Source organism: Achromobacter sp. 10T422 (assembly GCF_056394065.1).
The window spans coordinates 454,556-512,226 of sequence record NZ_JBFTHD010000003.1 but is presented as its reverse complement, the minus strand read 5'-3'; the positions used below and the strand labels follow the sequence as shown (position 1 = coordinate 512,226).

The window sequence follows — 57,671 nt, the reverse complement described above, 5'->3', positions numbered from 1 at the left end:
TCCGACGTTCTGTACACGCCCTTCTTCACCGGCATCCCGGGCAACTACCTGAAGGCCAGCATCACCGCATCGGGACTGGACCCGGCCAACCTGCCGCAGCCCGACAGCGGCGCGTCCAACTTCGGATCTTCGCGCGTGAAGCCCTGGAAGGACATTTGGGGCGCGGGCCAGGGCGTGGGCGGCATCGCCAGCGTGGAACCCACCCGCAAGATCGTCGACACGCTGCGCCGCGAGTACGACGACGCAAAGGCCCGGCTGGCCAGCCGGACGTACGCATGAGCGCGGGCCTGAAGCTTGCCCGCGACGGCGCCGTTCTGACTCTCACGATCGACCGCCAGGACCGCCGTAACGCGCTGGACACGGCGACCTACGCCGCGCTGACGGAACAGATCGTGCAGGCATCGGCGGATCAGTCCGTATCCGCCGTGATCCTGACGGGCGCGGGCGAACACTTCACGGCCGGCAACGACCTGCGCGAATTCCAGGCGGAGCGCGGCGCGGGCGACAGCGCCGGCCTGACGTTCCTGCGCGCACTGACCACGGCCGAGGTGCCGGTCGTCGCCGCGGTTGAGGGCTACGCGATCGGCATCGGCGTGACCTTATTGCAGCACTGCGATTTTGTTCACATCGGCGACGGCGCCACCTTGCGCATGCCGTTCGTGGCGCTGGGCTTGTGCCCGGAAGGCGCATCCAGCCTGCTGATGCCTCGACTGGTGGGCCGCCGCGCAGCCGAATGGCTGTTGCAGGGCAAGGCCTTTACCGCGCAAGACGCGCACGAGGCCGGGCTGGCCACGTCGGTCACGGAAAAAGGCCAGGCGCTGGCGGCCGCTCAGGCGACCGCTGCGGATCTGGCCCGCCAACCGCCCGCCGCGCTGCGCTTGACCAAGGCCATGATGAAACGGGCGGATCGCCAGGCGATTCAGGAAACGCTGGACTACGAAGCCCAGCAATTCCGCGCCCGCTTGCAAACAGACGAAGCGCAAGCGGCGTTTGCGAAGTTCTTTAAGAAGTGATGATGGCGAAGTGATGATGGGTTGCGCGCGGTCTGAGGCGCGCAACCCATCGCCTTAAAACGGCGAATCCGGCCGGAAATTCGGCGCCCGCCGTTCGCGCAAGGACTTCACCCCTTCCTTGACGTCCGGCCCGCCAAATCCCATGAATTCCAGCGCCAACGACGTATCAAACGTCGGCCCGGCCATGCGCAACCAGTTGTTCAGCGAGTACTTCGTCCAGCGGATCGCCGTCTGCGAACCCGCGGCCAGCTTGTTGGCCACCTCGAACGCGCGGGTGATGAGTTCGGCCTCGTCCACGCACAGCGACACCAAGCCGATGCGCTCGGCTTCTTCGCCCGTGACGGTTTCGCACAGCATCAGGTAGTACTTGGCTTTGGCCATGCCGCACAGCAGCGGCCAGACGATGGCGGCGTGGTCGCCTGCCGTGACGCCCAGGCGGGTGTGGCCGTCGATGATGCGCGCGTCGCGTGCGGCAATCGAGATGTCGGCAAGCAAGCCCGCTACCAGCCCCGCCCCCACGGCCGCGCCATGCATGGCGGACACGATGGGCTTGTTGCAGTTGATGATGTTGTAGACCAGGTCGCGGGCCTCTCGCCAGACACGGGTGCGCACGTCGAAGTCATCCGCCATCTGCTGCACCAAGTCCAGGTCGCCACCGCCCGAGAAGCCTTTGCCCTCGCCGCGGATCACCACCACGCGGGTGTCCGGGTCCGTGTCGATGTCGCGCCAGATGTCGGCCAGCTCGCGGTGCATGCGGTCATCGGCCGTGGACAACTTGCCCGGCTGGCCGCCCTTGGCGCCCATGATCAGCTCCAGAACGCCCCCGGGATGCCGGCGCAACTTCAGGGATTCATAGGCCGAATAATGTTGCAGCGTGATATCTGTCATTGTCTTCTCCGCATTGTCTTTCGCAGTGGGGCGGGCCTGAAGGCCGGCGTGTTTTTGCGCACTATAGTGGATAGATCGGCCCCCACCTTGCCGTTGTCCCTTCGGAGCCTCAGCCAATGAACACCCCCGCCCCCATCGACCGCGCCGCGCTTTCTGCCCTGTTCTCCCCCCGGGAGGCGGACACGCATAAGGGCAGTTTTGGCACGGTTGGCGTGGTGGGCGGCGGGCCGGGCATGGCGGGCGCGGCGTTGCTGGCGGCACGCGCCGCCTTGAAGATCGGTGCGGGCAAGGTGCTGGTCGGCTTTGCGCAGGAAACATCCCCGCTGCCCTGCGACCCGCAGCAGCCCGAGCTGATGCTGCGGGATGCGCGCTCATTGCTGGATGAAGACCTGGGCGTAACCGCCTGGGTCGCGGGCTGCGGCATCGGCACGGGCGCGCTGGCGGCCAACACGCTGTCCGAACTGTTCGTGCTGCGCCGGGAGGCGCCGCTGGTGCTGGACGCCGACGGGCTAAACCTGCTGGCCTGGGGGGATGTCCAGCCCAACTGGGGCGAGGGCCCCGTCGTGCTCACCCCCCACCCTGCCGAAGCCGGCCGCCTATTAGGTATCAGCACCGCCGACGTCCAGGCCGACCGGCCGGGCGCGGCGTGGAAGCTGGCTCAGCGCTATCAGTGCTGGGTGGTGTTGAAGGGCGCAGGCACGATCGTCTGCGCGCCGGATGGCTCCACGCGCATCAATACCAGTGGCAACCCGGGCCTGGCCACCGCCGGAACCGGGGACGTATTGGCCGGCATGCTGGGTTCGTTGATCGCGCAAAAGCTGCCCTGGGACCAGGCGGTCGCGGGCGCCGTCTGGCTGCACGGCGCCGCCGCCGACGCCCTGGTCGCACAAGGCATCGGCCCCATCGGTTTGACGGCAGGCGAGCTCGCAGATGCCGCTCGCGCCCTGCGCAACCCGCGCTAAGTCCCTGCCAAATAAACATTTTTACAACATACTAGGGTTTTCCCTGAAATGGTCGTTGCTTTCTATTTAGGGTTATCCCTATAATGGATTACCCCAAGACGAAACGGACTGGAGAAGACCATGAGCGAACTGACCTTGAACCACACTGCCCGCCTGACCGACGCCCTCGAACGTGACCTGCTTCGCGGCGCCCTCGAAAATCAACCGAATTCCCACCCGCTGACCAACCTGAAGAAGGCTGGCCAAGCCGTGATCGCCGCTGTTGCTGGCGTCTTTGCTTTCATCGACGAAGTGAACGAATCGATGAACAAGGCCCGCGCCGCCAGCTCGCGCTTCTCCGGCTCTCAGTGGTAAGCACAGCTGCGCTGGGCTGAATCGCGAACGATCTCCCGCGATTTCGCCCGGCGCGCTGCCGTTGCAACGCCCGCTTGCTGGCCCAAGCGCCCCTTGCAACGAACCTTCGGCGCCCGACCCTCACCTGGCGCCATCGCGCCGCGCCGGCCTCGCTTTGAAGCATTGCGAGGCCCCCGCGGCGCCCTCACTTCCCCCGCAATCCCCGCATCCTCTCGGCGTTTTCCCTAGCGCCCGGATTGCCATTCTTCATTGACAGCGCGCGAAGCCCCTACCGATAATCGGCCCCTTGCCGTCGTGCCTGGCGCCAACACACCCTGAGCTCTGTGGCCGACACCCGCTGTCCGCCCGGCCCCGGTGGTTTTCCCGCAAGCACGATCCGGTTCGTTATCCATCCGGAGTTGTCACCATGAAGTTGCGCACCACCCTGGCCCTTGTGGCCGCCGCCATCCCCTTGGCTGCCGCCCAAGCCCAGACGCTGAAGATCGGCCTGTCGGCCGAACCCACTTCGGCAGACCCCCACTATCACAAGATGACGCAGAACGACGCGTTCTCCGCGCACGTCTACAGTTCTCTGGTGGGCCGTAGCGCCGACATGAAACTGACGCCCCAACTGGCCAAGTCCTGGAAAAACCTGGACGACCTGACCTGGGAATTCAAGCTGCGTGATGACGTCAAGTTCTCGAACGGCAAGCCGTTCACGTCCGAAGACGTGCTGTTCACGATCTGCCGCACGCTGAACAACGAAACCAACGTGTCGCAGTCCTATATGGACATGACCAAGCGCATCACCGACGTGCAAACGCCGGACGCGCACACCGTCATCATCAAGACTGGCGAGCCCTTCCCGCTGATGCCCGCCGAGCTGGCCCGCTCGCTGCCCATCGTGTGGAACGGCATCGTCGAACACGGCAAGCTGACGTTTGACCCGAAGAAGGGTTGCGGCGTGACGGGCGCCTGGCCCACCGTGGCTGACTTCAACAACGGCAAAGACGCTATCGGCACCGGCCCGTACACGCTGAAGTCCTACGTGAAGGGCACTGGCATCGAGCTGGTCCGCAATGAACAATATTGGGGCGAGAAGCCGTACTGGAAGGAAGTGAAGTTTGTGCCGGTGCCGTCCGCCGGCCCGCGCCTGACGGGCCTCTTGTCCGGTGACTTCGACATGATCGAAAACCCCGCCGCCCGCGACCTGCCGCGCCTGAAGGACAACCCGAAGTTCGGTTTCGTGGCCACGCCGTCCACCCGCCTGGTGTTCTTCCAGCCGGACGTGGGCCGCAACCCGAGCCCGTTCGTCAAGAGCGCCGACGGCAAGAACCCGCTGCAGGACCTGCGTGTGCGCAAGGCTATTTCGATGGCCATCGACCGCAAGACCATCACCGCCCGCATCATGGACGGCATGGCCACCCCGGCCTACCAGTTCATGCCCGACGGCATGTTCGGCGCGCTGCCCAAGGCTCCGGAAATCAAGTACGACCCGGAAGGCGCCAAGAAGCTGCTGGCCGAAGCCGGCTACCCGAATGGCTTTGAACTGACGCTGTCGTCCACCAACGACCGCTATGTCAACGACGGCCAAGTCGCCCAAGCCGTGGCCCAGTACCTGGCCCGCGTCGGCATCAAGACCAACGTGGACGCCATGACGGCTTCCATCTATTTCCCCAAGCGCGCCAAGCGCGAGTTCAGCTTCTCGATGGGTGGCTGGCCGGCGGAAACGGGTGAAGCCTCGGCGCTGTTCCAGCTGTGGGTGGCGTCGCTCGACTCGCCCGCCAGCCTGGGCACCAGCAACTACGGCGGCTTCTCCAATGCCGATTTTGACAAGGTCTACAAGGAAGCCATCGTGACCGTGGACGCGCCCAAGCGCGAGAAGCTGTTGCAGCAATCCACGCAGATCGCCCTGGACAACGTGCCGCTGATCCCGCTGCACTTTGAAAGCAGCATCTGGGCTTTCCGCAAGGGAATCACGTACGAAGGCCGCCGCGACCAGTACACGCTGGCCACCTCGGTGACGCCCGACAAGAAGTAATCAGGTCCGCCTGAACGAAAAACGGCTGCCTTCGGGCAGCCGTTTTTTTATGCCTTCGCCGCTACCGGGCCGGCCGCCAGGGCCTGGTCCAGCTCGCGTGACAGCAGATCAATGAACGCCTCCGCCTTCGGCGGCAGCACGCGGCCCGGCATGACCTGGATCTGCAAGGTGCGCGACTGCAATTCGGCGTTGGAAATGGGCACGGCCACCAGCTCATCGCGCCGCAAGCTCCACGCCACCGAGATATAGCCGCTCAACATGATGGCGTCCGATCCGAACACGAAGCCGTGCAAAGGCGAGGAATCGTTGCACGTCAGCACGGGCTCCATCTGCACGGATTCCAGCGCGCAGCCCATGTCGAACAGTTGCCGCGTGGTGGTGCCGGGTCCCGTGAGCGCCAACGGGAACTGGCTGAGATCTTGCAGGCTGACGCTGCGCCGGCCCGCCAGCGGGTGGTCGGCCGCCATCACCGCGTGCACCGGCGCGCGGCGCGAATAGCGGACGCTGACCCCTTCTGTGCGCTCGGCGATGAAGGTCATGCCCAGCTCGACGCTGCCTTCGGCCACCTTGCGGCTGACTTCGGCGGGCGACCCCACGAACAGGTCGAAGCGGATGTTGGGCCGTTCCTGGCGGAAACGCGCCATCACCGACGGCACAAAAATACGCGCCACGCCTTCTACTGCCGCCACCCGGATTTCGTTGCGGGCCACGCCCTTGGTCGCCGCTATCTCTTGCAGCACCGTCTCGGCCTCGAGCATGGTGCGCCGGGCGTGCACCAGCAGCAGCTGGCCCGCTTCGCTCAGCACCATCCCCCGCGCAGCGCGCTCGAACAACGGTGCGCCGGCCTCTTCCTCAAGCTTGGCGATCTGCCGGCTGATGGCGGACACCGCCACATGCAGGCGTTCGGACGCCCCGCTCAGGCTGCCCGCCTGGGCCACCTCCAGAAAATACTTCAAGGCAATGCCGTGCACGTTCCGTCCTCGGTTGCTACGCGGGTCATCCAACGCTCAAGCTTTGCCTTTTATGCAAAGCCGCCGATAAATATTCTAATTGTAGAGAAAGCTCCCAAGCTCCTAGAATTCGCCGGGACCGCGTCTTACTGGCGCGCGATTGAAGCCCTAGACGTCTATCCCCTATACAATCCCCTCGCTTCATCGGAGTTCCCATGCCCACGTCGACCCCCGCGGCCCATCCGCGCCCTTTTCTTCTTGCCTGTCCGGATCTGTCGGCAGAACGCTTGGGCAATACGGATACCCCCGGTGTCTGGCATTTTGACTCCGGCGTGCCGGGCAAGCGCGTCATGTTGAGCGCGCTGATTCATGGCAATGAACTGTGCGGCGCCTGGGCTCTGAAAGAAGCGTTGACCGCTGGGCTGCGTCCCCGCCGCGGCGCGCTCACCCTGGCGTTCTGCAACCTGGCGGCGTTCGACCGCTTTGACTCCACCAATTACGCCCCCGCGCGCTTCGTCGACGAAGACATGAACCGCGTCTGGAGCGACGACAAGCTCAGCCTGCCGATCAGCCAGGAACGCCGCCGCGCCGCCGAAATTCGCCCCTGGGTGGAACAGGCCGACTGGCTGCTGGACTTTCACTCGATGAGCAATTCCGATGTGCCGCTGCAACTGACCGGCATGGAACAACGCAACATCGACCTGGCCCTGGCGCTGGGCAACCCCGCCACCATCATTGCTGACGCGGGCCACGCTGCGGGCGTGCGCATGCGCGACTACGGCCGTTTTGGCGAAGCCGGCGACAACGGCACGCGTTCGCTGCTGATCGAATGCGGGTTCCACGGCGCACCCGAAGCGCGCGGCGTGGCGGTCGACCAGATGGCGCGCTTCCTGGTGGAAGCTGGCACGGTGGACAGCGAAGACTTGCCCGCGGACTGGTTCGTGCCCGCCGCCTCCACCCAACGCGCCTTGCGCGTCACGCATGCCGTCGCCGCCAAAAGCGCCGACTTCCGTTTCGCCCAGCCCTGGAAGGGCCTGGAAACGCTGGCCGCCGCCGGCACCGTCATCGGCTGGTCCGAAGGCGAGCCCGTCGTCACGCCCTATGACAACTGCGTCCTGATCATGCCGTCCACCGCGAATCTGCGGCCCGGCGTGACCGTTGTCCGGCTGGCGCAACCCATCGTCTGATTCAAGCAAACGAGCGGCGCCCACCAACGAGGCGCCGCCGGAAACATCCATAACAACGGGAAAAGCATGTCCGCCAAGGTTTACCTACGCAGCGCATTACTGGCCTGTACGCTGGCCGCCTCCGCCGCCCAGGCGCAGGCGCCCGCAGCCGGCTCCACGCTAAAGATCGGCTTATCGTCCGAGCCGACCTCGATGGACCCGCACTATCACCAGGCGACGCCGAACGATGCGATGACCTCGCACATGTTCGAAACGCTGATTGGCCAGAACGCCAAGATGGACCTGATTCCGCGCCTGGCGACCGCCTGGAAGTCGGTGGACGACACCACCTGGGAATTCACGCTGCGCGACGGCGCCAAATTCTCCAATGGCCAGCCCTTCACCGCCCAGGACGTGATCTTCACGTTCTGCCGCGTGATGAACAACGAGCAGTCCATTGGCGGTTCGTACCCGGCCATCGTGCAGAAATTCGCCAATGTTGAAGCACGCGACGGCAACAAGCTGGTCATCAAGACGCACAAGCCCTACCCGCTGTTGCCCAACGACCTGACCCGCACGGGCATGCTGTGGAGCGGCATCGTCGAGCACGGCCCCATCACCTTCGACCTGAAGAACAAGTGCGGCGTGACCGGCCCCTGGCCCACGGTGGCCGACTTCAACAATGGCCGCGACGTCATCGGCACCGGCCCCTACACGCTGAAGTCCTACGTGAAGGGCACGGGCATCGAGCTCACCCGCAACGACGCCTACTGGGGCGACAAGCCCGCCTGGCAGACGGTCAAGCTGATCCCGGTGCCGGCCGCCGGCCCGCGCCTGACGGGTCTGTTGGCCGGTGATTTCGACCTGATCGAAAACCCCGCCGCGCGCGACGTGAAGCGTATTTCGGAAACGCCGGGCTTCGGCCATGTGATCACGCCGTCGGTGCGCGTGGTGTATTTCCAGTTTGATGTGGCCCGCAGCCCCAGCCCAACGGTCAAGGCCGCCGACGGCAAAAACCCCTTGCAGGATGTGCGCGTGCGCCGCGCCATTTCCATGGCGATCGACCGCAAGACCATCGCCGCCCGCATCATGGACGGCGCCGCCACACCCGCCAACCAGTTCCTGCCCGACGGCATGTTCGGCACGCTGCCGCACCCGCCGGAACTGAAGTACGACCCCGAAGGCGCGAAGAAGCTGCTGGCGGACGCCGGCTACCCCAACGGCTTTGAGCTGGCCATCTCCTCCACCAACGACCGCTACATCAACGACGCCCAGATCTCGCAAGCCGTGGCGCAATACCTGTCGCGCGTGGGCATCAAGACGACCGTGGACGCAATGACGCGCTCGGTGTATTTCCCCAAGCGCGCCAAGCGCGAATTCAGCTTCGCGATGGGCGGCTGGTCGTCCGAGACCGGCGAGGCCTCGTCTTTCCTACAATACTGGGTTACCCGGTTCGACAAAGAGCATGGCCTGGGCACGAGCAACTACGGCGGTTACGACAACCCCGAGTTCGATGCCGTGTTCAAGCGCGCCCTGGTCACCGTGGACCCCGCCGAACGGGAAAAGCTGCTGCAACAGTCGCTGACGCTTGCACTGGCTGACCTGCCCAGCATTCCCCTGCATTTCGAAAGCAGCATCTGGGCGTTCAAGAAGGGGCTGGTCTACGAAGGCCGGGCCGATCAGTACACCCTGGCCATGTCGGCCAAACCCGCCAAGTAAGCACTCGGCGCCAAGCAACCCTGAGCCCACCAAGGAAATCATCACGTGGCCTTGTTCATCCTACGCAGACTGATCCAGAGTCTGTTCGTACTGCTGGCCGTTTCGGTCGTGGTCTTCTTCGCGGTGTATGCCGTGGGCGACCCGATTGAACTGCTGGTCAGCCCCGAAGCCAGTCAGGCCGCGCGCGAGGCGATGATCGCCCGCCTGGGCCTGGATCTGCCCGTGTGGCAGCAATACACCGGGTTCCTGTGGCGCGCGCTGCATGGTGACCTGGGCACGTCTTTCGTGCACGGCATCCCCGCCGTTGAACTGATCGTGCAACGCATTCCCGCCACGTTCGAGCTCGTGTTCGTGGCCATCATGCTGACCTGTGTGATCGGGATTCCGCTGGGTCTGGTCGCTGGCCTGTACCGCGATGACTACCTGGGCCGCGGCATCATGTCGACGTCGGTGCTGGGCTTTTCGCTGCCGAACTTCTGGCAGGGCATGATGCTGATTCTGCTGTTCGCCGTCTGGCTGGGATGGCTGCCCGCCACGGGCCGCGGCGACACCGTCACCGTGCTGGGCGTGCGCCTGTCCATCCTGACCGCCAACGGCTGGTCGCACCTGATCATGCCGGCCATCAACCTGGCACTGGCGAACATTGCGCTGGTGCTGCGGCTGACGGCCTCGGGTGTGGTCGAAGCGCGCAGCCAGGACTACGTGAAATTCGCGCGCGCCAAGGGCGTGAAGCCCGGACGCATCGTGCGCCGCCACATCCTGCGCAACATCCTGATCCCCGTCGTGACCGTGATCKGCATGGAGTTCGGCAGCCTGATCGCCTACTCCACCATCACCGAAACCGTGTTCGCGTGGCCTGGCATGGGCAAGCTGCTGATCGATAGCATCTACCAGCTGGACCGCCCTGTGGTGGTCGCGTACGTGATGCTGGTCACCCTGATCTTCGTGGTCATCAACCTGGTTGTGGACATCCTGTACGCCGCGCTCGACCCGCGCGTGCAGCTCGTGACCCCCGCTCAATAATCCGCCATGGCTAACTCTCCCAATCCCGGCCGCACCCGCACCGTCCAGCCCCTGGCTGAGACGCCGCAGCGCGCCTCCATCCTGAAGAAACTGCGTGCGCGCCCCACGGTGCGCGGCTCTGCAATCGCGCTGGCCATCCTGGTGGTGCTGGTGGTGTTCGCACCCTTTTTCGCGCCGCAAAACCCGTATGACCTGGCCAACCTGTCGCTGCTGGACGGCCGCCTGGCGCCGCGCCAAGCTTTCATGGACGGCAGCATCGCCTGGCTCGGCACCGACGACCAGGGCCGCGACATGCTCAGCGCCATTCTGTATGGCCTGCGTATCAGCCTGATGGTGGGCCTGTCCGCCGTCGTGCTGGCCACCGCCATCGGCGGCGCGGTCGGCCTGATCGCCGCCTATGTCGGCGGCCTGGTCGACACCGTGCTGATGCGCATCGTCGATTTCATCCTGGGTTTCCCGACCATTCTCGTGGCGCTGGTGCTGCTGGTGGTGCTGGGGCGGGGCGTGGACAAGGTGATTCTGGCGCTGGTGCTGGTGCAATGGGGCCACTACGCCCGCATCATGCGCAGCCGCGCGCTGCAAGAGCGCCGCAAGGAATACGTGGAAGCCGCCGCCAACCTGGGCTTTCCGGCCTGGCGCATCATGGCGTTTCACCTGCTGCCCAACTGCCTGGGCCCCGTCATGGTGTTCGCCACCATTCAGATCGCCACCGCCATCGCGCTGGAAGCCACGCTGTCCTTCCTGGGCGTCGGCGTACCGATCACCGAGCCGTCGTTGGGCCTCTTGATCTCGAACGGTTTCCAATACCTGCTGTCGGGCGACTACTGGATCAGCTTGTTCCCGGGCATTGCCCTGCTGCTGCTGATCCTTTCCATCAACATCGTGGGCGACCGCCTGCGTGAAAGCCTGGACCCGCGACGAGCATGAGCGACATTCTTCTTGATGTGCGCGGCCTGCGCACTGCATTCCATACCGAAGCCGGCGCGTGGCTGGCGGTCGACGGTGTCGACCTGACTGTCCGCCGCGGCGAAATCGTGGGCCTGGTCGGTGAATCCGGTTCCGGCAAATCCGTCACGGGCTTCTCGCTGCTGGGTCTGATCGACCCGCCCGGGGAAGTCGTGGAGGGCGAAGTGAAGTTCAAGGGCACCGACCTGCGCAAGCTCACGGAAGAGCAGATGCGCCAGTTGCGCGGCAACCGCATCGCCATGATCTTCCAAGACCCGCTGATGACGCTGAACCCGGTGCTGCGCATCGGCGAGCAGATGATGGAAGCCATCCTCACGCACGAGAACGTGTCGCGCGCCGAGGCCGAGGAACGCTGCCGCGAAGCGCTGGCGATGGTGGGTATTCCTGCGCCTGAAAAGCGTTTGAAGAGCTACCCGCACGAGTTCTCGGGTGGCATGCGTCAGCGCGTGGCAATCGCCATCGCCATGCTGAACAAGCCCGATCTCATCATCTGCGACGAGCCCACGACCGCGCTGGACGTCACCATCCAGGGCCAGATTCTCTACCGCATGCAAGAGATCTGCCGTGAACACAACACCGCGCTTATCTGGATTACGCACGATCTGGGCGTGGTGGCCGAACTGGCCGACCGCGTGGCCGTGATGTATGCCGGCCGCATTGTTGAAAGCGGCCCGGTTGAACAGGTGCTGGCATCGCCGCGCCACCCCTACACCAAGGGCCTGCTGGATTCGATGCCCGGCGCCACGCAACCCGGCGCGCGCCTGCATCAGATCAACGGCATGGCGCCCAGCCTGGCGGGCCGCCCGTCGGGCTGTGCCTTCCGTCCGCGTTGCACCAAGGTTATCCCCCGGTGCACYGAACAAGCCCCCTCCGTTACCACCGAAGGTCCGCGCAGCTACCGCTGTTACGTGCCGATAGCCCGCGAGGCACAGCAAGCATGAGCCAAGCCGATACTCCCGTCATCGAGCTCAAGAACGTCCACAAGCGCTTCGAGCAGCGACCCGACCTGGCCCAACGCATCCTGGCCCTGACCGGCCGCCCCATCGACCGCCGCACGGTGTATGCCGTCAATGGCGTGGACTTGTCCATCAAGCGCGGCGAAGTGGTTGGCCTGGTGGGTGAATCCGGCTGTGGCAAGTCCACGCTGGGCCGCGTGGTTGCGGGCCTGCACCGCCAGACCGAAGGCGAACTGCTGTATCAAGGCCATGACGCCGTGCGCCTGCGCGGCGCTGAAAAGCTGGCGTATACGCTGGGCGTGCAGATGATTTTCCAGGACCCGCAAGCGTCCTTGAATCCGCGTCAGCGCCTGCGCCAGATCCTGGGCGAATCGCTGAAGGTCCACAAGCTGGCGCCGCCTGCCGAGATCCCGGCGCGCATTGACCAGGCGCTAAAGGAAGTGGGCCTGGACGCCGAATACCGCGACCGTTTCCCGCACCAGATTTCCGGCGGCCAACGCCAGCGCATCGGCATCGCCCGCGCGCTGATGGTGGCGCCGAAGTTCCTGGTGTGTGACGAGCCCGTGGCCGCGCTGGACGTGTCCATCCAGGCGCAGGTGATCAACCTGTTCATGGACTTGCGCGAACAGCACGGCTTTACGTATCTGTTCATCAGCCATGACCTGGGTGTGGTCAAGCACATCTCGGACCGCGTCGCGATCATGTATCTGGGCAAAATCGTGGAAATCTCCACGTCGGCCGAGATCTTCGCGCGCGCCAATCACCCCTACACTCAGGCCTTGATGGCCGAAGTGCCGGACGTGGCCCGCCGCGGCCGCAAGTTCACGCCGATCAAGGGAGAAATCCCGTCGCCGCTGAACCCGCCCCCGGGCTGCACGTTCAACCCCCGTTGCCCCCACGCCATGCCGCGCTGCCGCGAGCAGGCGCCGGTCCTGAAAGAAATCTCGGCGGGCCACTGGTCGGCCTGTCACCTGAACGAAGCGAGCGCCTGATGAAACCCTCCGACATGTCCAATGTGGACCGCATCGCCATCGAAATGGGCCATGCGGGCCGCAACACCATTCAGTACATCGACGAAGACCGCAATTCGGATCGTCCCTTCAAGCTGCAAACGTACCGCCCTTACGGCTACACGCCGGACCGCCCGGTCGTTATCGTGCAGCACGGCGTGCTGCGCAACGGCGATGAATACCGCGACTTCTGGGTTGAAGCCGCCGACAAGCACAAGCTGCTGATCGTGGCGCTGACGTTCTCGAACGAAATCTGGCCTGGCGTTGAAAGCTACAACAACGGCCGCGTGTTCTCGGCGGGCGGCAATCCGCGCCACATCGACGGCTGGACGTATGCGCTGGTGGGCAACGTCATCAAAGACATGATCGACGGTGAAATCACCGACGGCCAGAACGTCTACCTGTTCGGCCATTCGGCCGGCGGCCAGTTCGTGCACCGCTTGATGAGCAGCCAGTCGCACGCGCCGTTCAAGGCGGTCACGGCCGGCAACCCCGGCTGGTACACGTTGCCCACGTTCGATCACCCGTTCCCCGAAGGCATGGATGGCGTCGGCCTGACCGAAGAGCATCTGGTGAAGCTGCTGGCCTATCCAATGACGATTCTGGCGGGCGATCAGGACATCGCCACCGACGACCCCAACCTGCCCGCCGAACCCGCCGCCATGCGCCAAGGCCCGCACCGCTTCGCGCGCGCCAAGAACTACTACGAGTTCGGCAAGCAGGAAGCCGAGCGCCGCGGCGTGCCGTTTGGCTGGACGCTGCAAGTGGTGCCCGGCATCGGCCACGACGGCCGCGCCATGTCGGCCGTGTGCGCCAGCCTGTGGTTCGACGGCAAGATGCCCGACGACGCCGAACTGGCCCGCCTGGCTGGCCAGCAGGTCGCCTGATCGCCCTTTCTTTTTTCATTGCTGAAACCCGATACCGCCATGTCCAACACTCAGAGCACTGAACAGATCGTCGCTGGCATTCAAAGCTGGCTGCAATGCGAGTCGCCGTCGAACTTCCCCGACGGCATCGCCGCGATGGCGCGCATCATCGCCGACTACGCAGCCGCTGCCGGCCTGACCGTGGAGTTGTCGTCGCTGGGCCCCACCACCGGCCCGCTGCTGTACGCGACCAACCGCGCGCCTGGCGACACGCGCCCGGGCATCCTGATCCTGGCGCACATGGACACGGTGCATCCGGTGGGCACGCTGCTTGAGAACCCGGTGCGCATCGACGGCGACCGCCTCTACGGCCCGGGCAGCTATGACATGAAGGCCGGCATCTACCTGGCGCTGACCGCGCAGGCTGGCGTTGCGCGCCCCGGCGCAACGCAACTGCCGGTGGACTTCCTGGTGGTGCCCGACGAAGAAACCGGCAGCCACGCTTCGCGCGTGCACATCGAACGCTTTGCCGCCAACGCCAAGTACGCGCTGGTCTGCGAACCGGCCCGCCCGAACGGCGGCAAGTGCGTGACGGCGCGCAAGGGCACGGGGATGCTGAACCTGAACGTGAAGGGCCGCCCGGCGCACGCCGGCATGCAGCACGAGAAGGGCCGCAGCGCAATCCGCGAAATGGCGCACCAGGTGCTGGCGCTGGAAGCGATGACCGACTACGACCGCGGCATCACGGTCAGCGTGGGCACGATCGCAGGCGGCACCGTGACCAACACCGTGCCGGCCCTGTGCCGTTGCGTGGTGGACTTCCGCGTGCCGGACATGGGGGCCGCCGAAGACGTGCTGCGCCGGATGCGTGAGTTGTGCGCGGTGGGTCCGGACGTTGAACTGGACATCAACGTGGAACTGAATCGTCCGCCGATGGTGAAGACGGAAGCAGCTTCGGCACTGCTGGCGCTGGTGCAGGGTTATGCGGATCGGGCCGGCTTCCTGCTGGAAGACGCGCCGATGACGGGGGGTGGCAGCGATGCCAACTTTACGTCTGCGATGGGGATTCCGACGCTGGATGGATTGGGCGCTGATGGCGATGGGGCGCATACGTTGAATGAGTATGTGCTGGTGTCGACGTTGGAGCAGCGGTTGAAGTTTTGGGAATTGCTGTTGAAGGAATTGGCTTAAGGGTTTTCTGTTGGCGGGTGTTGGTTCTTTAGACGCCCGTGAGGCCGGCGCCCTGGGGTGCGCGGGGCAACGATTGCGGTCCGGAGCCTTCGCTCCGGACTGCCCCCTTGTCATCCTCGTTGTTGCCTGCGGCAACTGCCTTCGGATTCCCTCGGGCTTATCGACGCCCCGCGCACCCCAGGGCGCCGGCCTCACGGGCTCTGGTAGTTGCAATCTGACGTCAGCTGGGGCGATCAGGGTTCTTGAGGTTCTCGCCACGAGGATTTGGGTGGTGGAAGATTTTGCGGGGCCCGCCCCCGGCCGGCCGCGCGGGCGGCCTTTGGGGGCTTACGCGTGGTGAGACGTCGTCGCGGTGTTCGCTTCGCGTGTGGCGGCATTGCACAGGTTCTTCTTGATGGCTTGCCGCGCGTCATCCATCCCGCGAGGCACGGTCACCCGTTGAACTCCGGTGCGGTGGCGCGCGATGGGTCGGCACGCGCAAGGCAGTGCCGGACGCGCGCCACCCCTCTCCCCCCCAAAAAACGTGCGGGGAGGACCACTAGCAAACGACTCCCCCACATTCGCGAAAGCGAACACCGCGCAAACGCCCACCACCGCGTATGCCGAGTAAGGCCGCCCGCGCGGCCGCCACTCGGCGGGCCCCGCAGCACTCGTCACTAAGGCACACCCTAGCAGCGCTACGAACCAAGACGACAGTAGCCCGTCGTCGGGGTGGGCGTGACGGCGCGCAACCTCGATGCGCCCGAGGGAATCTGAAGGGAAGGCCGAAGGCCTGGACGAAGATGACGAGGGGGACGTCCGGAGCGAAGGCTCCGGACCGCAATCGTGGGCGCGCGCCGTCACGCCCACCCCGACGATGGGCGACCTACGAAGATCTACGACCCTCCCCCCAAAGACACAACCATCCCGAAGTCAGACTGCATTTCCCCGAGACTGCATTTCCCCGATCGCTCCCAACGAAGAAAATGCAGTCGGACTCCCCGAAAATAAATGCAGTCTGACTGCCAAATTATGACTGCCAAATTAATATGCAGTCTGACACCAGGAATTCACATCGCCTAGAATTCCCCATTCGTCTCTCATCCCGAAACATCATGTCCGCCGCCCCCATCAGCGCCATCGCCTACGGCCTTGCCACATTAGCCTCCGATGGCTCCGTCCTCGACACCTGGTATCCGCGCCCGTCGCTGGCCGATCACACGCCCGCTGCTGGCACGCGTCATCTCACGCCTGAAGAAGCGCGTGCTGCGCTGGGCGAGCATGTGCCGACGGCGCTCATTCGTGACACCCGCCGCAAAGTCGATATCGTTGCGGTCCGCACCGCCATCGCCTCGCTGGATGAACCGCCCGCCGACGCGCATGACGCCTACCTCCGGCTGCATCTGCTCAGCCATCGTCTGATCCGCCCGCACGACGCCAACCTCGATGGCTTGTTCAGCGTGTTGTCCAACGTCGCATGGACGTCTGTTGGCCCTTGCGCCGTCGATCAAGTGGATGCGCTGCGCTGGCAATTGCGCGCCACCGGGCAAACGCTGGAAATCCGCGGCGTGGACAAGATTCCCCGCATGACCGACTACGTCGTGCCTGCCGGCGTGCGTATTGCCGACACCGCGCGCGTGCGGCTGGGTGCGCACTTGTCGCCCGGCACCACCGTGCTGCATGAAGGCTTCTGCAACTTCAATGCCGGCACGTTGGGCGCCTCGATGGTTGAAGGCCGCATCAGTGCAGGCGTCATCGTCGATGACGGCAGCGACATCGGCGGCGGCGCGTCCATCATGGGCACCATGTCGGGCGGCGGCAAACAAGTCGTGTCCATCGGCAAGCGCTGCCTGTTGGGCGCGAACTCCGGCATTGGCATTTCGTTGGGTGACGATTGCGTCGTGGAAGCCGGCTGCTACATCACCGCCGGCACGCGCGTGCTGACGCCCGAAGGCGCCGTCGTGAAGGCCGCCGCACTCGCCGGCCAACATGGCCTGCTGTTTCGCCGCAACTCACAGACGGGCGCGGTGGAAGCGCTGGTGCGCACGGCGGCGTGGGGCACCTTGAATCCGGCGCTGCACTCAGGACATTGAACGGAAAGTCCAAATGGAAAAGGGCCGCGAAGTCAGCGGCCCTTTCTTATTTCCCGAACATCAAGCGCGCCCGTTACGCCGCTTGCGGGGATGTACCGCTCAGGCGTATTCCGCCGTCTGTCCCAACTGGTCGTACACCAGGTTCACCAGCAGATCGGAGCTGAGAATCCGCGTGCCCAGGCACGAAAACACGGTCTTGCCGCTGTCGTCTTGCAGCGTGATCGTCTCGGTCCAATCGTTCAGGTCGATGCGTTGCAGCGACTCGAAGGACCAGGTCATGCCATCAATGTGCAGGCCTTCGGCCGACAGGGCCAATTCCTGCGTTTGCAGGCTGGGGAACTCACCGGCCTCGATATAACGGAACGTCACACGCTCGCCTTCCGCGATCGCAGCTTCCAGCACCGGCAGGCGTTGCGCGACGTAGCGCGAGCGGAACGCATCCATGAACTGGGCAAACTCGCTGACGTCGCCGGACACAATGGTCCAGTCCTGCGTCGCTTGCGTGCGGTAGGCAAATTGGTTGATGGAACCTGCCGTGGCGTCCGGCCCGGAGGCGAACAGGCAAAGGTCCAGAACATCCGCGAACGCGGTGTATTGACGTGCGTCGCCTTGTTGGCGAACCACACCTTTGTCATGCAATTCAAAGCAAACCGGGGCGCTCCCCGTGTGCGTAAACACCGCTAATGCGTCTGAGACCTGCGGGGTTTTGCTATCAGTCATGCAACTTCCTTATCAAGTTGGGGTGCTTTCGCGGCCCAGGACGTCGCAAAGTCATGCGACACGCATTCTCCCCTATATGGGCGAGGCGTGCTTGATGACCCCAATATATCGCTCGTTTTCGGCCGTTTTTGACCCAATTACCTTGCCAGACGGGCAAATGCGTCATTCACCCGGTGGGATCGGCGTGAACGGATAGTGCGTCACATCGCCCCTGCCCGCGATGATCGCGGTGGACTCCGGCACTTCTTCCCACACACCGGGCATCTCGCTCAGCGGCTCAGACAGCAGCAGGAAGGCGCTGTCGTCCAGCGTCGCGAGTTGCGGATTATCGGGATAGAGCTCGCGCAGATGCCGCACGCAGGTGTTGTGGAACAGCGTGCGTGAATCGCCTTCGCTGGAATAGCGCACCGCAATCAGCCGTTCGCCATCCAGCGCGCACACGGTCATGTTGATGGGATGCGCCACGCCGTGTCGGCGGCCCGTCTCTTCCACCGCGCCCACCATGCGGGCCAACGCAGGGATGGGGTCTTCCTCCAGGCCGAACGTCAGCGCCAGCAGGAACATGACTTCAGAATCGGTGGACCCTTCCAGCGACCCGAAGTATGCCGGCGCAATCATCAGCATCAAGTCACGGCGCAGCAGCGGATAGTCGCGGATAAGGCCGTTGTGCACGAACAGCCACTGTCCATGCCGGAACGGATGGCAGTTGGTTTCTTGCGCGGGCGTGTCGGTGGCCGCGCGGATGTGCGCCACAAACAAGGATGCGTGAATCGCACGCGCGGCTTCGCGCAGATTGCGATCGTTCCACGCGGGGTGCACGCTGCGGTAGCGAAAGGGCGCATCCGGCGGCACATCAGCCTGCGGCCGCCCATACCAGCCCAGCCCGAAGCCGTCGCCATTCGTTGTGGTTGCGCCCAGCCGCGAATGCAGGCTCTGGTCGATCAGCGAGTGCTTGGCCTTGAACAGCACACTCTCCATCTGCAGGGGACTACCGGTGTAAGCCAGCCAACGACACATGATGCGCTCCTTCAAGACAGACTGCCCAGTGTAGGAGCCACCTGCAATTTTCTACAAGCTTGCGTGACCACGCCCCGGCATAGTGTCCCCTTTCCCGATCACCCCGGAACCGCATCTTGAATACGCCCTCATCCGTCCCCGCCCTGCAACAGGGCTTTTCCAGCGACAACATCGCGGGCGCCAGCCCCGAAGTCATGGAGGCATTGCTGCGCGCCAATGCCGGTCAGGCCCCCGCCTACGGCGCCGATGACGGCTCGCTGCGCGTGCAACGCAAGCTGGCCGAGATCTTCGAACATGACGTCGAGGTGCTGCTGGTGCCCACCGGCACCGCCGCCAACTCGCTCAGCCTGGCCGCCATGACGCCGCCCTGGGGCGCCGTGCTGTGCCATACGCAAAGCCATATCGCTAACGATGAATGCGGCGCGCCCGAGTTCTTTACCAACGGCGCGCGGCTGATGCTGCTGGGTGGCGAGGCCGCCAAGATCGACCCGGTGCAGTTGGCGGCCGAAGCGCGCCGCAAAGTGGGCGACGTGCATTCCGTGCAACCGTCGTGCGTCAGCATTACCCAGGCGACCGAAACCGGCAGCGTCTATACGCTGGACGAGATCCAAGCCATTGGCGGCATCTGCCGCGACGCGGGCTTGCCACTGCATATGGACGGCGCGCGCTTTGCGAATGCGCTGGTCAGCCTGGGCTGCACGCCGGCCGAGATGACGTGGAAGGCGGGCGTCGAAGCGCTGTCGTTTGGCGCAACGAAAAACGGCGTGCTGGGCGCCGAGGCCATCGTGCTGTTCAACCCGGCGCGCGCACGCGAACTGGCGTTTCGCCGCAAGCGTGGCGGCCATCTGTTCTCGAAGATGCGTCTGCTGTCCGCGCAGATGGAAGCGTATCTGCACGACGATTTATGGCTGAAGAATGCGCGCCAGGCCAACGCCATGGCCACGCGGCTTGCCGCGGGCATGCAAGGCCTGCCGGGTGTCACGCTGCAAGGCCCGGCCGACGCCAACATCCTGTTCTGCCAATTGCCGGCCCACGCCATCGAGGGCCTGCTGGAGCAAGGCTTCCGCTTCTATTACGACCGTTGGGGCCCGGGCGTGGTGCGCCTGGTCACGTCGTTCGCCACGCAGGAACAAGAGGTGGATTACTTCCTGTCGGCGTTGCGCGCGCAGGTGGCTTAGCGTTGGCTGCCCGCCCTTATGCGGCGGGCTGATACGCGGAGGGCGGCGCGCCGTAAGCCATGCGGAACGCTCGGTTGAAATGGCTTTGATCGTAGAAGCCCACGTCCGCCGCCACTTGTGCCACCGACACGCGGGACGTGGCCAGCGCGGCGCATGCGCGTTCCAGCCGCAGGCGGACCAGCCACGCATGCGGCGTCAGGCCAGCGGAATGCGTGAAGCGGCGCAGGAACTGGAAGCGGCTCAGCCCGCATAGCCGCGCCAGATCGTCCAGTGCGATCTTTTCGCACAAATGCGCCTGACAGTAGTCATGCACCGCGCGCAGATGCGCCGCCGACAACCCGCCCCGAATTTCCTGGGGTGACACGGCGCCGGTGCGCGCGAACAACGCGCCCATCAACGCCAGCGACTGCGACTCCTGCGCCAAAGGCTCATCCGGCGCGCCGGACATCCATGCGCTGTGCAGCGCCATGAAGCGGCCGGCCAGCGCCGCGTCTTCCAACAGCGTGCCGAAGAAGCGTTCGTTGGCAGCCGCCCCCGACACATCTTCGATGAAGCTGCGCATCAGCTCGGCAGATAAGCGGAACGTCTTCAACGTGTAGGCCGCGCCGTAGTCACTGACCCCCGCGCCGTCGTGGATTTCGCCTGGCGGCATCAACGCGATGCCGCCCGGGCCCAGCAGAATGCTCTTGCCGCGGAACCGCTGGCGCTGCACGCCTTGAGTGACAAGACCGATGTGATAGTCCACATGGTAGTGGCGGTCGAACTCGAATTCACTGAAGCGCGCTTGCCCGAGCACCAGGCCAGGGGTGCCGGGAACAGGGTGGTATCGGACGTCGTCTTTCATGGCCCCGCCATCCCTATGCGTGCGTTATTTCTTGAGCAAGGCCTTCAGCATCGCCATGCGCTCTTTGGGATTCATGGCGGCTGTGGCCTCGTCTTCCTGGATGCGCACATCGCCCAGGCCCATTTCTTCGATAAAGCGCGACGGCTCGCGCACCAAGTCTTCGCGCGCACGGCGGCGGCGCTTGCACCAGCTCAGGTTCAAGCTGCGTTGCGCGCGCGTGATGCCCACGTACATCAGCCGGCGTTCTTCCTGGATGCGTGACGCCAGGTTCTCGGCCGCACGCGCCGGGTCGCCCACTTCGTCGTCTTTACCCAGGTGGGGCAGCAAGCCCTCTTCCACGCCGGCCAGATACACGTGCGGATACTCCAGCCCTTTGGACGCATGCAACGTCGACATCTTGACGGCGTCAGGCTCGTCTTCTTCACCGCGTTCCAGCATCGTGACCAGCGCCACGTGCTGGACCAGATCGAAGAGCGACATGTTGTCTTCTTCGGCCTTGCGCTTGAGCCAGCCGGTGAGTTCCAGCACGTTCTGCCAGCGCGTCTGCGCGGGGCGTTCTTCGAACAGCTCGAACAGATGGCGCTCGTACTGGATGGCTTCAACCAGATCGTCCAGGATGACGCCCGCCGGTTCGGCCGGCGCCGCGTCCTTGCCCGATGCCGCGCCACGGCCGGCGCGCCACTGCATGCGCCGGATGAATTCCGCGAACGTGCGCAGGGGTTCCAGCTGGCGCGGGGCCAGCAGGCTTTCAATACCGGTTTCGGCCACGGCCGACAACAAGGACTGCTCGCGCGTGGCCGCGTATTGGCCCAGCACCTGCAAGGTCGCCTGACCGATGCCGCGCTTGGGCGTGGTGGCCGCGCGGATGAACGCGGGGTCGTCATCGTCGTTGGCCAGGAGCCGCAGATACGCCAGCACATCGCGCACTTCGGCCTTATCGAAAAAGCTCTGCCCGCCCGAGATCGTGTATGGAATCTTCAGGTTGCGCAGCGCCTGCTCCAGAATGCGCGACTGATGATTACTGCGATACAGAATGGCGAAATCTTTCCACTGCGCCTGACGCTCGAAGCGCGAGGCCGAGACCTTCATGGCGATGGATTCCGCTTCCTGCTCTTCGCCGTCCATGGCCGACACCAGGATCGGTTCACCCACGCCCAGCTCGGACCACAGCTTCTTTTCGAACAGCTTGGGATTCTTTTCAATGACCTGGTTGGCGGCCGCCAGAATGCGCTGCACCGAACGGTAATTCTGTTCGAGCTTGATGAGCTTGATGTTGGGGTAATCGGTGGTGAGCTTGGCCAGGTTTTCAATGGTGGCGCCGCGCCAGGCGTAGATGGCCTGGTCGTCGTCGCCCACCGCCGTGAACATGGCGCGCGAGCCCGTCAGCAATTGCACCAGCCGGTATTGGCACACGTTGGTGTCTTGATATTCATCCACCAGCAGATAGCGCACGCGGTTCTGCCAGCGCGTGCGCACTTCTTCGTTGCTGGCCAGCAGCAAGGCGGGGATGCGGATCAGGTCATCGAAATCCACCGCCTGATAGGCCGCCAGCGTAGCGGCGTAGCTGCGGTAGACATTGGCGGCTTCGACGTCGCCGGGCGTCACGGCTTCGCGCGCGGCGTCGTCCGGTTCCAGCAACGCGTTTTTCCACAACGAGATAATGCCCTGCACGTGGCGCAGGCGCGCCTTGTCGGTGGTGGCCAGCAGTTCCTGGATGATGGACATGGCGTCATCGGCGTCCAGGATGGAAAACGTGGGCTTAAGCCCTGCGTTGCGCGCTTCTTCGCGCAGCATCTTCACGCCCAGCGAGTGGAACGTGCTGATGATCAGGCCCTTGGACAGCTTGCGGTCGACCAGCGTCTTCACGCGTTCGTCCATCTCGCGCGCGGCCTTGTTGGTGAAGGTCAGCGCCACCACGTTGCGGCCCATGTAGCCGCATTCACGCAGCAGATAGGCGATCTTCTGCGTGATCACGCGCGTCTTGCCGCTGCCCGCGCCGGCCAGCACCAGACAGGGGCCGTCAAGGTACAACACCGCCTCTTTCTGGGCGGGGTTCATACCTAGAGCAATGGTTTCGCTAGCGGACATTTTTGAGTGGGATGGTCTTGCAGTGCGGGGGGCCGCCAGTTTGCGCTGACGCCCGTGTTGCTGGCGTCGTCATGCGGTGGCGGCCGCGCCAGCGCGATAGAGGATGAAGATCATAGATCAATCAGTTGGAGCACGCATCGGTACAGACCGAGGGGTCAGATCTCCAGCGGATCGACCTCCAGTTGCCAACGCACGCGCGCTTCGTTGGCGATGTAAGGCAGGTGGTGCGACCACGACGCCAGGAAGGCCTGCAGGGCCGGCCGGCTGCTGCTTTCCACCAGCAACTGCGCGCGCTCGATGTTCGCCACGCGCACCACGCGCAGCGGCACGGGGTCATACAGCATGATGGCGTCCAGGCCCGGAAAGTCCGCCGCCCATTCGCCTTCTGGCAATACGCGGGCGCGCTCCAGGAAGGCCTGCGCCACCTTCAGCTCGCGCGCTTCAGCGGTCAGCAGCGCCTGATACACAAACGGGGGCAGGCCCGTGCTTTCGCGTTCATGCAGCGCGTGGCGCGCAAAGCCCGCGTAGTCGTGACGCAGCAGCGCCTGATAGACGGGCTGCTCGGGGTAGCCCGTCTGTATCAGCACCTCGCCGTTGCCTTGGTGGCGGCCGGCACGGCCCGCCACTTGCATCAGCTGCGCGAACAGGCGTTCGGGCGCACGAAAATCGTGGGCGAACAGCATCGAATCGGAATTCAGCACGCCCACCAGACCCAGCCGCGCGAAGTCATGGCCCTTGGCCACCATTTGCGTGCCGACCAGGATATCCACATCGCCCGCATGCACCGACGCGAAGAGGGCTTCGGCGCTGCCCTTCTTGCGCGTGCTGTCGGCATCGATACGCAGAATGCGCGCCTCGGGGAACAGCTCGGCCAGATGCTCTTCGACACGCTGCGTGCCACGGCCCATCGGGGCCAGGTCCTGGTCGCCGCATTCGGGGCAGGCGCGCGGCACCGGCGCTTGGTAACCGCAGTGGTGACATTGCAGGCGATGGCCGCGGCCGTCCGTACGGTGCAACACGGTAAACGCGGTGCACCGCGGGCAATTGCTGACCCACGCGCACGACTGGCAATGCAGCACGGGCGAATAGCCGCGCCGGTTCAGGAAGATCAGCGACTGCTCTTTGCGCTCCAGGCGCAGGCCGATGGCCTCCAGCAGTTGCGGCGACATCCCGTGCTTCATCTGTAGCCGGCGCGTGTCCACCAGCCGCATGGACGGCAGCGTGCTGGACCGGGCACGGCCCGGCAGCGTCAGGCGCAGATACCGGCCGCGCTCCGCGTGCTGCCAGGTTTCCAAAGACGGCGTAGCCGACCCCAGCACCACGGGAATGTTCAGATCATGCGCGCGCCACACGGCCAGGTCGCGCGCCGAATAGCGCAGGCCATCTTGCTGCTTGTAAGACGCGTCATGCTCTTCGTCCACCACGATCAAGCCCAGCTTGCTGAGCGGTGCGAAGATCGACATGCGCGTGCCCAGCAGCATGCGGGCGTCGCCGCGCTGGGCGCGAGCCCAGGCTTGCAGGCGTTCGCCGTCCGACAGCCCGCTATGCATGACGGCCAGCCCATCCGGCCCCACCAAGGCTTCCAGGCGCGCACGCAATGCGCCTTCCAGCTGCGGAGTCAGGTTGATTTCGGGCACCATCAGCAGCACCTGCCGCCCTTGGGCCAACACTTTTTCGGCCGCCCGCAGATAGACCTCGGTCTTGCCGCTGCCCGTCACGCCATGCAGCAACACGGGTTTGAACCCCGTCAGCGCGCCGATGGTGTCCACCGCGGTGCGTTGCGCGTCGTTCAGTTCCGGCGGCTGATCGGCTTTGGCAGGCGCGYGCGCTGCCTTGCGCTTGCGGTTGTCCAGCCGCGCCACCGGGCCGCCTGCCGAGCGCTTGCCCTGATACGCCGTCGGCTTGCGCAGCGGCGGCGGCAGCGTTGGCAACATCACTTCGCCCAGGGGCCGCTGGTAGTACTCGGCCGCGAAACGGGCCAGGCGCAGCCAGTCCTCGTCAAAGGGGGGCAGGTCGTCCAGCACCTGCTCAATGGGCCGGATCTGTTTCGGGTCGAACGAAGGTTCGGCCGGATTTTCCACCACCACCCCGATCATCTTGCGCCGCCCGAAAGGAACGATGACCCGCAAGCCCACGGGGACCGGCGCATCGCTGCGGTAGTCGAAGGGGCCGGGCAACGGCACGTCCAGCGCCACGCGCACCCAGCAAACGGCTGCGGGAGTCGGCATAGACGGCAGTTCAGACATGGATGCTCGGAAGGATCATGGGGCGGGAGTCGCCTGCAAGGCGGAAAAGGACAGGGGAATGGCGCGGCCGGGCAATTGTCGCCCGGCGGCCGTCGCTTGCTCCAGACCCGCCTGTGGATAACTTTGGGGAAAAGGCTGGAGCAACATCAAATTTTGGAATAAGCCTAGATTGCGCAGCACGGTGCAATCCGGTGGAAAACTCAACTTTAAGCTTTAAAAACAATAGCTTAAGGCAGCTTCCAAGATTGTAAACCAGGTTATAAAGGGTTTTCCCCGAGCGAAATCTTGCTGTGCACAAGTGCTCGCCGGGGCCCTCAAACTTCGGCCCTTCGGACCGAAGCGTCCACTCACTTACCCCCGCAGCGAGCGGCTGTGTTGGTGGACTTCGTCGACCAATTCGGCTACCGCTTCTGGCGGAGTGAAACGCGAAATGCCGTGTCCCAGGTTGAACACGTGGCCGCCCTTGCCCACCGGGCCGAAGGCATCCAGCACGCGGCGGGCTTCCGTGCGAATAGCCGGGCCGCCACCGAACAGCGCCATCGGGTCCAGGTTGCCCTGGAAGGCCACGGAGTCACCCGTGCGGCGGCGCGCCGCCGCCAGGTCAACGGTCCAGTCCAGGCCCACGGCGTCGCAACCGCAAGCGGCGATCTGCTCAAGCCATTGGCCGCCGCCCTTGGTGAACACGATGACCGGCACACGGCGGCCTTCGTGTTCGCGGGTCAGGCCGGCCACGACCTTCTTCGTGTAGGCCAGCGAGAATTGCTGGAACAGGCCATCAGCCAGCACGCCGCCCCAGCTGTCGAACAGCATGACGGCCTGCGCGCCCGCGGCAATCTGCGCGTTCAGATATTGCAGGGTGGCTTCGGCGTTGATTTCCAGGATGCGATGCAGCAGGTCAGGACGCGAATACAGCATCGTCTTGATCAGGCGGTAATCGTCGCTGCCCTTGCCCTCAACCATGTAGCACGCAATGGTGAACGGGCTGCCGGCAAAGCCGATCAGCGGCACCTTGCCGTCCAGCTCGCGCCGGATGACGCTGACGGCGTCGAACACATAGCGCAGCTTGTCCATGTCAGGCACGGCCAGACGGGCCACGTCTTCTTCGGTGCGCACCGGGTGCGCGAAGCGCGGGCCTTCGCCTTCCGCGAAGTCCAGGCCCAGACCCATCGCGTGCGGCACGGTCAGGATGTCCGAGAACAGGATGGCTGCGTCCAGGTCAAAGCGCGCCAGCGGCTGCAATGTGACCTCCATGGCGTAGTCCGGATTTTGAGCCAGGCCCATGAAGGAACCTGCGCGCGCGCGCGTGGCGCGGTACTCGGGCAGGTAGCGACCCGCCTGGCGCATCAGCCAGATCGGGGTGTAGGGCACGGGCTCGCGCAAGAGCGAGCGCAAGAACACATCGTTCTTCAAGCTGGAAGCAGACACGACTATCCTCGATGATCGGAAGCCGTGATTTTACTTCCCCCTAGCTGACAAGGCGCGGCCAGCCGGAAAGCACGGTTTGTCGGGCCTCAAGACCGGTGCGCAAGACGCGGTTTGCCGCGTGATGGTCACCGCGCAATGTTTGCCGCGCAAGGTTCACCACGCGATGTTCACCACGTAACGTTCACCACGCAACGTTTGCCGCACAACTCATCCCAACAGCCGTCGCACGTGCGCGGCATGCCGGTACGGCGCGGCTTCGATGCCGTGCTTTTGCATCAGTGCCCAGAAGGCGCGCCGATGCTTGGCGCAAGCGCGGGCCGCCTGCGCCACGTTGCCGCCATGCCGCGACAGCGCGCGGCAGATGTAATCGCGCTCAAACCCATCCACCACCCGCGCTTTGGCCAGACGAAACGATTCCTGCGCGGAAGGATGGCGGGGGTCTCGGCGCGGGTCTGGCTGCGGGTCCAGTCGCAAATTTCGCCGGCCGTCGTGCCGGATGTCTTGCCGTAAGTCGTGCCGGATGTCTTGCCGCGGGCTGCGTCTGGAATAGCCATCCCACTCCAGCACCCCCGCCAAGGCATCTTCCAACACGTCCGCAGATACGCGCGGCCTTGCGGCATCCCTCAGGGCCGCAGACCCGCTGCCTGCGGCATGATAATCGGCTGGCGGCTCTTGCACGCCCGCCTGCAACGCCTGCCGCCAGAGCAGTGGCCGGCCCAGACGCCCCAGGCGCACCCGCATGCTTTCCAAACACGCCGGCTGCGCCATGAAGTCGGCCGCGCCCAAACCGAGCAGGTCTTCGATGGCGGGCGCTTTCATGCCGTTCATCAACAGCAGGATGGGCGTCGTCAGCAACGCCCCGGCTTGCGACAGCGCCATGCGCGCCCACGCCACCGAAGACGGAGCAACGGGAAGGATGCAGCTGTCATAACGCCGCAGCGAGACCGCAAGCCGCGCCAAGGCCTGCACGTCTTGCGAGGTGTCTGGCGTGGCCCGCAAGAGATCGGGCGGTGCCGGCGCCGGGGCGTCTTGCGCAGCGGCCGCCAGGGGGGCCAACGGCACCAGGTGCAACCGGATGCGTGGCAACCCACCCCGATGCAGGGCCACCCACTCGCGCATGTCATCTTCGTGGCCGGGCGCCAGCAGCACGCCGCAATCCAGGACTTTTCGCACGCTTCCCCCTTTGGCTCAATTGGCAAAGTTGAAGGCTACTGGTGCAAAACCGGGCCAGCTATTCGTATCGAACGCATTGCGGTCGCCCCGCCGGGCGATGCAGATAAAAACGTCATCCCCTCGCCGCAAACCGTGCGCGCATGAAAAAAGCGGCCAATGGCCGCTTTTTCCAAACCGGGGCGAACCCCGGCGTACTGCTTTGCCGCTTAGTGCGAGCGACCGCCTTGGCGCAGCTTACGCGCCGCGATGGCTTGCGCAGCCAGCATGGCGAGTTCGGCTTCGACAACCGCGATGTCAGCCTTGTCCTTGGCGTTCGCAAGGGCCTCTTCGGCCTTCTTGCGCGCTTCCACGGCGCGGGCTTCGTCCAGGTCGGAAGCACGGATAGCGGTGTCGGCCAAAACCGTCACGCTGCCCGGCTGCACTTCCAGAATGCCCCCGGCGACGAAGATGTTTTCCTCGCCTTGGTCGGCACGAACGATCTTGACCGTCCCGGGGCGTATGCGCGAAATCAGCGGGGTGTGGCCGGGCAGAATGCCCAGTTCACCCGCTTCGCCAGGCAGCACCACGAACTTCGCCTCACCGGAGAAGATCGCTTCCTCTGCGCTGACGACATCCACATGCAGGGTAGCCATATCGGTTCCTTATTGCAGTTTCTTGGCCTTCTCGAAGGCCTCGTCGATCGAACCGACCATGTAGAAGGCCTGTTCCGGCAGGGAATCGCACTCGCCGTTCACGATCATCTTGAAACCACGGATGGTTTCAGCCAGCGGAACGTACTTGCCCGGCGAGCCGGTGAACACTTCAGCAACGTGGAACGGCTGCGACAGGAAGCGCTGGATCTTACGCGCGCGGGCCACGGCCTGCTTGTCGTCCGGCGACAGTTCGTCCATACCCAGAATCGCGATAATGTCGCGCAGTTCCTTGTAGCGCTGCAGCGTTTGCTGCACGCCACGAGCAACCGAGTAGTGCTCTTCGCCAACGACTTGCGGGTCGAGCTGGCGGCTGGATGAATCCAGCGGGTCCACGGCCGGGTAGATACCCAGCGAAGCGATGTCACGCGACAGCACGACAGTGGAGTCCAAATGCTGGAAGGTCGTGGCAGGCGACGGATCGGTCAAGTCATCCGCAGGGACGTACACGGCCTGGATGGACGTGATCGAGCCCGTCTTGGTCGACGTGATGCGCTCTTGCAGCTTGCCCATTTCTTCAGCCAGCGTGGGCTGGTAGCCCACGGCCGACGGCATACGGCCCAGCAGTGCGGACACTTCGGTACCGGCCAGGGTGTAGCGGTAGATGTTGTCCACGAAGAACAGGATGTCACGGCCTTCGTCACGGAACTTCTCGGCCATCGTCAGGCCGGTCAGCGCCACGCGCAGACGGTTGCCCGGGGGTTCGTTCATCTGACCGAACACCATGGCGACCTTGTCCAGAACGTTCGACTCTTCCATTTCGTGGTAGAAGTCGTTGCCTTCACGGGTACGCTCACCCACGCCGGCAAACACCGACAAACCGCTGTGCTGCTTAGCGATGTTGTTGATGAGTTCCATCATGTTCACGGTCTTGCCCACGCCGGCGCCGCCGAACAGGCCGACCTTGCCGCCCTTTGCGAACGGGCAGACCAAGTCAATAACCTTGATGCCGGTTTCCAGCAGTTCCACCGACGGCGACAGTTCGTCGAAACGGGGAGCCGATTGGTGAATGCCACGCTTTTCTTCGTGTTGGATCGGGCCAGCTTCGTCGATGGGACGACCCAGCACGTCCATGATGCGGCCCAGCGTGCCGGTGCCGACCGGCACCGAGATCGGGGCGCCCGTGCCGTTGACCTTCATGCCGCGGCGCAGGCCGTCGCTGGAGCCCAGCGCAATGGTACGCACCACGCCGTCGCCCAACTGTTGCTGCACTTCCAGCGTCAGACCCTTTTCGGCGAACGACGAAGACTCGTCCTCAGCCAGAGTAAGCGCTTCATAGATCTTGGGCATGTGATCGCGGGGGAACTGAATATCCACCACGGCGCCGATGCACTGAACGATGGTTCCGTTGCTCATGTCGATTCCTTGCTTGATAGCTTTAGACGGGAGCTGCCTGCCTTAAACGGCGGCAGCGCCCCCTACGATTTCCGAAATTTCTTTGGTGATCGCGGCCTGACGGGTCTTGTTGTAGACCAGTTGCAGCTCTCCGATGACCTTCTTGGCGTTGTCCGACGCCGCCTTCATGGCGACCATCCGGGCCGACTGCTCCGAAGCCATGTTCTCGGCCACGGCTTGATACAGCAGGCCTTCAACGTAACGCTGCAGCAGGTCGTCGATCACGCTACGGGCGTCGGGTTCGTAGATGTAATCCCAGCTGTAGTCCGACTTCACTTCCGACGTCTTGGCCAGGCTCTCAGCACCCGTTTGGTACGGATCTTCCAAACCATTGGCCAACGGCAGCAGGCGCAAGAACAGCGGCTCCTGCTTCATCGTGTTGACGAAGCGGGTCGAAGCCACGTACAGCGCGTCGATGCGGCCATCCAGGTAGGCGTCCAGCTGCACCTTGATCGCGCCCAAGAGGCGGTCCAGTTGCGGCTTGTCGCCCAGTTGCACTTCCTGGGAAACCAGTTTGGCGCCGATACGGGTCAGCACACCCACGCCCTTGTTGCCGAAAGCGGTCGCTTGCACGGCAACGCCGTTTTTCTCGAACTCTTTCAGCTTGCTCAACGTCACGCGAGTGATGTTGGTGTTCAAGCCGCCGCACAAACCCTTGTCCGTCGTCACCATAACCACGCCGACCGCTTTGATTTCGCGTTCGACCAGGTACGGGTGGCTGTACTCGGGGTTGGCCTGCATCAGGTGCGCAGCAATCTCGCGCACCTTGGTGGCGTACGGACGACCAGCACGCATCCGTTCCTGCGCCTTGCGCATTTTGGATGCGGCGACCATTTCCATCGCCTTGGTGATCTTGCGCGTGTTTTGCACGCTCTTGATCTTGGTTCGGATTTCCTTAATTCCGGGCATTGCGCTTTCCTGTGAAGACTGGCCGATGGGTTCCGCTCACGCCTCAACCATCCGGTAAGGATGGGTGAGGCGTTGCAGACGCCTAACCCATCACTTTCTTAAAAAGCACCGTGCTTCTTGAATTCCTGAACGGCGGTAGCCAATTCGGCTTCGTCGTCCTTGGACAGTTCCTTGGTGTCTTCGATGCGCTGGATCATGGCCGCATGCTTGGCCTTCAGTTGATCCTTCAGCGACTTCTCGAACGACAGCACTTGGGCCACGTCCACGTCATCCAGGTAGCCGTTGTTGACCGTGTACAGCGTGACGGCCAGTTCCCACACTTGCAGCGGCTGGTATTGCGGCTGCTTGAGCAGTTCGACCACGCGCTTGCCGCGTTCCAGCTGGCGACGGGTTGCGTCGTCCAGGTCGGAAGCGAATTGCGCGAAGGCGGCCAATTCACGGTACTGCGCCAAGTCGGTACGGATACCGCCGGACAGCTTCTTCACGACCTTGGTCTGAGCAGCGCCACCCACACGCGACACCGAAATACCGGCGTTGATTGCGGGGCGGACACCGGCGTTGAACAGGTCGGTTTCCAGGAAGATCTGGCCGTCGGTGATCGAGATCACGTTGGTCGGAACGAAGGCGGACACGTCACCCGCTTGCGTTTCGATGATCGGCAGTGCGGTCAGCGAACCGGTCTTGCCCTTGACGGCGCCATTGGTGAACTTTTCGACGTAGTCTTCGTTCACGCGGGCAGCACGTTCCAGCAAACGCGAGTGCAGGTAGAACACGTCGCCCGGGTAGGCTTCACGGCCCGGCGGACGGCGCAGCAGCAGCGACACTTGGCGATAGGCCCAGGCTTGCTTGGTCAGATCGTCATAAACGATCAGGGCGTCTTCGCCACGATCGCGGAAGTATTCGCCCATCGTGCAACCGGCGTAAGCGGCCAGGTATTGCATGGCGGCGGAGTCAGAAGCGGTAGCGGCCACGACGATGGTGTATTCCATCGCGCCGTGCTCTTCCAGCTTGCGAACCACGTTGTTGATCGTGGAAGCCTTCTGGCCGATAGCGACGTACACGCAGGTGACGCCCTTGCCCTTCTGGCTGATGATCGTGTCGACAGCGACGGCGGTCTTGCCGGTCTGGCGGTCGCCAATGATCAGTTCGCGTTGACCGCGGCCGATCGGCACCATCGAGTCAATAGCCTTGACGCCGGTTTGCAGCGGCTGCGACACCGAGCGGCGGGCGATAACGCCAGGCGCCACTTTTTCGATGATGTCGGTAGCCTTGGCATTGATCGGGCCCTTGCCGTCGATCGGCTCGCCCAGCGTGTTGACCACGCGGCCTTTCAGTTCGGGACCAACCGGAACTTCCAGAATGCGGCCGGTCGTCTTGACCTGGTCGCCTTCGGAGATGCCGGTGTAGTCACCGAGAATAACGGCGCCGACGGAATCGCGCTCGAGGTTGAGCGCCAGACCGAAAACGTTGTTGGGAAATTCGAGCATTTCGCCCTGCATCACATCGGACAAGCCGTGGATGCGGGTAATACCGTCGGTCACGGACACGACGGTGCCCTGAGTACGGACATCAGCCGAAGCGCCCAGGCCCTCGATGCGGCTCTTGAGCAGTTCGCTGATCTCGGAGGGATTGAGTTGCATATTGACTCCTGGAATCCTGTTAGTTGCCTTAAGCGGCGAGCTGATCGCGCATGCGGACCAATTGGGCTTGTACGGAAGTATCGAGCACCTGGTCACCGACAGCCACGCGCACGCCGCCGATCAACGACTGGTCGACGGTGACGTTGGGCTTGAGCTTGAGGCCGAATTTTTGTTCGAGCGCGGCGACCAGTTCTTTGACCTGGGCGTCGCTCAGTTCGAACGCGCTGGTGATTTCCGCCTGCGCCGTGCCCTCGTGACGATTCCGCAGCACCACGAATTGCGTGGCGATATCGGGCAGCAGCAGCAGCCGGTCATTTTCGACCAGCAGCTCGATGAAATTACGGGCGGCCTGGGGCAGTTCGGCCTTGATCAGGCCGGAAAACAGCTCGACGCGCTGCTTGTCACCCAGACGCGGGTCGGCCATGGCCTCGCGCACGTCGGGGTTGGAGGCGACCTGCGACATTTCGCTGACCAGGTCGGCCCAAGCCGGCAAGCCGGCCTTGTCGTCGCGCGCTGCGCTGAAGAGCGCTTCAGCGTAGGGCCGGGCAACAGTGGAAAGTTCAGCCATGACGGTCCCGGATTAAAGCTGCGCGCGAAGCTGGTTGAGCAGCTCGGCGTGGGCGCGGGCGTCAACCTCGCGCTTGAGGATCTGTTCAGCACCCTTGACAGCCAACGCGGCAACATCGTCGCGCAGCGAGTCACGAGCGCGCTGGACTTCCTGCGCGGCATCCTGAGCGGCTTGAGCCACGATACGGGCGCGTTCAGCTTCCGCTTCACGGCGGGCTTGCTCGATCAGGGAGGCGGCTTGCTTCTCGGCCTCGATGATGCGGGCGTGGTTTTCGGACTTGGCAGAAGCCTCGATCAGACTGACACGCGCCTGGGCTTGAGCCAAGTCGGCTTTGCCCTTCTCGGCGGCGGCAAGGCCGTCGGCGATTTTTTGGCGGCGCTCGTCCATCGCCTTCGTCAGAGGAGGCCACACGAATTTCATCGTGAACCAGCCCAGAACGAAGAACACGAGCATCTGGAAAATGATCGTCGCGTTCAGATTCACGGTCGTTCCTTTAACACCTTGCGGCTCCGACCGCACCCGGAAAGGGGCGTCACGGAGCACTCGATACTTTGCTGGCCGGCGACGGGGCTTGTGCCCACATCGCCGCCAACGTCATGACCCGCCTATTCGCCGGCGGGCGCTGCCTTAGCCGACGAACGGGTTGGCGAAGGCGAACAGCATGGCAATACCCACGCCGATCAGGAATGCCGCGTCGATCAGGCCAGCCAGCAGGAACATCTTCGTTTGCAGAGCGTTCATCAGCTCAGGCTGACGAGCCGAAGCTTCCAGATACTTGCCGCCCATCAGTGCGATGCCGATGCAAGCGCCGATAGCACCCAAACCGATGATGAGACCGCAAGCGAGGGCAACGAAAGCGACGTTGGTCATGACAACTCCTTGGTTAGAAATCTGAAGTCAAAAATTGAAAAAGGGGTACAGCTCAATGCAAGATAATCTTGCTATCCCACGCTGGCCGGGTGGCCAGCGCGAGAAATTCGGGGGATCAGTGGCCTTCGTGTGCCTGGCCGAGGTATACCAGCGTCAGCATCATGAAGATGAAGGCCTGCAGAAGGACGATCAGGATGTGGAAGATCGCCCAGATGGAGCCGGCCAGGATGTGGCCGATTCCCAAGCCGATGCTGGCGCCGTTAAAGCCGGTCCAGGCGCCACCCAAGAGGGCGATCAGCATGAAAATCAGTTCGCCGGCGAACATGTTGCCGAACAACCGCATGCCCAGCGACACGGACTTGGCGGCGTATTCGATCAGGTTCAGCAGCAGGTTGAACGGGGCCAGCACAACGGCGCCGATGCCATGCGCATGGAACGGCGCAGTGAACAGTTCTTTGACGAAGCCGCCCGGGTGCTTGATCTTGATGCCGTAATAGAACATCAACAGCAGCACGCCCAGCGACATGCCCATCGGCACGTTCAGGTCGGCCGTCGGCAGAATGCGGTGGTAGTACAGGGGATCGCCGTGCTCGGCACCCAGGCCGGTCAGGCGCCAGATGGAGGGCAACAGGTCAACCGGCAGCAAGTCGAGCGCGTTCATCAGGATGATCCAGAGGAACACGGTCAGCGCCAGCGGGGCGATGAAAAGACGGCTTTTGGCGTTGTGGACGATGCCCTTGGCCTGGTCGTCGACCATGTCGACGATCATTTCCACAAATGCCTGGAAGCGGGTCGGCACGCCACTGGTGGCGCGGCGAGCTGCGCGCCACAGGAAGAAAATGACGATCAGGCCCATCAGGCCGGACCAGAACAACGAGTCGTAATTGATGATGTCGAACTGAGCAATTGCGCTCTGTTTCTCACCGGTATTGTTCAGGTGCACCAAGTGATGCTGAATATACGCGGACTGAGGCGACACGTCGCTGGCAGCAGCCATTTGAATCCTACCCTATTTGCTGTATGCCCGGCCCTTGCGAGCCGGACGATTCCACGATCACGTTTGCCGCTACTTACTACTCGGCGCTAAGACAACTTGCGGAACATCAAGAGCAGGAGGTAGCCCTTCAATGTGAGTATCAAACCGATCAATGCGGCAGGCCAAACCAGACTGTCCTGCGCCACACGCGAAAGCAGCCACAACAGCAACGCCGTTGCGAACAACTTGATCAACTCACCAGAGAGAAAGGTAAAGGGACTGGCCTTGCCGGCCCGAACGCTGACAACCAGGCGCAATGCAAACAATGCATTGGGTATGAAATACGCTCCCGCCCCCGCCAGCGCCGACCAACCAGCCGCCGCCCCTCCGACAACCCCCGCAATTACTGCTGCTGCGAGCCCCATGGCGCCTTGCGCCGCCAATGCCAACAGGAGCCCGCGGCTTGCTTGAGCATTCAGCGCTGCGCGATCCGCATCGCTGAGAACCAGAACTTTGATCTCATCATCCTGGTCCAACAAACCCTGCTGCACATTTTGCATCGAGTTCTGCATCAAACATCCCCGCTTTACTTCTTGCTCCTATCAGAACCGGCGTGCCCGCACTTGAAACCGGATGCTTTGGCCCTACATAGAGCAAAGACACCGTACTTCAGTGCGCGCTAGTGTCTCGGTTCGGCTTGCCTGCGTTGCATTGCATTGCATTGCGTTGCTTTCGCTTCGCTACTTCTGCCACATTCACGCAATCCGTTCCCATCCACTGCTTACCAGCCGCCACGTGTTCTTATCCCGCAAGCGTCAAACCCGCAGAGTATAGCTTGAATCTTTTTCGCCAAGCAAATGAACTTTCGGGCGTTTGTAAGGTGCCAACAACGGGCGCATCGTACCAAAATTAGGGACGAAAAAGCGGCCCCCGCAATGGGGGCCGCTTTGTTCTGCCTGGCGGTGCTATCAGGCCTTCAGCATCAATCTTCCTTGACCGGCGGCGGCGCCCACAGGCCGTCCAGCGCCGTGTCTTGCGGCCAGTACAAGCGCATGCTCAGCAGGAACGGGCCATCGGTGGCGGGCGTGCTCAACCAGTTCGAACGCTTCTTCTCGCCCGGGTCGCGGCGCTGGATATAGATGTCCAGCGAGCCGTCCGAGTTGTACTTCAGCTGGTCGGTGCTGCGCAGCGCATAGCGGTTGGCGGGGTTATCCGCAAAGCCGTGCTTGTCGTTGTAGACCTGCAACGACCAGAACGCGTTGGCCGGCGGCAGCTGGCCCTTGTCGAAATGCAGCACGTAGTCTTCATTGGAATTCAGGGCGCGGCCCTTGGAATCCGACACGGTGACCGGGTACAGCACATCTTCCGGCGTCGGCGCGCCCAGCCCCGCATACGCGATGGACGCACGGCGCGCGTAGTCTGTGCCATAGGTGCCGATACCCGACAGCACCGTGTTCCAGCCATTGATCGGCGTACCCAGGCGCGACACGCCATCGGCGATGCGGCGGCCGGCCAGCGGCTGCGCATCGGCCAGCGCCTGCTGCACGGCCGGGCTCAAGCGCCCATACGAGAACGGTTGGCGGCTATCCAGGCCGATGCGGCGCATGCGGTCAATGATCGGCGTGTCATTGGCGTGCGCCGGGTTGTTGCGCAGCACATCGAAGAACACCGTGAAGAAAGACGCCGCGTCCATGCTGGCGGCTTGCTCCGCCGGTGTGCCTTCGGGCAGATTCACCGGCGTCGGCATCGGCAAGTCGCTGCCGATGGGCGCCGAACCCACGCCCGAACCCGTCTGCGGATACGCAGAGGCCGGGGCGCGGCCGCGCATCGGCGGCGTGGCGGCGGTTGCCGTGATCAGGGGCGATGCCGTCATGCCCGCCTGAATCTGATTGACCGCGGCATAGTCTTGCGGGCCACCCGTTTGCGTCCAGCCGATCAGCCAGCCGGTTGAGGTCGGGCTGCGGATCACGTCGACGCCGGCGGGCACGCTGCCCTGCCAGTTGGGGCCGACGATGACGAAGGATTGCGCGCCCGGACCATTGGTGCGCGTGCCGCGCGAGGCGAACACATCGCTCCACATATCCAGCGCCGACAGCACGAAGTAGCGGTTGCCCGTGTCGGGCAGGTTCACCACCAGCGGGGCTTTCGTCACGTCAAACCACAGGCTGGAATACAGGGCGTCGGCGGTGGGCCACGGCGTATCCGCCGCGCGCGGATCAGGGAAAGCGGCCTTGTGGCCAAATTGATTCACCGGCGCGCGGCCCTCCAGCGGGCTTTGCACGGCGGTGGCCTTGCGGCGCGCCAGTTCCATCAACACCATGGGGTACGCGTAGACGTAAGCGTCGATGGCGGTGTCGCGCAGTTCCTGCTCGCTCATCTGCGGCGCGGGCGCCGAGTAAGGCGTTTCGGACACCAGGCGCAGCGTAGGCTGCGGCGATTGAGCCTGAGTGGCGGTCATGAAGCAGGCGCTCAACGCGCCGGCGAGTACCGCGGTCGACCACCGGCGGTTAGCGATAAAAGTACGCATGCAAGGCTCCTTCTTGATTTTGTTTGCGAGCGAGCCGCCGCGCGGAACTTGCCAGGTGGGGCAAGCCGCTCTGGCGCGGCACCTCTAGATGACGCTCATTCAGGATAGGGAAGAAGCCTGCAACAAGGTGCTGCCTAGACGTTTCAAAGCGCAACGCCGAATCCCTGCCTGCCACCAAAGAAAAAGCGCGCCACATGGGGCGCGCCGTCACTATTCAGGCCTGTCCGCATCAAAAGCACGGACGTAACAAGGCTTAACGGTGTTTGAAGTCCGGTTTACGTTTTTCCGTGAAGGCGGCCATGCCTTCCTTCTGGTCTTCGGTGGCGAACAGCGAATGGAACACGCGGCGTTCGAACAGCAGGCCTTCGTTCAGCGAACCTTCAAAGGCGCGGTTCACGCATTCCTTGGCCATCATGACGGACGGCAGCGACATCGATGCGATGACGGTGGCGGCGTCCAGCGCTTCTTCCATCAGCTTGTCGGCGGCGACCACACGCGACACCAGACCCGCGCGCTCGGCTTCCTCGGCGCCCATCATGCGAGCGGTAAGCGCCAGGTCCATGGCCTTGGCCTTGCCCACCGCGCGCGGCAGACGCTGCGTGCCGCCTGCGCCGGGGATCACGCCCAGCTTGATTTCGGGCTGGCCGAACTTGGCGGTGTCGGCGGCGATGATGATGTCGCACATCATCGCGAGTTCGCAGCCGCCGCCCAGCGCGTAGCCGGCGACGGCCGCAATCACGGGCTTCTTGATGCGCTTGAGGGTTTCCCAGTTGCGGGTGATGTATTCGCTGCCGTACACGTCCATGTACGACCAGTCTTTCATGGCGCCGATGTCGGCGCCGGCGGCGAACGCCTTTTCGCTGCCGGTGATGACCACGCAGCCGACGTCGGCATTGGCTTCAAACGCCAGCAGCGCCGCCCCGAGCTCATCCATCAGTTGATCGTTCAGCGCGTTGAGCGCCTTGGGGCGGTTCAGCGTCAACAGCCCAACGCGGCCCCGGGTTTCGACCAGTACAAACGACTCGCTCATTGAATGTCTCCAGTAATAAGATAGAAGCATGAAAAAATCAGATGCCGCTTTTCCGATACTTTACCGCCTTGAGCCTCATGATCCCGCCGGACACCGCTACCGGATAACCCTAACGATCGATACGCCCTCGCCCGACGGCCAGCGCCTGTCGTTGCCGGCCTGGATTCCGGGCAGCTACCTGATCCGCGACTTTTCCCGCCAAATCGAATCCGTCTCGGCGCGTGCCGGATCAAAGCGCGTGAATGTCGACAAAATTGACAACCACACCTGGCAGGCCGCTCCATGCGACGGCCCGCTGCAAATCGAATACGTCGTCTACGCCTGGGACTTGTCGGTGCGCGGCGCGCATCTGGATGACAGCCACGGCTTCTTCAACGGCACCAGCGTCTTCCTGCGCGTGCATGGACAGGACCATCTGCCCTGCCTCGTCGACCTGGCGCCGCCGCGTGGCCTGGACGGCTGGAAGGTCTACACCAGCTTGCCGGAAGCGCGCGGCCATCAGGGCGCGGCGCGCCGCCACGGCTTCGGCCTGTACCTGGCGCCGGACTATGACGCGCTGATTGATCACCCCGTGGAAATGGGCACGCCGCAAGTCGCCCGCTTTACCGCCCATGGCGCCGAGCATGAACTGGTGTTCACCGGTGTTGCCGCGAATCTGGATCTGGCGCGCATCACGGCCGACGTGAAGAAAATCTGCGAAACCCAGATTGAGTTCTTTGAACCGCGCACCAAACGCGCGCCGTTCCTGGACAGCGCTGATCGCTACGTGTTCATGACGATGGTCACCGGCGACGGCTACGGCGGCCTGGAACATCGCGCCAGCACCGCGCTGATGACCTCGCGCAAGGACTTGCCCGTGCTGGGCCAGCAAGGCCAGGGCGAAGGCTATCGCGGCTTTCTGGGCTTGGTCAGCCACGAATACTTCCACACCTGGAACGTCAAGCGGATCAAGCCGCAGGCGTTTGCGCCCTACCATCTTGAGCAGCCCGACCTGACGCGCCTGTTGTGGGTGTTTGAAGGTTTCACGTCTTATTACGACGACCTGCTGCTGCTGCGCTCGGGCGTGATCCCACAATCCGATTACCTGCGCCTCTTGGCCAAGACCATCACCAGCGTGCATCGCACGCCCGGCCGGGCCAAGCAATCGGTGGCGGAAAGTTCCTTCGACGCCTGGACGCGTTATTACAAGCAGGACGAGAACTCGCCCAACGCGCTGGTCAGCTATTACACCAAGGGCGCGCTGGTGGCCCTGGGCCTGGACTTGCTGATCCGCCGCGACAGCGCGGGCGTCCACTCGCTTGATGACGTGATGCGCATGCTATGGGACCGTTATGGCCGCGACTTCTATCAGGGCAAGCCGCAAGGCCTGCCGGAAGACGGCTTGCCTGCGCTGATTCAGGAGGCCACGGGCGTTGATACCCGCCGCTTCATCGCGCGCCACGCCTATGGCACGGCGGATGTCCCGCTGGCGGAACTGCTGGCGCCTCACGGCATTTCGATGCATTGGAAAGCAACGGCCAACATTCCGTCGATGGATGTGCGCACGCGCAAGCAGGGCGACACGCTGACGCTGGCGACGGTGCTGGAAGGCGGCGCGGGTCATCAGGCCGGGCTATCGGCGGGCGATGTGCTGGTCGCGGTGGGGGGGTTGCGGGTCGATGCGCCCGCCGGCCTGGATCTGCTGCTGGCGCAATACCGGCCCGGCGACCGCGTGATCGTGCACGTGTTCCGCCGCGATGAGCTGCGCGCGTACCGCGTGAAGCTGCGCGCGCCTGAAGCGCTGGACTGCGTGCTGACGGTGTAAGAAAGCGGGCGGGCCGATCTCTCGGCCCGCCCTGTTCACGGGTCCTTATTCGTAGAACAGCGTCACGGTGGCGGTGGCGTTGACGTGCCCCGCCACCAGTGTGTCTTCGGTTTGGTAGTACCGCGCCACCAGCGGGATCGTCAGCTGTTCCTTGTCAACCGTCGTCACGGCGGTCGTGAATTCAGTGCGGGTCGCAAGCGGTTGGATGACATTGCTGCCGAGTTCGCCCTGCAGCAATTGCACGCCAACGCCCCGCGCCATATCGCCCCCTTGGGCGTTCTTGATGACGTGTTCGGGCGTGCCGTCCGCATCGATCCGATAGGCCACCTTGACGCCTTGATCGCATTCCAGCTTGATGTCAAACGCCTTGTCCGCGGCCGTGGCGCCGCGATGACCCAGGTGACGGTTGTTGATCGTCAGGAGCTCCACCTCTACCGTTTTCTCGCTGACCGTGCAACCAATGCTGCTGGCCTCGTAAGCCACGTTGCTGAAGTCCACCATATTGCTGCGCAACGCACCGTAATAGACTTCAGCGCGATGCGCGAAGGACACGCCGGATTTGATCGGGCCGATCTTGATGAGTTCAAACACGAACTTCTGCGGCGGGTAATACTGCCAGTTTCTGATCCGGTGCCGATGTCCCGGGTAGTTCATGTAGACCCCGCCCTCGTGCGTCCAGAATATCCRCATGCCGATACCCGGAATGCCGGACTCATACACGTGTTCGTAGCCCGGCACCGCCTTCGCGCCCGGTTGCAAACCATACGCGAACCACTCGCCGTTGGTGGTGCAGCGAAGATAGCCAATGCCCTCGTCGATGAATTTCGTGTAGATCGTGCTGCCCACCAGCGCGTCTCGCGGCGGTTTCATTTCTTGCAGATTCTGCGCGGTAATGGTCGTAGACAGGGACTCACCAGTGCATGCCGCCCACGCTGGACGGCCCGCGAACATCAACAATGCAAACCCGAAGGCCGCGAGTCGCAAGGTTGTTTTCATGATGCCGAATCCTGTCGTGACGATGGTTGGACTGGCGTGCATGGCAACTCCAGCTGCGGGTAGTAATGCGCGTCTTCGGACGCCGTTTGCTCGTCGACCTGATAGATGGCCTGACATTGCTGATCGGCCTGTTCTCCCCACTTGACCGCCAGCTGCCCTTGCCCCTGCAAGCCGCGCACGAAAGCCCGGCCGCCCTGACCCACCAGGGTGATGGCATCCATGCCCGGGATGATGACTTCGGCGCCCATGGGAATGGTTGCGCCGTTCTCGCGCACCAGTTTCAACAGGATGGGCCGGCCCGCCACGGTGGGATAGCGCAACAACACGATCGCACCCGCGCGCGGTGATACTTGCTGCGACGTCATTGCCAATTCGACATCTCGCGACGTGCCTTTGGGATCAAGCGCGACTTCATTGCGGCGGTAGGGCATCAGGCCCGCCACGACGCCGTATCCATTACGACCGATGCGGCCACGCGAACCCGAGACAATTCCGGCGCCATGGGCGTCGGGCGCTTCAAGCACCGCCATGGTTTCGCCTTGGGCCTGGGTCGCGTTGATGCCTCCCGCGTGGGCGATCAAGGTCCCGCGCATGCCTGCGCCGAATTGGCGATAGCTGCTACCGCCGCTGCCGCCCGTGCCGCCGCTGCCAGACAGCGTGTAGTTGGCGTGCGCGGTGTCGTAGCGCAGGCTGCCGCCCTGGTTGCCGCTGCCCTGGCCGTTCGTGCGGTCATACGATCCGTAAACGCCATAGCCGAACTGCCCCGTATCGCCTGCGGACCCGCTGACAGACGCGTTGGCGCCGCGCTTGCCGTTGCCTTCAAGATTCATGGATGTGCTGAGATACGCCGCATTCGCGCCGCGTCCCAATGGCAGGCTCAGGCTTAGCAAATACTGATTACCGAAGCGGCCGCGCTCGTCGCGCGTGCGCGACATGCTGATCGTGACACTGCCCCACGCGTAGCCGTTGGAGTAGCTGGTGTAGTAGCTCGTATCGCGGCGGTTGCGGTTCCAGTAGTTCTGCGCGATTCCAGACAGCGTCACGTGCCCCCAGCCATCGCCCAAGGGTTGGCTGATATTGAATTGGAACCGGCTGCGCTCTTTGCCGCCGTATGCCCATGCGCCGCGCGATTCACGCGCCCGTGCGAATTCCCCAAAGCCCAGATAGCCCTCGCTTGAAAACCGATACGCCATCACGCTGAAGTTTGTGGAAGTGGGCTCAAGCAGCTTGCTATAACTTAGCCGCACGCTGCGCCCGCTTGAAGAGCTGCCGGCAGGGTTGTCTGCAACGCGGGTTGCCGCGTCATTTTCCGAGTCACGCGACAGGTCATTCAACTGCCCCCATCGCCCGCCCAGACCCGTTGCGTGCGACTGCGTCAGATCCGCCGCCAACGCCCCCAGCGGCGTACTCACCGCCACGCCGGCCTGAATGGCCCGATACTGCTGCGCCACGATGACGCCGCCATAGCCCGTCACCGTATCGGACAGGCCACGCTGATACGTGCCCTGCACAAACGCGGGCGGCGTACTGAGGGCGTCGTCGCGATACCGGCCGCCCGTCACGCTGAAGCGCGAACTGCCGGGGCGCAGCAACTGCGCCACCGACGCATAAGGCACCACGAAGTGCTTGCTGCGCCCATCCGCTTCGGTGATCGTGACGTCAAGATCGCCCGCGTAACCGGTGTTGTACAGATCGTCGATGGCAAATGGCCCGGGCGATACCGTGGTTTCGTATAGCAGGTTGTTGCCCTGGCGCACGCTGACTTTGGCTGTGGTGTCGGCCACGCCGCGCACCACCGGTGCAAAGCCGCGCATCGAGTCCGGCAGCATGCGTTCGTCGCTGCTGAGCTGGACGCCGGTGTACGGCACGCTGTCAAAGAGATTGCCCGGCGTGTAGAACTGGCCCAGGGTCAGTTGCGCACTGGCCGCCGTCACATCGCGCTGCGCGTAGGTGCTCAATGCCTGATAGCGGCTGCGCTCGGATGCGCCGGGGTCGTCGGTATAGCTGAAAGAACCGTTGTGCCGAAAGCGCCACTCGCCCAGATTGACGCCCGCGTTCGCGCTGCTGTAGAAGCGGCGTTGCGTGCGATTGCCGACACGGTTGGACGACAGGTTAAGCCCGTATCCCAGAAAGCCGGCATCCACGCCCGAATCCCATTCTTCCGGCGGCACGTAACCGCGCGCCACCGACTTCAGGTAGAGCTGAGCAATGGAAAGATCGGCGCGCAGGTCACCCAAATCGACATCGAATTGGCTCGCGGGCGGCAGGCTGTCGACGCCCAGGCAATCAGTTTCCTGTTCCACAGCGCCCGAGGGCGTGGCCAACATTGCCAGGTTGACCCCCAGCCGCTCATAGACCTTGGCCGGCAGACAGGGCTGCACCGCCGGCTGGCCCGGGGACGTGGGCGACGGCATGGCCTTGACGTAGATCTGCTCACGGCCCACCCGGTTTCCGTTCAGGTACAGGTCCAATTGGTAGACACCCGGCTCCAGGGAATTGCCGCGCTGGAAGCGCGACAAGTCCACCGTTTGCCCTCGGCGGCTGCCAAAGAATGCGGGGTTGAATTCGACGGACTCGCTGGCCTGGGCCGCTGCGCTTGCCAAACCGGACCCAAGTAGAAGCCAATGGCCGATGCGTAGACGGCGGAACATGACGCCGCTAAGAGTCAAGGCGACTTTCGCGCCGAACCGTGGCGCCGTAGTCGTTGATCCATTCGAACACTACGGCGCCCTTGGCGCCCGCCGCGTTCGGCAGTTTTCCGCCGCCCAGTTCCGTTACGGACTTTGGGGCCAGCATGCGGCTCGGCACCGGCAGGGTGCGCCCGTTCTGCAGCGTCAGTTCGACGGTGGTCAATGACACATGAAAAGCGCTGTCATTGCGCACTTGCAGCGTCGGGCCGTTGCTGCCTTGCACGATGCGCCACTGCAACTGCGCGGCTGCCTCGCCCACCGTGCCGGACAGGCCCATCGGGCGGAAGAACAGCTTGATGCGGCTGCGGAAGGCCAGCTGCATGTGGTTCGCCACTTGCGCGGACGGCAGCGGCGGGACGTCGAGCACGTTCATCCAGAAAACGGATTCGCGGTCGGAAGGCACGCCAGATGACGGTGCATACGCGATGCGCAGCGTCTGGCCCTTGCCCGGGTTGATGCGCGCAAGCGGCGGCATGATCATGAACGGCACGTTCACTTCATCCGGGGTGGAGTTCGCGTCGCCGTCGTCGATCCAGGCCTGCACCAATGCTGGCTGGCCGCCGTCGTTGGTCAAGCGCAAGGTGACTTCGCGTTCTTGGGCGGGATAGATGATGCGCGTGCCGCCGATCACCACGTTGGACTGGGCGGAAGGGGGCAGCAGGGTCGCACAAGCCAGGCATAGCGCCGCGCATAGATGGCGGAGCATGGCCCGGCTGGCGGAATCTGAAAGCCCCCTGAGCGTGCGCTCAAGGGGAGCCGGCTTCATTCGTAGATCAGGTCCAGCAGCACTTCGGTCTGGACGAGACCCGCCGTGGTGGCTGCGGTTGCGGCCAGGTACTGGGCGTAGAACTCGAGCTTTGCCGTGCCAGCATCGATGCTGACCGTTTCAGCGCCATCGCCCGTAAACAGGTTGATGGGCTGATATTTGCTGTTCAGCAACTGCACCTGCGCGCTGGAAGCATCCTTGCCATCTTGGGACGCCGCCTGGTTGATCAAGGCGCCCGTGGAAGGATCGACGTTMGAATCACGGTTAAAGCGCGTTGTCACTTTGCTGCCCGTGCAGCCAGTCAGGTTCAATTCGACGAGCTTACGGCCGGCGACATCATTTTGGTTAGCCAGAGCGCTGACGCTGACGGGGTCAAGCGACACCTGTTTGACGCCTTCGCTGGCCACACCCTCGATTTTGCAGGTGGAGGAAGACACCTCGCCCTTGAACACCAACTTCACATCCGCCGCCAACGCACTGCCGCACAGTACCAATGACGACAATGCCAGGCCTGCCGCAACAATCTTCTTATTCACCGCACTCTCCGACTGACTTCTCACCAAGGCGGGCGACCTGCCACGCCTTGGTCCGCCGCGCAGAATCAGGACGAAGCCGTCACTTGATCAGTGCAGAGGACCAGAAGCATTGTTTCGAATCCGTCGGTCGTGAAATACGAGAAATTTCTCAAAGAAAATTTTGCGGCCCTGCGGTGAGGACGATGCACAACACATCTGCGCAGGGCATTACAGAAATATCAGTTGAGCTTGGCTCCCGACACCTCTACCGCCTCTTTCCATGCCCCCAACTCATGGTCGATATGCGCCGCAAATTCAGCGGGCGTGGAGCCGACCGTTTCATATCCGTAGCCCGCCAACTGCTGCTTCAAGGCAGGCAGCGCTACCGCGTCCGCGATACCCCGGCTCAGGGCGTTGACGACATCAGGCGGCGTGCCAGCAGGCGCCAACACGCCGTACCAGCCATTGACCACGAAGCCCGGCACGCTTTCGGCCACCGTCGGCACATCGGGCAGCAAAGGCGAACGCCGTTCGCCCGTTACGGCAATGGCCTTCAGCTTGCCGGCCTGCACCTGGGGCAGCGATGTGGAAATGCTGTCGAACATCAGCGAGACTTCGCCGCCCAGCAAGGCGACAACCGCCGGGCCGCTGCCTTTGTACGGCACATGCATCATGTCGATGCCCGTCTGGTGCTTGAACATTTCGGCGGCCAGATGGCTGGTATTGCCGTTGCCGGCCGACGCGAAGCTGAGTTTGCCGGGATGGCTCTTGGCGTAGGCGATCAATTCAGGAACCGTGGAGGCGGGCGTATTCAATGGCGCGGCCACCAGCATCGGCAAGGTCGCCACCAGCGAGACCGGCGCAAAATCCTTGCGCGTGTCGTAGGGCAAAGACGGATACAGGCTGGGGTTGATGGCGTGCGCCGCCAGCACCATCAGCAAGGTGTAGCCATCGGGCTTGGCGCGCGCCAGTTGAGCCGACGCGATCGCCCCGCCCGCGCCCGGCTTGTATTCCAGCACCACGGGCTGGCCCCACTTCTTTTGCAGCTCCGCCCCCAAGGGACGCGCCAGCATGTCGGCGCTGCCCCCGGGCGGATACGGAATCAGCAGTGTGATGGGCTTGTCGGGGTAGACCGGGGCGGCCTGCGCGGCGCCGATGGACAACACGCACAGCGACGCTGCGGCCAGCAGGGAACGGATCATCAGCAGTCTCCTTGGCCCGAGGGCCGGAATCGAAGGGGCGGGGATCGAAGGGCGGGATCGAAGGGGCCGGGATAGAAGGGCGGGATCGGAGCGCGGGCGCCTCCATGCCCCCGCCGTCAGGCGTAACGCGGCGCGCCAGCGGCATCCAGCACGATCACGCGCGGTGTCTCGGGGAAGTTCAACGGTGCATCCGTGACCGACCGCAGATACGCCGCGCTGACGCCCGCCGTCATGGCGTGAACCTTCAGCCCCTCTGGCGTCACATCAATCACGGCCAGATCGGTATAGATACGCGTGACCACGCCCTTGCCCGTCAGCGGATACGTGCATTCGCGCAGCACCTTGGGCGTGCCGTCGCGGCCCCGATGCTCCATCGTGACCAGCACCTGCTTGGCGCCTACCGCCAGGTCCATGGCGCCGCCCACGGCGGGAATGGCGTCGGCGGCGTCGGTTTTCCAGTTGGCCAGGTCGCCCGTTTCCGACACCTGAAACGCGCCCAGCACGGCGTAGTCCAGATGGCCGCCGCGCATCATCGCGAACGAGATGGTGTGCTCGGTGATGGATGCGCCGTCCAGCAAGGTGATGGGCTGGCGGCTGGCGTTGATCAGGTCCGGGTCCACGTGCTCGCCGCTGGCGGCGGGGCCCATGCCCAGGATGCCGTTTTCGCTGTGCAGCAGGATGTCTTTGTCGGGCGGAAGGTAGTCGCCCACCAGCGTGGGCATGCCGATACCCAGGTTGACGATGGAGCCGTCGGGGATATCGCTGGCCAGCAGCTGCGCGATCTGTTGCCGGGTCAGGCCCGTGATGGGTTGCGTGTCTTGTGTGCCTTGTGTGTGTTGCATGTCAGGCCTCCACCCGCACCACGGATTTCACGAAGATGCCTTGCGTCATGACCTGCTCTGGCACGAACGTGCCCAACGGCACCACTTCGTCCACCTGCGCAATCGCGTGGTCCGCGGCCATGCACATCACCGGATTGAAGTTGCGCGCGGCGTGCCGGTACATCAGGTTGCCCCAGCGGTCGCCCAAGTGCGCACGAATCAGCGCGTAGTCGGCGCGCAGGGGGTGTTCCAGCACGTAGCCCACGCCGTCGATCACTTCCTGGCGGCGGCCCTCGGCCAGCTCGGTGCCATAGCCCGTGGGCGTGTAGAACGGGCCCAGGCCCGCGCCGGCCGCGCGCAGGCGTTCAGCCAAGGTGCCTTGCGGCACGCATTCCAGTTCGACTTCGCCCGCGCGGTAGGCGCGCGCAAACGCGTCGGAATTGGGCGGACGCGGATGCGAGCAGATGATCTTTCTGACCTGCTTGCGAATCAGCAGCGCGGCGATGCCCCGTTCGAAGGTGCCCGCATTGTTCGAAATGATGGTGAGATCGCGCCGGCCCGATTCCGCCAGGCAATGCAAAAGCTCGTAAGGCACGCCCGCTTCGCCAAACCCGCCCACCAGCACGGACGCGCCATCGGGAATGACGGCAATGGCGTCGGCCATGGATGCTTGAATCTTGTCGATCACTTATTGCTCCTGCGCCAATCCGGCCGCGTCCACGATCTGTTTCCAGCGGGTGCGTTCCTGGTTGATGAAGGCCGTGAACTCGGCCGGCGTGTTGCCGCCCGCCTGCCCGCCCATGGCTTTGAAGCGGTCGGAGATATCGGGGCTGCGCACCACATCGCGGGTGGCGGCGTAGAGCTTGCCGACCACGTCTTCTGGCGTGCCAGCCGGGGCGATGAGCCCGAACCAGGCGGTCACCACCATGTCTTTCACGCCGGCTTCGGCCATGGTCGGCACGTCGGGCAATTCAGCCAGCCGCCGCTCGCTGGTGACGGCCAGCGCACGCAGCTTGCCCGACTGGATGTACGGCATGGAGCTGGGCAGGTTGTCGATCATGAAGGTGAACTGCTGGCCCAGCAGCGCGGCCACGGCGGGGCCGGCGCCCTTGTACGGAATATGCGTGCCGGCCACCCCCGCGCGTTGCTTGAAGAGTTCGCCCGACAGATGCGGCGATTGGCCGGCGCCGGAGCTTCCGAACGACACCTTGGACGGGTCCCGCCTGGACTGCGCCTGAAGGTCCGCCACCGAGCGCACGGGTGACGCTTCATTCACGACCAGCACGTTAGGCACCGAGATCACCAGCGTGACGGGTGCGAAGTCCGCGGGCTTGTAGGGCAGCGTCTTGTACAGCGCGTAGTTGATGGCGTTGGGGCCGATGTTGCCCATCAGCAGCGTGTAGCCGTCGGGCTTGGCGCGGGCCAGCGTTTGCGCGCCGATGATGCCGGCGGCCCCCGCGCGGTTCTCAACGATGACCTGCTGGCCAAGCTTGGCGCCCAGCTTGTCGGCAATCAGCCGCGCAGCGATGTCGGTGGTGCCGCCGGGTGCGGCGGGAATGATGAGGGTGATTGGCCGTTCAGGCCAGGCGGCGTGCGCGGGGCCCGCCAAGGCGAAGGCCATCGCGCCGGCAGCCAGCCAGCGATGCGAGTGCAACATGCTTGTCTCCCGACGTGATCATTGATTGATCAACTTGTGGGAGGAGTGTGTGCGCCGCGCTGGCAAATGCCTATTCTGCAATGTGGAGGTCAGGCTTCGCCTGAGCTGAACGCGCGTCGGCCCGCCCTTTCAACCGCCGCCTTAGCCCTCGCCTTACCCCGCGGCCCTTTCAACCGCCGCCTCTGCCCTCGCCTTACCCCGCGGCCCCTTCAACCGCCGCCTTTCCCCTCGCCTTACCCTGCGGCCCGTTCCCACCGGCGCTGGATGGCCTTGGCCGCGACCACGCCATCCGCCATCGACGTCACCACGCAAGGATGCATGCGGTGCGCCACTTCGCCCACGGCATAAATGTCGGGCACGCTGGTTTCGGCGGTAGCGAAGTCGGTGCGGATATAGCCGCGTTCGTCGCGGGCCAATTGCAGGCTGTCGGCGAAGGCGGCTTGCGGTTCCCAGCCGTAGAAGACCAGGATCAGATCGTATTGACGGCCATCCACGCTGCGGGTCGCGGGGTCGACGGTATAGGGGCCGATACGCACGCCATCCCGCCCGGCGCGCGTCACCCATTGCTGCTGCGCGCGGACGCTGCGGGCGTACAGGTGCACGGCGCGCGCGCCGCGGTTGCGCACGTAGACGTAATTCTCAAACGCGTTGTCGCCGCCGCCCAGCACGGCCACCGACAAACCGGAATAGTCCTGCGCGACGATGGGCGAACCCGGGCCGATCAGCACGCCGGGCCAATTGGCGCCCGGCGGGTGATCCGGCAGGCCCTTGGCGCGCACGCCCGAGGCGATCACCAAGGTGCGGCCGCGCACGGACGTTTCGCCATCCGGCCCGTGCAGCGTGGCCTGGATGCCGCCCTTGCAGGGCAAGACGCGGGTCACGCGGGTTTCCAGCCGCAGCGGCACATTGGCCGCGCGCACGCTGGTGTCGATATTGGCCGCCACCTGCTGGCCAGTCACGCCGGGCAAGACGGCGATCCAGTCGTCGGAAAACGGGTTGTCACTGCTTAAACCGCCCAGGCGGGCGCTGGCTTCCACCAATAATGGGGACAAACCAAGTCTGGCCAGCCAGAGCGCGCAGGAAGCGCCCGCCGGCCCGCCGCCTACAATGACCGCATCGTGCAACTGTTGCATTTCACCCCTTATTGACTGCGCCGGCGTCTCTCGGGCGCCCGGACATGGCTGAATTGTAGCCAGCGCGCCGCCCCCGATCCGCTGTCCCTTTACAATTCCGGCTGTCCCACCAGGTTTCCATCATGCCCACACGCCGCATCATCCTTTCCGGGCTTGCGCTCGACGCCCGCATCGGCATCCTCGAGCACGAGCGCCGCGCTACCCAGCCCCTGCATGTCGACGCCGAATTCGACGTGGATATCCAGCGCTCGGTCGACGACCACGATATCCACAGCGTGCTGGACTACCGCCGCCTGCGCGAAGCCATCGTTGAAGAATGCACGCAGGCGCATGTGAACCTGATCGAAACCCTGTCCGAACAAGTGGCCGCGCGCCTGCTGGCCGACTTCCAGGAAATCCGCTCGCTGCGCCTGCGCATCAGCAAGCCCATGGCCTTTTCCGACTGTGCGGCGGTGGGCGTGGAAATTCAGATCACGCGTTGACCATGAACGATATCGCTCCCCCTGGCATCCGCTTCCGCACGGAAGCCGAAGAAAAAGCCCGCCACGAAGGCAACAAGCTGACCAAGCGCCTGGCGCGCGAAACCACGCGCGCCCTGTCCGACTACAACATGATCGGAGAAGGCGACCGCGTCATGGTCTGCTTGTCGGGCGGCAAGGATTCCTATGCGATGCTGGACATCCTGCTCCAGCTGCAAAAGCGCGCGCCGTTCAAGTTTGAGCTGATCGCGGTCAACCTGGACCAGAAGCAGCCGGGCTTTCCCGACCACATCCTGCCCCAGTACCTGAAAGATCTGGGCGTGCCCTTCCACATCGAGACGCAGGACACGTATTCCATCGTGACCCGCGTGCTGGAAGAAGGCAAGACGATGTGCTCGCTCTGTTCGCGCTTGCGCCGCGGCATTCTGTACCGCGTCGCGTCTGAGCTGGGCGCCACCAAGATTGCGCTGGGCCACCACCGCGACGACATCCTGGCCACGTTCTTCCTGAACCTGTTCTACGGTGGCAAGGCCAAGGGCATGCCGCCCAAGCTCGTGTCCGACGACGGCCGCCACACGGTGATCCGCCCGCTGGCTTATGTGGCCGAAACGGACCTGATTGCGTATGCCGAACTGAAGCAATTCCCGATCATTCCGTGCAACCTCTGCGGCTCGCAGGAAAACCTGAAGCGCAAGGAAGTGGGCCGGATGATCAAGGATTGGGACAAGCAGCATCCGGGCCGTTCGTGGAACGTGTTCAATGCGCTGTCGCGCGTGGTGCCGTCGCATTTGATGGACCGCGACCTGTTCGATTTCGTGGGCTTAAAGCCCACCGGCGTGCCGGACGCCAATGGCGACACGGCGTTTGACGCGGTGGACCCGGATGACGACGCGGACGAAGCCTGCGGCGACACGCCCGAAGCGTTGGAGCCGGGTGCGATTGTTGAAAAGAAAGTGATGTTCACGCGTCAGTAAAAGGCCAGGCCCCGAGACAAAACTCGGAGAACAGGCCACGCAAGCAAGTCACGAGAAAGGGCCGCCCACAGCGGCCCTTCTCTTTTTCGTGGCCAGAATTAATTCAAGGCCGCGGCAAGAACGACAGCACCGCGTCCACAAACTCTGCGGGCCGTTCAATGTTCGACAAATGCACGGTGGGCATTTCCACCCACATCGCACCCGGCACCGTGGCGGCGATCAGTGCGCCATGGCTCGCGGCGGTGACCGTATCGTCGCGGCCGGCAATCACCAGCGTCGGGCGATTGATCAGGGCAATCGTGCGTCGCAAGTCTGCATCCCGAACTGCCGCGAAGGCGCCCGCAAGACCTTGGGGGTTCGTCGCCAGCAGCATGGTGCGGAAGTGATCAATGACCGGGCCGCCCGCTTTCAACATGGCTGCCGGAAACCAGTTCCCCAGAAACATCGCGGCGGTGTCCATCATGTCCGGCGCCTGCAAGGTCGCGGCGATGCGCGCGTCCCATTGTGGCGCGGGCCCCAGGTAGGAAGACGTGTTGGCCAGAATCAAATGGTCAATGCGCTCGGGCGCATGCACGCCCAGCCACTGGCCGATGAACCCGCCCAGCGACAGCCCCAGAAAATGCGCGCGGGCAATGCCCAATGCGTCGAGCAGCTCGATCACGTCGCGGCCCAGGCGGTCCATTGAATACGCGCCCGCCGGCACGCCGGATGCGCCATGGCCGCGCGTGTCGTAACGCAGCACCCGGAAGCGTTGGGACAGCACGTCGATCTGGCCGTCCCACATGTGCAGCGTGGTGCCGATGGAATTCGATAGCACCAGCACGGGCAGACGGTCGCCGCCGTCAATCTGGTAGGCGATTCGGACGCCATCGCCGGTGGTGAACGTGGAGCGTGCTTGCATGAGGAATCCGCCTTGAGCGTTGAACATGACGCACAGCGTAGTGGCGGCGGATTGAAGAAGAAATTACAAAGTTCGCACAGTCTTTGTCGGAAAAGCAGACATGAGCGACTTCACCCTGCACGACCTCCAGTGCTTTGACGCCGTGGTGCGCCTGGGCGGATTCCAGGCGGCGGCGGCTGCACTGCACCGCTCGCATCCCGCCGTGTTCGCCGCGGTAGCCAAGCTGGAACGCCAACTGGACCTGACGCTGTTCGACCGCGGCGGCTACCGCGTGCGGCCCACGCCGGCAGGCGAATCGTTTCACCGGCAGGCGCAAGGTTTGCTGCGCGAGCTGGACGCCTTGCGCACGCATGCCGCGCAATTGGCGATGGGTGAGGAAAGCGAGCTGCATGTGGTGATTGGCGATCTGTGTCCCCGGCCACAGATGCTGGGCCTGCTGAGCCGCTTCTTCGCGCAGTGTCCGGCCACACGCCTGCACCTGCACTTCGAGGCGGTGGGCGGGCCGGTGGAACGCTTGCTGGACGGGGATGCCGACCTGATCCTGCACCGGGTGGATGACGGCGAGTCCCGCATCGAGTGCCTGGATTTGCTGGCGGTGCCGTTCACGCCCGTCGTGGCGCCGGGCTTTCTGCCCGCGACGGCCCAGCAACCCATCACGCCGCGTTTGCTGCGCGACTACACGCAGTGCGTCATGCGCGACACCGCGCGCCATACGCCCGCGCGCAACTACTTCATGATCGAAGGCGCGCATCAATGCACGGTGGCGGATCAGCAGATGAAAAAAGAGGTCATCCTGCAAGGCATGGGCTGGGGCCACCTGCCGCGCTTTTTGATCGAGGATGAATTGCGCGATGGACGGCTGCTGGACATCACCAGCCGCCATCTGCCAGGCAGCGTCGAAGCGCTGGTGGCGGCGCGACGCAGCGACCGGCCGCAGGGGCCGGTGCTGAATCTCTTATGGAAATATCTGGAGGAGGCCGTCGCGACCGGTGGAGCATTCGGCCCGGGTGGATGATGGGCCGGGTGATATCCCGGGGATAAGACGCGCGGTGATGCGGGTGCGGGTCCGGGGTTCAAGCCCGGACTCGCCCCGCTACGCGTTCAGCACCCGAATCGGCTTGCCCGCCTGAAACGCCTTCACGGCGTCCAGCGCGTTCTGGTAGAACGCCTCGAAATTCTCGCGGCTGACATAGCCCAGGTGCGGCGTCAGGATCACGTTGTCCAGATCGCGCACGGTGTCGGTGGGCGACAGCGGCTCTTCGGGATAGACGTCCAGGCCGGCGCCCGCGATGCGGAATTTGACCAGTGCGTCCATCAGCGCTTCGTGGTCCACCAGGCCGGCGCGCGATGTGTTCACCAGATAGGCCGTCGGCTTCATCGCGGCAAGCGCCGCGGCGTCCACCACGTGGCGGCTGCGGTCGGACAGAATCAGGTGCAGGCTGACCACGTCGGACGTGGCAAAGAGTTCATGCTTGTCGACCCGCGTCACGCCCGCCGCTTCGGCGCGTTCGTCGGTCAGGTTGGGGCTCCAGGCCACGACATCCATGCCGAACGCCTGCCCCACCTTGGCGACGGCAGCGCCCAGCTTGCCCAGGCCCAACACACCCAGCCGCTTGCCAGCCAGCGGCTCGGGCATGGCGGTTTGCCACATGCCGCGACGCATCGCCGCGTCTTCGGTGGTCAGATGCTTGAACAAGCCCAGGATGTGCGCCCACGCCAGTTCGGCGGTGGCGGTATTGGCGTCGGCGCTGCCGGGTGCGCCGCACACGACGATGCCCTGCTCGGTGCAGGCGGCCATGTCGATGGCGTTGTTGCGCATGCCGGTCGTGATCAACAGGCGCAGCTTGGGCAGCGCGCGGATGCGCTCGGCGGGGAACGGCGTGCGTTCCCGCATCGCCACGATCACGTCGAAAGATTCGAGCGTGACGTCGACCTGTTCGGCCGGGATGAAGTTGTTGAAGATCTGCACCTCGGCGTCACCGCCCAGCGAGGTCCAATCTGCATAGCGCCGGGCTACGTCGTGGTAATCGTCGAGTATTGCGATTTTCAAGTCATGTCTCCGGGTGGCGAGGCGCCTGCCGCGCCAGCCACCCGGCCGGCGCGCGGGGCGCCGGTCAGTTCAAACGGGCTTTGAGTTGGTCCAGCGGGATGGCGCCGCTAACGCGCGAACCATCGGCAAAGAACAGGGTGGGCGTGCCGCGCACCATCAGTTGCTGGCCCAGGGCAAGCAGCTTGTCTTCGGGCACGTCGCAGCTGGCGGTAGCCGGCTTCTTGCCGCGCACCATCCAGTCGTCCCAGGCTTTGCCCTGGTCCTTGGCGCACCAGACGTCACGCACCTTCGTCTTGGAATCCGGCGACAGAATCGGGTACATGAAGGTGTACACGGTGACGTTGTCCAGCTCTTCCATCGTGTGGCGCAATTGCTTGCAGTAGCCGCAGTTGGGGTCTTCGAAGATCGCAACCTTCTTCGCGCCATTGCCCTTGACCTGCTTGATGGCAAGTTCCAGCGGCAACTGGTCGAACGTGACGGCGCTGAGCTTTTCCTGGGATTCACGGGTGACGTCGCGGCGGGTCATCGCGTCTATCAACGGACCTTCCATGACCCAGGTAACCTTTTCATCCGTGTAGATCAGGTCCATGCCCAACTGGACTTCGAACAGGCCATAGGGCGTTTGGCGCACGGTGGTGACGTCCATGCCGGTGAAGCGCTGCTGGAAACGTTCCTTCACAGCCTCCGCCACGGGGTCGATCTGCGTGGTGGACACGCTTTTTTCGCCCTTGCCCGGCTGTCCGACGGACTGCGTGGAGACGGCCTTGTCACCCTTGGCGGGCGCTTGCGCGTGGGCGGTGGCGGTCAGTCCCAGGCCACCGGCCAGGAAACATGCCGCCAGCGTGGCGGAGATGCGGAAGTTCATTTGTACTCCTGTACTTATCGTGTTCTTTGGTGGGAAGCGTAACGCATCCGGGCGGGGGGCTGAGCCGGGATGGTTTTGAGAGAGAGGGGTGCAGTGTCTGTCAGACGTCTGCCCGCCCTCAAGGTTCCAAAAGGATTTCTCAAACCCGGACTTCTCAAACCAGGATGCCTCCAACCGGAATTTCTACACCCCGATGTCTCAAACCGGCATCCGTCCCCGTCAGTTGGCCGACGCCCCCGCGATCAGGCGGCGCTTGATCAGCGGCGCCTTTTCCACCCAGTGCATGCCGGCGTTACGCAGCCACACCAGCGGGGTCGCGTGCGAGGCGAACAGCTTGTGCAGGCCGTCGGTTGCCAGGCGCATGGCCAGCACCGGTTCGGCGCGCGCGCGCTGATAACGATGCAGCACGCGCAAGTCGCCCGCCGTGCGGTAAGGCTCGCGACCCGCCACCGTGCGGGCCAGCGCTTCGACGTCGCCCAACCCCAGGTTCAAGCCCTGGCCGGCCAGCGGATGCAGCCGGTGCGCGGCGTCGCCCGCCAGCGCGATCCCGGGCGCAACCATCTGCGCACGTTCAAGCGTCAAGGGAAAACCATGCAACTTGCTGCGCACCTTCAGGCGGCCCAACCGGCCCTCGGCCGCTTGGGCCAACAAAGTTTCAAGCCGGGCGGCCTGTTCTTCTGGCGGCAACGCCAGCAGCGCCTGGGCCGGTTCATTGCGCATGGACCACACCATCGACACCTGCGGGCCGTCCGCCGTATCGGGCAGCGGCAGCAAAGCCAGCACGCCGTCGTCGCGGAACCATTGGATGGCTGTGCCATGGTGGGCGCGCTCGGCGTCCAGATGCACGACCAAACCCGTGTCCTCGTAGGACACGGCGTCATGTTTCATGCCGGCCGCCGTGCGCAGCGGCGAGGCCGCGCCATCAGCGCCCACGAACAATTCAGCCTGAATGCGTGCACCGCTTTCGGTATCGATCTCGCCATCCCGGTAGCCCGTGCAGCGGTCTTCCAGCCAGGGGATGCCAAACATCCGCACCGCCTGGATCAGCACGCGCTCGATCTCGCCGGACTCCACAATCCAGGCCAGCTGCGGCAGCGCCGCCTGCCAGGCGTTCAGGTTGACCTGCCCGTCGGCGTCGCCATGGATTTCCATGGCCTCGACCGGCATCAACCGGCCCGAGGGCATGGCGTCCCAGACGCCCAGGTCAGCCAGAAAACGCTGGCTGGCGGGCGAAATGGCGTAGACACGCGGGTGATAGCGGTTGGGGTCGGCGGCGGGCACGGCCGTGCGCGGCGCCAGGACGGCCACGCGCTGGCCGCGCCGGGCCAGCGCCAGGGCCGTCGACAGGCCGACGATGCCGGCCCCGCAAACAACAATTTGATGGCTCATCGTGCCGAGGGCTCCCCAGCTTGCTTGGGCCACAGCACCCACATCTGGCCCCGTTGTTTCATGCGGCCCGCCTGCTGGCCGGCTTCTTCGCCGTAACCCCAGTAGAAGTCGGCGCGCGCCGCGCCCCGGATGGCCGTGCCCGTGTCCTGCGCAAACACCAGGCGTTGCAGCGGCCGGTCAGACGCCGGGAACGTGGTGGCCAAATACACCGGCGTACCCAGCGGCACGAAGGTGGCGTCGACCGCAATCGAGCGCTTGGGCGCCAGCGGAATCGCGTACGCGCCCTTGGGCCCTTGTTCGGGGTCAATCACCGGCTCTTCGCGGAAGAAAACCACCGCCGGGTTGGCGTTCAGCATTTCCGGCACGCGCTTGGGATTGCGCTGCGCCCAGGCGCGAATGTTCTGCATGGACGCCTGGTCGGCAGTCAGCTCGCCGCGGTCGATCAGCCAGCGGCCGATCGATACATAAGGCTGGCCGTTGTGGTCGGCATACGCCACGCGGATGGTCTTGCCCGTGTCGGGCCCGTCGGTCAGCTGGACGCGGCCCGACCCCTGCACTTGCAGGAAGAAGTTATCCACCGGGTCGTCCACCCAGACCACCACGGGCGGGCGGCGGCCAGACGATTCGATGGCGGCGCGGGTGTCATAAGGCACCACACGTTTGCCTTCGAGCTTGCCGCGCACGCGCTTGCCAGCCAGGTCCGGGTATACCGCGCCCAGGTCGATCGTCAGCAGATCCGCCGGCACCGCGTACAGCGGCCATTGATAGTTGCCGCCCTGGCGGCGCGATCCGCGCACCAGCGGTTCGTAGTATCCGGTGACCGTGTTGGTGGCCGGTTTGCCGTCTGCGGCATTCAGGCGCCACGGTTGCAGATAGGTTTGCAGAAAGCGGCGCACGCCTTCGGCATCGCCTGCCGCCGGCGCCCGGGACGGGTCGATGGCGGCGGCGCACACCGGCTGCCACGCGCGCGGGGTGGCG

General features: G+C 64.2%; 53 protein-coding genes (2 of these 53 running past the window's edge). 19 read left to right on the top strand and 34 right to left on the bottom strand.

Translation table 11 applies throughout. The annotated features are described in order from the left end of the window. Together AC1DB0_RS09940 and AC1DB0_RS09935 are read left to right on the top strand one after the other, a co-directional pair. On the top strand, positions 1–279 hold the end of the coding sequence (locus AC1DB0_RS09940) for an NAD(P)H-dependent flavin oxidoreductase (RefSeq protein ID WP_476757429.1). The gene continues 693 nt to the left of window position 1, outside the view; the window shows 279 of its 972 coding nt (coding positions 694–972); its start codon lies off the left edge, out of view; its stop codon occupies positions 277–279. Further along, a complete protein-coding gene (locus AC1DB0_RS09935; RefSeq protein ID WP_476757428.1) occupies positions 276–1,013 on the top strand; it encodes an enoyl-CoA hydratase-related protein in 738 nt (245 codons plus the stop codon). The genes AC1DB0_RS09940 and AC1DB0_RS09935 overlap by 4 nt, the downstream gene beginning before the upstream one ends. Before the next feature lie 54 nt (positions 1,014–1,067). On the opposite strand, the gene AC1DB0_RS09930 is transcribed toward AC1DB0_RS09935, so the two are convergent. Next, positions 1,068–1,901 (bottom strand): enoyl-CoA hydratase/isomerase family protein, encoded by an 834-nt coding sequence (locus AC1DB0_RS09930; RefSeq protein WP_054421244.1) that lies wholly within the window; start codon positions 1,899–1,901, stop codon positions 1,068–1,070. Positions 1,902–2,017: 116 nt separating this feature from the next. Between AC1DB0_RS09930 and AC1DB0_RS09925 the strand changes: the two genes are divergently transcribed. The 3 genes from AC1DB0_RS09925 to AC1DB0_RS09915 all read left to right on the top strand — a co-directional run bounded on the left by AC1DB0_RS09925 (position 2,018) and on the right by AC1DB0_RS09915 (position 5,237). Further along, positions 2,018–2,863: an NAD(P)H-hydrate dehydratase gene (locus AC1DB0_RS09925; protein ID WP_175170557.1), complete on the top strand. Its 846-nt coding sequence runs from the start codon at positions 2,018–2,020 to the stop codon at positions 2,861–2,863. Positions 2,864–2,983: 120 nt separating this feature from the next. Continuing rightward, entirely contained in the window at positions 2,984–3,217 is a 234-nt protein-coding gene (locus tag AC1DB0_RS09920) for a hypothetical protein (protein ID WP_054421242.1), read from the top strand. Positions 3,218–3,623: 406 nt separating this feature from the next. Further along, the gene (locus AC1DB0_RS09915; RefSeq protein ID WP_054421241.1) at positions 3,624–5,237 is read left to right on the top strand and encodes an ABC transporter substrate-binding protein; all 1,614 of its coding nucleotides are present in this window, start codon (positions 3,624–3,626) and stop codon (positions 5,235–5,237) included. Between the two features lie 47 nt (positions 5,238–5,284). Here the strand turns inward: AC1DB0_RS09915 and AC1DB0_RS09910 are convergent, their stop codons facing one another. After that, the gene (locus tag AC1DB0_RS09910; RefSeq protein ID WP_054421408.1) at positions 5,285–6,208 is read right to left on the bottom strand and encodes a LysR family transcriptional regulator; all 924 of its coding nucleotides are present in this window, start codon (positions 6,206–6,208) and stop codon (positions 5,285–5,287) included. Positions 6,209–6,402: 194 nt separating this feature from the next. Between AC1DB0_RS09910 and AC1DB0_RS09905 the strand changes: the two genes are divergently transcribed. The 9 genes from AC1DB0_RS09905 (at position 6,403) to dapD (ending at position 17,156) form a co-directional block, all read left to right on the top strand. After that, a complete protein-coding gene (locus tag AC1DB0_RS09905) occupies positions 6,403–7,374 on the top strand; it encodes a M14 family metallopeptidase (RefSeq protein ID WP_342067218.1) in 972 nt (323 codons plus the stop codon). Positions 7,375–7,440: 66 nt separating this feature from the next. Beyond that, positions 7,441–9,072 (top strand): ABC transporter substrate-binding protein, encoded by a 1,632-nt coding sequence (locus AC1DB0_RS09900; protein WP_175170560.1) that lies wholly within the window; start codon positions 7,441–7,443, stop codon positions 9,070–9,072. Positions 9,073–9,117: 45 nt separating this feature from the next. Further along, a complete protein-coding gene (locus tag AC1DB0_RS09895) occupies positions 9,118–10,095 on the top strand; it encodes an ABC transporter permease (RefSeq protein WP_476758650.1) in 978 nt (325 codons plus the stop codon). 6 nt (positions 10,096–10,101) lie between these two features. Then, positions 10,102–11,022 (top strand): ABC transporter permease, encoded by a 921-nt coding sequence (locus tag AC1DB0_RS09890; RefSeq protein ID WP_054421237.1) that lies wholly within the window; start codon positions 10,102–10,104, stop codon positions 11,020–11,022. Then, positions 11,019–12,002 carry an ABC transporter ATP-binding protein gene (locus AC1DB0_RS09885; protein ID WP_054421236.1) on the top strand — a complete coding sequence of 328 codons (984 nt, stop codon included), beginning with the start codon at positions 11,019–11,021 and terminating at the stop codon, positions 12,000–12,002. Before AC1DB0_RS09890 ends, AC1DB0_RS09885 begins: the two co-directional genes overlap by 4 nt. Beyond that, a complete protein-coding gene (locus AC1DB0_RS09880) occupies positions 11,999–13,009 on the top strand; it encodes an ABC transporter ATP-binding protein (RefSeq protein ID WP_054421235.1) in 1,011 nt (336 codons plus the stop codon). The genes AC1DB0_RS09885 and AC1DB0_RS09880 overlap by 4 nt, the downstream gene beginning before the upstream one ends. Further along, complete coding sequence (locus tag AC1DB0_RS09875) at positions 13,009–13,914, top strand: prolyl oligopeptidase family serine peptidase (protein ID WP_054421234.1); 906 nt, start codon at positions 13,009–13,011, stop codon at positions 13,912–13,914. Before AC1DB0_RS09880 ends, AC1DB0_RS09875 begins: the two co-directional genes overlap by 1 nt. Before the next feature lie 39 nt (positions 13,915–13,953). Continuing rightward, positions 13,954–15,084 carry a M20 family metallopeptidase gene (locus AC1DB0_RS09870; RefSeq protein ID WP_476757427.1) on the top strand — a complete coding sequence of 377 codons (1,131 nt, stop codon included), beginning with the start codon at positions 13,954–13,956 and terminating at the stop codon, positions 15,082–15,084. Positions 15,085–16,178: 1,094 nt separating this feature from the next. Then, a complete protein-coding gene (gene dapD, locus AC1DB0_RS09865; protein ID WP_054421232.1) occupies positions 16,179–17,156 on the top strand; it encodes a 2,3,4,5-tetrahydropyridine-2,6-dicarboxylate N-succinyltransferase in 978 nt (325 codons plus the stop codon). A gap of 99 nt (positions 17,157–17,255) precedes the next feature. On the opposite strand, the gene AC1DB0_RS09860 is transcribed toward dapD, so the two are convergent. Beyond that, on the bottom strand, positions 17,256–17,780 hold the full coding sequence (locus tag AC1DB0_RS09860; protein WP_342067775.1) for a hypothetical protein: 525 nt from the start codon (positions 17,778–17,780) through the stop codon (positions 17,256–17,258). A 258-nt stretch (positions 17,781–18,038) separates the two neighbouring features. Next, positions 18,039–18,893, bottom strand: coding sequence for a class II glutamine amidotransferase (locus tag AC1DB0_RS09855; protein ID WP_342067776.1), 855 nt, complete (start codon positions 18,891–18,893; stop codon positions 18,039–18,041). Positions 18,894–19,009: 116 nt separating this feature from the next. Between AC1DB0_RS09855 and AC1DB0_RS09850 the strand changes: the two genes are divergently transcribed. Beyond that, complete coding sequence (locus AC1DB0_RS09850) at positions 19,010–20,071, top strand: threonine aldolase family protein (RefSeq protein WP_342067777.1); 1,062 nt, start codon at positions 19,010–19,012, stop codon at positions 20,069–20,071. 16 nt (positions 20,072–20,087) lie between these two features. Here AC1DB0_RS09850 and AC1DB0_RS09845 read toward each other — a convergent pair whose 3' ends face one another. The 16 genes from AC1DB0_RS09845 to AC1DB0_RS09770 form a co-directional block, all read right to left on the bottom strand. Next, on the bottom strand, positions 20,088–20,915 hold the full coding sequence (locus tag AC1DB0_RS09845) for a helix-turn-helix domain-containing protein (protein ID WP_476757426.1): 828 nt from the start codon (positions 20,913–20,915) through the stop codon (positions 20,088–20,090). A gap of 24 nt (positions 20,916–20,939) precedes the next feature. Then, entirely contained in the window at positions 20,940–23,003 is a 2,064-nt protein-coding gene (locus AC1DB0_RS09840; protein ID WP_054421227.1) for a UvrD-helicase domain-containing protein, read from the bottom strand. A gap of 155 nt (positions 23,004–23,158) precedes the next feature. Beyond that, entirely contained in the window at positions 23,159–25,249 is a 2,091-nt protein-coding gene (locus AC1DB0_RS09835; protein ID WP_476758649.1) for a primosomal protein N', read from the bottom strand. Positions 25,250–25,600: 351 nt separating this feature from the next. Further along, positions 25,601–26,674, bottom strand: coding sequence for a uroporphyrinogen decarboxylase (gene hemE, locus AC1DB0_RS09830; RefSeq protein ID WP_054421225.1), 1,074 nt, complete (start codon positions 26,672–26,674; stop codon positions 25,601–25,603). 207 nt (positions 26,675–26,881) lie between these two features. After that, positions 26,882–27,847 (bottom strand): helix-turn-helix domain-containing protein, encoded by a 966-nt coding sequence (locus AC1DB0_RS09825; RefSeq protein WP_476757425.1) that lies wholly within the window; start codon positions 27,845–27,847, stop codon positions 26,882–26,884. A gap of 206 nt (positions 27,848–28,053) precedes the next feature. After that, complete coding sequence (locus tag AC1DB0_RS09820; RefSeq protein WP_006217064.1) at positions 28,054–28,479, bottom strand: F0F1 ATP synthase subunit epsilon; 426 nt, start codon at positions 28,477–28,479, stop codon at positions 28,054–28,056. A gap of 9 nt (positions 28,480–28,488) precedes the next feature. After that, positions 28,489–29,892 (bottom strand): F0F1 ATP synthase subunit beta, encoded by a 1,404-nt coding sequence (gene atpD, locus AC1DB0_RS09815; protein WP_054421224.1) that lies wholly within the window; start codon positions 29,890–29,892, stop codon positions 28,489–28,491. 42 nt (positions 29,893–29,934) lie between these two features. Next, positions 29,935–30,840: a F0F1 ATP synthase subunit gamma gene (gene atpG / locus AC1DB0_RS09810; RefSeq protein ID WP_054421223.1), complete on the bottom strand. Its 906-nt coding sequence runs from the start codon at positions 30,838–30,840 to the stop codon at positions 29,935–29,937. Positions 30,841–30,938: 98 nt separating this feature from the next. Continuing rightward, the gene (gene atpA / locus AC1DB0_RS09805) at positions 30,939–32,480 is read right to left on the bottom strand and encodes a F0F1 ATP synthase subunit alpha (RefSeq protein ID WP_054421222.1); all 1,542 of its coding nucleotides are present in this window, start codon (positions 32,478–32,480) and stop codon (positions 30,939–30,941) included. A 28-nt stretch (positions 32,481–32,508) separates the two neighbouring features. Next, positions 32,509–33,048, bottom strand: a complete 540-nt coding sequence (locus AC1DB0_RS09800) for a F0F1 ATP synthase subunit delta (protein WP_054421221.1) — start codon at positions 33,046–33,048, stop codon at positions 32,509–32,511. Between the two features lie 12 nt (positions 33,049–33,060). Next, the gene (locus AC1DB0_RS09795) at positions 33,061–33,531 is read right to left on the bottom strand and encodes a F0F1 ATP synthase subunit B (RefSeq protein ID WP_006227275.1); all 471 of its coding nucleotides are present in this window, start codon (positions 33,529–33,531) and stop codon (positions 33,061–33,063) included. 144 nt (positions 33,532–33,675) lie between these two features. After that, on the bottom strand, positions 33,676–33,918 hold the full coding sequence (gene atpE, locus AC1DB0_RS09790; RefSeq protein WP_003815363.1) for a F0F1 ATP synthase subunit C: 243 nt from the start codon (positions 33,916–33,918) through the stop codon (positions 33,676–33,678). A 115-nt stretch (positions 33,919–34,033) separates the two neighbouring features. Continuing rightward, positions 34,034–34,915: a F0F1 ATP synthase subunit A gene (atpB, locus tag AC1DB0_RS09785; RefSeq protein WP_006217057.1), complete on the bottom strand. Its 882-nt coding sequence runs from the start codon at positions 34,913–34,915 to the stop codon at positions 34,034–34,036. Between the two features lie 86 nt (positions 34,916–35,001). Beyond that, positions 35,002–35,454: an ATP synthase subunit I gene (locus tag AC1DB0_RS09780; protein WP_156336384.1), complete on the bottom strand. Its 453-nt coding sequence runs from the start codon at positions 35,452–35,454 to the stop codon at positions 35,002–35,004. Between the two features lie 422 nt (positions 35,455–35,876). After that, positions 35,877–37,421 carry a DUF1254 domain-containing protein gene (locus AC1DB0_RS09775; RefSeq protein ID WP_054421219.1) on the bottom strand — a complete coding sequence of 515 codons (1,545 nt, stop codon included), beginning with the start codon at positions 37,419–37,421 and terminating at the stop codon, positions 35,877–35,879. A 253-nt stretch (positions 37,422–37,674) separates the two neighbouring features. After that, entirely contained in the window at positions 37,675–38,451 is a 777-nt protein-coding gene (locus AC1DB0_RS09770) for an enoyl-CoA hydratase (protein ID WP_054421218.1), read from the bottom strand. A 28-nt stretch (positions 38,452–38,479) separates the two neighbouring features. Between AC1DB0_RS09770 and AC1DB0_RS09765 the strand changes: the two genes are divergently transcribed. Continuing rightward, positions 38,480–40,255, top strand: coding sequence for a M61 family metallopeptidase (locus tag AC1DB0_RS09765; protein ID WP_476757424.1), 1,776 nt, complete (start codon positions 38,480–38,482; stop codon positions 40,253–40,255). A 45-nt stretch (positions 40,256–40,300) separates the two neighbouring features. Here AC1DB0_RS09765 and AC1DB0_RS09760 read toward each other — a convergent pair whose 3' ends face one another. The 9 genes from AC1DB0_RS09760 to AC1DB0_RS09720 all read right to left on the bottom strand — a co-directional run bounded on the left by AC1DB0_RS09760 (position 40,301) and on the right by AC1DB0_RS09720 (position 50,035). Then, entirely contained in the window at positions 40,301–41,125 is an 825-nt protein-coding gene (locus tag AC1DB0_RS09760; RefSeq protein ID WP_476758648.1) for a fimbrial protein, read from the bottom strand. 122 nt (positions 41,126–41,247) lie between these two features. Beyond that, positions 41,248–43,902, bottom strand: a complete 2,655-nt coding sequence (locus AC1DB0_RS09755) for a fimbria/pilus outer membrane usher protein (RefSeq protein ID WP_476757423.1) — start codon at positions 43,900–43,902, stop codon at positions 41,248–41,250. A gap of 7 nt (positions 43,903–43,909) precedes the next feature. Next, entirely contained in the window at positions 43,910–44,647 is a 738-nt protein-coding gene (locus AC1DB0_RS09750; protein ID WP_082386912.1) for a fimbria/pilus periplasmic chaperone, read from the bottom strand. A 56-nt stretch (positions 44,648–44,703) separates the two neighbouring features. Further along, positions 44,704–45,243, bottom strand: a complete 540-nt coding sequence (locus AC1DB0_RS09745; RefSeq protein WP_054421214.1) for a fimbrial protein — start codon at positions 45,241–45,243, stop codon at positions 44,704–44,706. 218 nt (positions 45,244–45,461) lie between these two features. After that, on the bottom strand, positions 45,462–46,424 hold the full coding sequence (locus AC1DB0_RS09740; RefSeq protein WP_054421213.1) for a Bug family tripartite tricarboxylate transporter substrate binding protein: 963 nt from the start codon (positions 46,422–46,424) through the stop codon (positions 45,462–45,464). Between the two features lie 116 nt (positions 46,425–46,540). Beyond that, complete coding sequence (locus AC1DB0_RS09735) at positions 46,541–47,266, bottom strand: 3-oxoacid CoA-transferase subunit B (RefSeq protein ID WP_054421212.1); 726 nt, start codon at positions 47,264–47,266, stop codon at positions 46,541–46,543. A gap of 1 nt (position 47,267) precedes the next feature. Beyond that, positions 47,268–47,933, bottom strand: coding sequence for a 3-oxoacid CoA-transferase subunit A (locus AC1DB0_RS09730; RefSeq protein WP_476757422.1), 666 nt, complete (start codon positions 47,931–47,933; stop codon positions 47,268–47,270). After that, positions 47,934–48,902 carry a Bug family tripartite tricarboxylate transporter substrate binding protein gene (locus tag AC1DB0_RS09725; RefSeq protein ID WP_054421210.1) on the bottom strand — a complete coding sequence of 323 codons (969 nt, stop codon included), beginning with the start codon at positions 48,900–48,902 and terminating at the stop codon, positions 47,934–47,936. It abuts the gene before it with no gap. A 233-nt stretch (positions 48,903–49,135) separates the two neighbouring features. Continuing rightward, complete coding sequence (locus AC1DB0_RS09720; protein ID WP_054421209.1) at positions 49,136–50,035, bottom strand: NAD(P)/FAD-dependent oxidoreductase; 900 nt, start codon at positions 50,033–50,035, stop codon at positions 49,136–49,138. Positions 50,036–50,157: 122 nt separating this feature from the next. On the opposite strand from AC1DB0_RS09720, the gene folB reads away from it, so the two are divergent. Further along, a complete protein-coding gene (gene folB, locus AC1DB0_RS09715; protein WP_006217044.1) occupies positions 50,158–50,517 on the top strand; it encodes a dihydroneopterin aldolase in 360 nt (119 codons plus the stop codon). Between the two features lie 2 nt (positions 50,518–50,519). After that, positions 50,520–51,488, top strand: coding sequence for a tRNA 2-thiocytidine(32) synthetase TtcA (ttcA, locus tag AC1DB0_RS09710; protein WP_175170574.1), 969 nt, complete (start codon positions 50,520–50,522; stop codon positions 51,486–51,488). A 103-nt stretch (positions 51,489–51,591) separates the two neighbouring features. Here the strand turns inward: ttcA and AC1DB0_RS09705 are convergent, their stop codons facing one another. Beyond that, positions 51,592–52,389 carry an alpha/beta fold hydrolase gene (locus tag AC1DB0_RS09705; RefSeq protein ID WP_476757421.1) on the bottom strand — a complete coding sequence of 266 codons (798 nt, stop codon included), beginning with the start codon at positions 52,387–52,389 and terminating at the stop codon, positions 51,592–51,594. Between the two features lie 100 nt (positions 52,390–52,489). On the opposite strand from AC1DB0_RS09705, the gene AC1DB0_RS09700 reads away from it, so the two are divergent. Further along, on the top strand, positions 52,490–53,404 hold the full coding sequence (locus tag AC1DB0_RS09700) for a LysR family transcriptional regulator (protein WP_476757420.1): 915 nt from the start codon (positions 52,490–52,492) through the stop codon (positions 53,402–53,404). Between the two features lie 78 nt (positions 53,405–53,482). Here the strand turns inward: AC1DB0_RS09700 and AC1DB0_RS09695 are convergent, their stop codons facing one another. The 4 genes from AC1DB0_RS09695 to mltA all read right to left on the bottom strand — a co-directional run. Beyond that, on the bottom strand, positions 53,483–54,439 hold the full coding sequence (locus AC1DB0_RS09695; RefSeq protein ID WP_476757419.1) for a D-2-hydroxyacid dehydrogenase family protein: 957 nt from the start codon (positions 54,437–54,439) through the stop codon (positions 53,483–53,485). A gap of 64 nt (positions 54,440–54,503) precedes the next feature. Beyond that, entirely contained in the window at positions 54,504–55,304 is an 801-nt protein-coding gene (locus tag AC1DB0_RS09690; protein ID WP_054421204.1) for a DsbC family protein, read from the bottom strand. Positions 55,305–55,523: 219 nt separating this feature from the next. Continuing rightward, the gene (locus AC1DB0_RS09685; RefSeq protein WP_054421203.1) at positions 55,524–56,693 is read right to left on the bottom strand and encodes a UbiH/UbiF family hydroxylase; all 1,170 of its coding nucleotides are present in this window, start codon (positions 56,691–56,693) and stop codon (positions 55,524–55,526) included. After that, positions 56,690–57,671, bottom strand: partial view of a murein transglycosylase A gene (gene mltA / locus AC1DB0_RS09680; RefSeq protein WP_054421202.1) — the 3' portion only. The gene runs 320 nt beyond the window's last position; only the last 982 of its 1,302 coding nucleotides appear in the window; its start codon lies beyond the right edge, outside the window — the gene reads right to left on this strand; it ends in the stop codon at positions 56,690–56,692. The genes AC1DB0_RS09685 and mltA overlap by 4 nt, the downstream gene beginning before the upstream one ends.

Bases quoted from the DNA above. Each gene is read 5' to 3' on its own strand.
- AC1DB0_RS09935 (WP_476757428.1), top strand. From the start codon at position 276: ATGAGCGCGGGCCTGAAGCTTGCCCGCGACGGCGCCGTTCTGACTCTC.
- AC1DB0_RS09930 (WP_054421244.1), bottom strand. From the start codon at position 1,901: ATGACAGATATCACGCTGCAACATTATTCGGCCTATGAATCCCTGAAG.
- AC1DB0_RS09925 (WP_175170557.1), top strand. From the start codon at position 2,018: ATGAACACCCCCGCCCCCATCGACCGCGCCGCGCTTTCTGCCCTGTTC.
- AC1DB0_RS09920 (WP_054421242.1), top strand. From the start codon at position 2,984: ATGAGCGAACTGACCTTGAACCACACTGCCCGCCTGACCGACGCCCTC.
- AC1DB0_RS09915 (WP_054421241.1), top strand. From the start codon at position 3,624: ATGAAGTTGCGCACCACCCTGGCCCTTGTGGCCGCCGCCATCCCCTTG.
- AC1DB0_RS09905 (WP_342067218.1), top strand. From the start codon at position 6,403: ATGCCCACGTCGACCCCCGCGGCCCATCCGCGCCCTTTTCTTCTTGCC.
- AC1DB0_RS09900 (WP_175170560.1), top strand. From the start codon at position 7,441: ATGTCCGCCAAGGTTTACCTACGCAGCGCATTACTGGCCTGTACGCTG.
- AC1DB0_RS09890 (WP_054421237.1), top strand. From the start codon at position 10,102: ATGGCTAACTCTCCCAATCCCGGCCGCACCCGCACCGTCCAGCCCCTG.
- AC1DB0_RS09880 (WP_054421235.1), top strand. From the start codon at position 11,999: ATGAGCCAAGCCGATACTCCCGTCATCGAGCTCAAGAACGTCCACAAG.
- AC1DB0_RS09875 (WP_054421234.1), top strand. From the start codon at position 13,009: ATGAAACCCTCCGACATGTCCAATGTGGACCGCATCGCCATCGAAATG.
- AC1DB0_RS09870 (WP_476757427.1), top strand. From the start codon at position 13,954: ATGTCCAACACTCAGAGCACTGAACAGATCGTCGCTGGCATTCAAAGC.
- dapD (WP_054421232.1), top strand. From the start codon at position 16,179: ATGTCCGCCGCCCCCATCAGCGCCATCGCCTACGGCCTTGCCACATTA.
- AC1DB0_RS09855 (WP_342067776.1), bottom strand. From the start codon at position 18,893: ATGTGTCGTTGGCTGGCTTACACCGGTAGTCCCCTGCAGATGGAGAGT.
- AC1DB0_RS09845 (WP_476757426.1), bottom strand. From the start codon at position 20,915: ATGAAAGACGACGTCCGATACCACCCTGTTCCCGGCACCCCTGGCCTG.
- AC1DB0_RS09840 (WP_054421227.1), bottom strand. From the start codon at position 23,003: ATGTCCGCTAGCGAAACCATTGCTCTAGGTATGAACCCCGCCCAGAAA.
- AC1DB0_RS09820 (WP_006217064.1), bottom strand. From the start codon at position 28,479: ATGGCTACCCTGCATGTGGATGTCGTCAGCGCAGAGGAAGCGATCTTC.
- atpD (WP_054421224.1), bottom strand. From the start codon at position 29,892: ATGAGCAACGGAACCATCGTTCAGTGCATCGGCGCCGTGGTGGATATT.
- atpG (WP_054421223.1), bottom strand. From the start codon at position 30,840: ATGCCCGGAATTAAGGAAATCCGAACCAAGATCAAGAGCGTGCAAAAC.
- atpA (WP_054421222.1), bottom strand. From the start codon at position 32,480: ATGCAACTCAATCCCTCCGAGATCAGCGAACTGCTCAAGAGCCGCATC.
- AC1DB0_RS09800 (WP_054421221.1), bottom strand. From the start codon at position 33,048: ATGGCTGAACTTTCCACTGTTGCCCGGCCCTACGCTGAAGCGCTCTTC.
- atpE (WP_003815363.1), bottom strand. From the start codon at position 33,918: ATGACCAACGTCGCTTTCGTTGCCCTCGCTTGCGGTCTCATCATCGGT.
- atpB (WP_006217057.1), bottom strand. From the start codon at position 34,915: ATGGCTGCTGCCAGCGACGTGTCGCCTCAGTCCGCGTATATTCAGCAT.
- AC1DB0_RS09780 (WP_156336384.1), bottom strand. From the start codon at position 35,454: ATGCAAAATGTGCAGCAGGGTTTGTTGGACCAGGATGATGAGATCAAA.
- AC1DB0_RS09775 (WP_054421219.1), bottom strand. From the start codon at position 37,421: ATGCGTACTTTTATCGCTAACCGCCGGTGGTCGACCGCGGTACTCGCC.
- AC1DB0_RS09770 (WP_054421218.1), bottom strand. From the start codon at position 38,451: ATGAGCGAGTCGTTTGTACTGGTCGAAACCCGGGGCCGCGTTGGGCTG.
- AC1DB0_RS09765 (WP_476757424.1), top strand. From the start codon at position 38,480: ATGAAAAAATCAGATGCCGCTTTTCCGATACTTTACCGCCTTGAGCCT.
- AC1DB0_RS09755 (WP_476757423.1), bottom strand. From the start codon at position 43,902: ATGTTCCGCCGTCTACGCATCGGCCATTGGCTTCTACTTGGGTCCGGT.
- AC1DB0_RS09750 (WP_082386912.1), bottom strand. From the start codon at position 44,647: ATGCTCCGCCATCTATGCGCGGCGCTATGCCTGGCTTGTGCGACCCTG.
- AC1DB0_RS09740 (WP_054421213.1), bottom strand. From the start codon at position 46,424: ATGATCCGTTCCCTGCTGGCCGCAGCGTCGCTGTGCGTGTTGTCCATC.
- AC1DB0_RS09735 (WP_054421212.1), bottom strand. From the start codon at position 47,266: ATGCAACACACACAAGGCACACAAGACACGCAACCCATCACGGGCCTG.
- AC1DB0_RS09725 (WP_054421210.1), bottom strand. From the start codon at position 48,902: ATGTTGCACTCGCATCGCTGGCTGGCTGCCGGCGCGATGGCCTTCGCC.
- AC1DB0_RS09720 (WP_054421209.1), bottom strand. From the start codon at position 50,035: ATGCAACAGTTGCACGATGCGGTCATTGTAGGCGGCGGGCCGGCGGGC.
- folB (WP_006217044.1), top strand. From the start codon at position 50,158: ATGCCCACACGCCGCATCATCCTTTCCGGGCTTGCGCTCGACGCCCGC.
- ttcA (WP_175170574.1), top strand. From the start codon at position 50,520: ATGAACGATATCGCTCCCCCTGGCATCCGCTTCCGCACGGAAGCCGAA.
- AC1DB0_RS09705 (WP_476757421.1), bottom strand. From the start codon at position 52,389: ATGCAAGCACGCTCCACGTTCACCACCGGCGATGGCGTCCGAATCGCC.
- AC1DB0_RS09700 (WP_476757420.1), top strand. From the start codon at position 52,490: ATGAGCGACTTCACCCTGCACGACCTCCAGTGCTTTGACGCCGTGGTG.
- AC1DB0_RS09690 (WP_054421204.1), bottom strand. From the start codon at position 55,304: ATGAACTTCCGCATCTCCGCCACGCTGGCGGCATGTTTCCTGGCCGGT.
- AC1DB0_RS09685 (WP_054421203.1), bottom strand. From the start codon at position 56,693: ATGAGCCATCAAATTGTTGTTTGCGGGGCCGGCATCGTCGGCCTGTCG.